This window comes from Kitasatospora sp. NPDC005856 (assembly GCF_040629945.1).
Classification (GTDB): Bacteria; Actinomycetota; Actinomycetes; order Streptomycetales; family Streptomycetaceae; genus Kitasatospora.
In genome coordinates this window covers 1-57,205 of the sequence record NZ_JBEXWT010000024.1, presented here as the reverse complement: position 1 = coordinate 57,205, position 57,205 = coordinate 1, and the positions used below count along the sequence as shown (strand labels likewise).

Sequence of the window (57,205 nt, the reverse complement as noted above, 5' to 3'; positions counted from 1 at the left end):
GTCGAGGTAGGCGAGGTGGCCGTGGCCGCTGTCGAAGGAACGCAGGACGAAGGACGAATCGGAGGCAGCGGATTGCATCATGACGAACGATCTTAGGTCGAGCGACCTGTGGCGAACGGAACGGGCGCCCGGCGGTGGGATCAACCGGTGGACACCGCCGAGGAGTTGCCGGCCACCGTGGGCGCCACCGAGCTGTCCGTGCGGGCGGTGGCCGCCGCCGTCCGGGCCTTCCACGACCGCTCTCGCGCTCCGCCCCGGCCCGACCTGCGCCCCGGACCGGGTGGCGAACGCCGAACTCCTGCGCACCGCCGAGGCGTTGCCGGGGCCACGGGAAGGCCGTGGCGCGGCCGGCTCAGGCCAGGCAGCGGCCGATGACCAGTTCCGGGCGGATGCGTATGCGGACCGTGCCGCCCGGATCGGCCGCCCTGGCGGCCGGGCGGACCTGCGCGCGGCCGAGGACGGTGACGAACCAGCCCGAGCCGTCCCGGCCGTCCACCTCGTCGGCCTCGAAGGCGATCACCGCGCCGTCCACCGCCCGGGCCAGTTCGGAGCCGGCCGGCACCGAGAGCAGCACGCCGCCGGGGGCCAGCCGGAACGGCACCGGCAGGACGGCCGGGAGGGCGTCGACGGTGTAGACCACCCGGCCGACGTCGGCCCGGGCCAGCAGCTCCAGCGCCCGCTTCCGGTCGAGTTCGCGGAGTTCGGGAAGGTCGGGCCGGCCGACCGGGACGGGCACGTCGTTCGGGGCGGGCGGGTCGTACGGGAGGGGCCGGGGGGACGGGACCTGGTCGCGGTTCATGCGAGCGATGCTCGCCCGCGGCCGGGCCGGGCCGCGAGGGCCGATGGTCCCGGCCGGGCCCGGCGAGAGCCCCGCCCGGTGGGCCGTCGGCCCCGGGTCACAGACCCGGGACCGAAGGGCCGTTCGACGCCGAACGACGCCGAACGGCCCAGGAAGGCCACGGACGGCCCCGGGCGCCCCGGAGGCCCCCGACGGCCGGATCAGCCCCGGCCGGAGCGCAGCACCGGCGACTGCGCGGCGGCGGAGGCCTGGCGCAGCTCGGTGGCGATCAGGGCGGCCTGCACCCGCCGCTCGACGCCGAGCTTGGCGAGCAGTCGCGAGACGTGGTTCTTGACGGTCTTCTCGGCCAGGTACAGCCGCTCGCCGATCTGCCGGTTGGTCAGGCCCTCGCCGATGAGTTCGAGGACCTCCTGCTCGCGCGCGGTCAGGCCCGGCCCGGTGGTGACCGGCTGGGCGGGCTCGGCGTCGCTGCGCAGGCGGTTCAGGAGGCGGGTCGCGGCGCCGGGGTCGAGCATCGAGCGGCCGGAGGCGACGGTGCGGACGGCGGCGACCAGGTCGGTCCCGCTGATCTGCTTGAGCACGTACCCGGCGGCGCCCGCCATCACGGCGTCCAGCAGCGCCTCCTCGTCGTCGAAGGAGGTCAGCATCAGGCAGGCCAGGTCGGGCATCCGCGAGCGCAGCTCACGGCAGACCGAGACGCCGTCGCCGTCGCCCAGCCGGACGTCCAGCACGGCCACGTCCGGCCGCAGCGCGGGCACCCGGACGAGCGCCTGCTCGGCCGTCGCCGCCTCCCCGACCACCTCCAGGTCCGGCTCGCCGTCCAGCAGGTCGTGCACCCCGCGGCGCACCACCTCGTGGTCGTCCAGCAGGAACACCCGGACCGGTGCCGAGGCCTCGGCCCCCTCCGTCTTGGTCGCCATCACGCGGCTCCACCTTCGTCACACCCCCGCACACTCCCGGCAGGGCCCAGGGCATCATCCCCCGCCCCCGGCCGCGGACCCAGGGCCCAACGGCCCCATTCCGGCCGGGCCACTGGGCCCGGCCGGAACGGGGCCGAAACGTTGCCGGCCGGTCCTCGGCGCCGTTCAGCGCCCCTGCCGCCGCACGTTCCCGAGCCCCATCAGCAGGAAGGCGAGCGCGACGCCCGCGCCGCTGACCGCCGCGAGCACCACCCGGGGCACCACCTCACCGCCGCCGGACAGCAGGATGGCCACCGCACCGAGCGAGGCGACGGCCGCGCCGACCACCAGCCACCCGGCCAGGGCCGGCGCCGGCGGCCGGTCGGAGCGCGGGGCGGGCCCCGCGTCCAGGGCGGCCCAGCGGGCCGCCGTCTCCCTCACCTCCCGGCGGCGGTCCCACAGGGCCCGCAGCCGCAGTGCCGTGCCGCCGACCAGTCCGGCGAGCGCGATCTGGGCGGCGGGCCGCCAGTCCGACACGACGAGCAGCAGCCCGCCGGCGAGCGCGAGCGCGGCCCACCACAGCACGCAGGCCGCGGCGGCCGTACGGGTGGAGCGGGGCCGGTCGGCGCCGGCCTGGAGGTCGGCGATGGCGGGCAGGTACCAGACACAGCCACTCGCGGTGAGCGCGGCGGTGCCGATGGCGAGAACGGTGTGGTTCACGACCCGGCCTTCCTGGTCACGAAGGGGTGGGGAGGAGAAGGGGAGGAACGGGCCGTCCCCGCCCGCCCGGGGGCAGCGACGCGGGCGGGGACGGCGTTCGGGGAGCGGGCTCAGCCGCCCGAGGAGGGTGAATCGGTGGAACCCGACGACACCCGCGCCCGGTCCGCCCGGCTCAGCGGCCGGTCGTACTTCGCCGGCTCCACGTCGCCCAGGTGGGCGGCGGGCTTGCCGCCGTGCTCCAGGACGTCCCGGGCCGCGATGTCCGGGTGGTGGAGGTCGAACGCCGGGGATTCGGAACGGATCCGCGGCAGCTTGACGAAGTTGTGCCGCGGCGGCGGGCAGGAGGTGGCCCACTCCAGCGAGCGCCCCCAGCCCCACGGGTCGTCCGTGGTGACCTTCTCGCCGTACTTGGCGGTCTTCCAGACGTTGTAGAGGAACGGCAGGATCGACAGGCCGAGCAGGAACGAGCCGATGGTGGAGACGGTGTTCAGCGTGGTGAAGCCGTCCGACGCCAGGTAGTCGGCGTAGCGGCGCGGCATGCCCTCGGCGCCCAGCCAGTGCTGGACCAGGAAGGTGGTGTGGAAGCCGACCGTCAGGGTCCAGAAGGTGATCCGGCCGAGCCGCTCGTCGAGCTTCTTGCCGGTCATCTTCGGCCACCAGAAGTGGAAGCCGGCGAACATCGCGTAGACCACGGTGCCGAACAGCGTGTAGTGGAAGTGGGCGACCACGAAGTACGAGTCGGAGACGTGGAAGTCGATCGGCGGGGCCGCGAGCAGCACGCCGGTCAGGCCGCCGAACAGGAAGGTGACCAGGAAGCCGACCGTCCAGAGCATCGGGGTCTCGAAGCTCAGCGAGCCCCTCCACATGGTGCCGACCCAGTTGAAGAACTTCACCCCGGTCGGGACGGCGATCAGGAAGGTCATGAAGGAGAAGAACGGCAGCAGGACCTGTCCGGTGACGTACATGTGGTGCGCCCACACCGTCACCGACAGGCCCGCGATGGCGACCGTCGCGGCGATCAGACCGGAGTAGCCGAACATCGGCTTGCGGCTGAACACCGGGATGACCTCGGAGACGATCCCGAAGAACGGCAGCGCCAGGATGTACACCTCGGGATGCCCGAAGAACCAGAACAGGTGTTGCCAGAGCATCGCCCCGCCGTTGGCCGGGTCGAAGACGTGGGAGCCGAACTTGCGGTCGCACTCCAGCGCCAGCAGCGCGGCGGCCAGCACCGGGAAGACCAGCAGCACCAGCACCGAGGTCAGCAGCACGTTCCAGCAGAAGATGGACATCCGGAACATGGTCATGCCCGGAGCGCGCATGCAGATGATGGTGGTGATGAAGTTGACGGCGCCGAAGATGCTGCCGAAGCCGGACAGCGTCACGCCCATGATCCACATGTCGGCGCCGACGCCGGGCGAGTGGATCGCGTCGGACAGCGGCGCGTAGAGGAACCAGCCGAAGTCGGCGGCGCCCTGCGGGGTCGCGAAGCCGGCCGCGGCTATCAGCGAGCCGAACATGAACAGCCAGTAGGACAGCATGTTCAGGCGCGGGAAGGCGACGTCCGGCGCGCCGATCTGGAGCGGCATGATCCAGTTGGCGAAGCCGGTGAACAGCGGCATGGCGAACAGCAGCAGCATCACCGAGCCGTGCATGGTGAACGCCTGGTTGAACTGCTCGTTGGAGAGGATCTGCGTTCCGGGCCGGGCGAGTTCGGCGCGCATGACCAGGGCGAGGACGCCGCCGATCAGGAAGAACGCGAACGATGACACCAGGTACATGGTGCCGATCGTCTTGTGGTCGGTGGTGGTCAGCAGTCTGACCAGGGCCGAGCCGGGCCTCCTGGCCCTGACCGCCCCTGCCGGGAGGGCCGTTGGCGGTGAGGTGGGGTCGCCCTGTGCCTGGGTGGCGCTCAAGGACGCACTCCTTCGGAACGTCGTGCGAATGGATGGCGATCCATGATCCGAACTGGCCGCCTCCGCACCCCAGGGCCCTTCGGCCCGCCCGCCCGGGGCCGCTGGGCCCGAGTTCCCGGGCCCCGACCGGGACCTCCCGACCGCCCACCCGGGACCTCCTGACCGGCCGTCGGGCGGCCGCTCGTTCGCATCCCCGGCCGCTCCGGACGGGCTCACCGCGGCGCCGTCCCCGCACCGCTCGCCGCCCCGGATGAGCTGCCGTGCCGTCAGCCCAGTTTGTGGGCACCCGACTTGGCGATCTGCCCAGGCTCCAGCGCCGCGTACACCGTGCCGTCCGGGGCGACGGCGATGCCGTGCGGCTCGGCGCCCTCTCCGGGGACGAGGTGGCCGTCGAGCTGCCCGTCCGGGGTGAGCACCCCGATCCGGCCGGCACCCCAATCGGTGAACCAGAGCGTCCCGTCCGGCCCGGCCCCCGCCTCGGCCACCTCGATCAGTTCCGTGCGGCCCCTCCCGTCGCACTATTGCGACTCATATCGCATTAGCAATGCTCACATGCTCCCCGCCGGACAGCAACCCCCTTTCCGACCCACCCGCCGACCGCTCAGCGCTCCGGCGCCGCCGACCGGTCCGGGTCGCCCCTCAGCACCGAGATGACGCCCATCCCGGCGGCGCAGACCGGGACGGCGAGCAGGGCGCCGATGATGCCGGCGATGCCGGAGCCGGCCACCACGGCGACCATGATGGTGGCCGGGTGCAGCTCCACCGTGCGGCTCTGGATGACCGGCTGGAGGATGTTGCCCTCGATCATCTGCACCGCGAGCACCACGCCGAGCGCCCACAGCGCCGTGCCGACGCCGCCGTCCGCGAGGGCGACCAGGACGGCCGCCGTGCCGGACAGGAAGGCGCCGACGAAGGGGATGTAGGCGCCCATGAAGACCAGCGCGCCCAGCCCCGGCGCGCCCGGCACGCCGAGGGCGAGCAGGCCGATGGTGATGAAGCTCGCGTCGATCAGCGCGATCAGGGTGGTACCGCGCATGAACCCGGCCATCGCGTCGAAGGCCCGCTCGGCGCAGGCGATCACGGTGGTGGCGCTGCGCTCGGGCAGGTAGGAGCGGATGGCCTCACCGGTGCGGTGGCCGTCCCGGAGGAAGAAGAACACCAGCGCGAGCGCCAGCACCCCACCGGTGATCACCTGGGTGAGCAGACCGAGCCCGGAGAGCACGCCGTTGGTGAGGGTGGAGATCAGCGAGTTGGTCTCGCCCTTGGCGTTGCTCAGCGCGTGCTGGATCTTCTCCCCGAAGGGGCCCAGCCAGCCGGCCAGCCGCCGCCCGGCCTGCGGGAGCAGGACGGCGATCTGCGGGGCGCTGTGCACCAGGGAGTTGACCAGCAGGGAGATCACCCCGCCGACCGCGGCGACCAGCACCGTGCAGGTCAGCCCGGCGGCCAGGCCCCGCCCGACGCCCCGGCGCACCAGCCAGGGCACCACCGGGTAGAGCAGCGAGGTCCCGAGCAGCGCCAGCAGGAACGGCACGGTCGCGGCCCGCAGCTCGACCAGCGCGAAGACCACCAGCGAGGCGACGGCGATCAGCAGGATCACCGCCACCGACCAGGCCGCCGCCTGCCGCAGCCCGGGCGGCAGCATCAGGTACGGCCTGCGGTGGTCCGGCGGCCGCTCCTCGCCGGGCGCGCGCTCCACGGACACGGTCGCCTCCGCCGGGGGTTTCGACGATTCCGAACCGCCCCAGCTCAGCAGAGGTTCCGACGGGCCGCGCGGCGGACCGGCCGGGAGCACCCGAACGAGCTACCCGGGCCGGGCCGGCGGATCCTCGCGAGCCCGGCGGAGAGCCGCCGGACCGGCCCTAGAGGGCCTCGAACCGCACCGCGCCGTCCTCGCCCGCCCCCGCGAAGGCCAGGACCCGCCGCGCCTCGGCGTCGGCCGCCTGCCGGTCGGCCCGGCGCAGCGCGGCGAACGGGGCCACGCTCACCTCCCGCTCGTCGGTCAGCCGCCAGGTCCCGGCGACCAGCCCGTCCACCAGGAGCGTCCCGTGCACGATGCCGTTCTGGGTCATCACCCGGCCCCGGTGCTCCTCGGGCAGCACCCGGCTGCGGTCGGCGTGCGAGAGCAGCAGGTTGTCGAACGGGGCGACCAGCCGGACCGGCGCGGGGGTGTCCTCGTCGGGGCGGGGCGCCTCGGGCAGGTCGTACAGCTGCCGCCCCTGGTCGTCCCGGAAGGCCGCCAGGCGCGGCGCGAGCCGCCGCAGCACCGGGGCGAGACCGGCCAGGCCGCACCACTTGCGCAGGTCGGCCGCGGTGGCGGGGCCGAAGGCGGCGAGGTAGCGCAGCACCAGGTCGTCGAGGCCGGGTGACGGGTCGAGCGGACGGCCGAGCCAGGCCTCGGCGGTGGTGTGGGCGGCCGGTCCGCCGCGCCCCCACAGCCCGCGCGGCGGGACCTGCACCAGCGGCAGCCGGCAGCGGGCGGCCTGGGCGAGGGCGGCCGGGTCCCGGCCGGGGCGGCGCTCGGCGAGCAGCGCGCCGAGCTGCTGGAAGGTGCGCGGCCGCTCCTCGACCAGGTCGCGGGCCTCGGCGGCGAGCGCGTCCAGGTCCAGGCCGGTCAGCCGCTTCCCGTAGGTGGTGCGCAGCGCCTGCTCCAGCATCGGCTGGAGGAGCGGGCGCAGCGTCAGGCAGTCCTCGGCGGTGACGAGGTGGATGGTGCCGCGCTGGAGGGCGATCCGGACCACCGCGCGCTGCTCGATCAGCGTGCTCAGCTGCTCGGGCGTGAAGCCGTCGAGCCGGGCGAGCAGGCCCAGGTAGGGCGGCTGGGGCGCGGCCTGGGCCTGCAGTCCGCAGAGGTGGTGGATCAGGGCGGCGGGCGCCCGGTCGGTGCGGGCGAGCAGGTGCTGGCGGGCCAGCAGGGCTCGGCCGAGCGCCCGCCGGCCCAGGACCGGTTCGGTCACCGGCGGCCGTCCAGCACGGAGCGCAGCACGCCGATCCGGTTGGAGGTGATGGAGGCGACGCCGGTCTCGCGCACTCGGCGCATGGTGCGGCGCAGGTCGACGGTCCAGGTGGAGACGGCGAGCCCCTGGTCCGCGGCGGCGGCCGTGAACTCGGGGGTGACCAGGCCGAACGGCGGGTTGAGGTAGCGCGGGCGCAGGTCGTCCAGCAGGGCGCGCACGGGCATCCTGGGCTGCTTCCAGGTGAGCGCGATCTCGGCGTCCGGGCTCAGCTCGCGCACCGCGAGCATGGCGGCGGTCGGTCCGCAGAAGGCGACGGCGCGTTCGGCGCCGAGGCCGGTGACCACCGACCAGGTGGCCGCGGCCGGGCCGGCGTCGTCCAGGTCGATCAGCAGTCGGCGGCCGTCGACGGCGGCCACCGCCTTGAGCGCCTCGGCCAGCGTGGGGACGGCCAGCGGCCCCTGCCGCAGCTCCTCCAGCTGTTCGGCGGTGATCCGGTCGATCGCCCGCGGGTCCCCCCAGAGCCGCTCCAGGGTGCGGTCGTGCAGGAGCACGGGCACCCGGTCGCGGGTGAGCTGGACGTCCACCTCGACGGCGTCCGCCCCGGCGGCGAGCGCGGACTCGACGGAGGGCAGGGTGTTCTCGCGGTAGCGGTACGGGTCGCCGCGGTGGGCGACGGCGAGCGGCTTGGCGACGGCGTTCATCGGATCCTCTCGGCGAGCCAGGGGGTGAGGTCGTGGACGCCGATGCCCTCGCGGTGGCTCGGTTCCCCGGGGACGGTGACGATCAGCGTGGTGGACGGCGGGAAGGTGCGCGCCTTGACGTGCACCAGGTCGGACCACACGGCGTTCAGGAAACCGGGGACGCGGTCGCGGTCGACGTCGAAGGCGATGCCCTCGACGGTCACGGTGACCTCGTCGTGGGTGAACAGCCGGACGGTGACAGCGGGGCGGCCGTCGAACTCCAGCAGGGCCTCGTGCGGGACGGCGTCCAGCTCACCGTCCGGACCTCCCGGGCCGCCTGGAGCACCCGGGCCTCCCGGGCCGACCAGCCCGGCGAAGGTCCGGTCGCGGCCGATGTCGTGCTGGGCGCGGACGGTGCGGCCGTGCCGGTGGGCCACGGCCTCGATCGCGAGCACGGCACTCTGGGTGGTCGGCAGGTGCGGGGGTGGCATCCGGGCCTCTCGTTCGGTTCCGGGACTCGTGTACTCGTACGGTTCCAGCGACAGGCCTGGGAGGGCTAGCGTCGCTCGATCATCACATTGGTGGACTTGATGACCGCCGTGGCGGGTGCGCCGGGCACCAGGTTCAGCTCCTCCGCCGACTCCCGGCTGATCAGGGACACCACCCGGAACGGCCCGGCCTGGATCTCCACCTGCGCGGCCACGTCACCGAGCACCACATGGGTGACGATCCCCGGGAAGCGGTTGCGCGCCGAGGACGGCCGGCCCTCCGCCTCGGAGTTCTCCGGCCGGGCCAGCTCCCGGGCGAAGGCCGCGAGGTCGGCCCCCGGGATGATCCGGTGCCCGTTCTCGTCCCGCGCGGCGGCGACCCGCCCGGCGTCCACCCAGCGCCGCATGGTGTCGGCGCTGACGCCGAGCAGCGCCGCGGCCTCGCCGATGCGGTACGGGTTGGCCGGCACCTCGGGCTGGCCCATGAGCGTCTCCTGACGGTGGTTCGGGATCCGGGGCGGGTGCCCCGGCGCCATCCTGCCGTACGGCCGGCCCGGGTGATCACCCGAGGGCCGTCACGGCTCGCCGAAGAGGTCGCGCCGCGCCGCGTCCCCGGCGGTGAGCACCGCCCCGGCGAGCACCGCGCCACCGCCCGCCGTACCGGCCCGCACCTCGGTGCTCAGCGGGGAGAGCCGGGCCAGCCGCCGTTCGACCCGGCCGGCCAGCTCCGCGCCGCCGGCCCGGCCGATCTCGCCGCCGAGCACCACGCAGCCGGGGTCCAGCACCACGCAGACGCTCGCCGCGCCGATGGCGATCCGTTCGGCCAGCTCGTCCAGGAAGCCCTCGCCCGCCGCGCCGGCCGCCAGGGCGGCCCGGACGGCGGCCTCGGCGGCGGGGGCGTCCCCGGCCGGGTCGGCGGGCAGCCCGTGGGCACGGGCCAGCGCGCAGATCGCGGCGCTGCCGACCAGGCCGTGGAAGCCGCCCTCGCAGCTGTCGGCGCTGGGCAGGCCGACGGTGCCGGGAACGGGCAGGAAGCAGATCTCGCCGGTGCCGCCGGAGAAGCCCCGGCGCAGCCGCCCGTCCAGGATCACGGCGGCGCCGACGCTGTGGCCGAGCCACAGCAGCACGAAGGTGTCGCGGTCGCGCGCGGCGCCGACCCGGTACTCGGCCCGCCCGGCCAGGTTGACCTCGTTCTCCGGGATCACCTCGGTGCCGGGCAGCTCCCGCAGCGCGGCGAGGAGTTCGGCGTGCCAGGCGGGGAGGTTGCCGGTGCTCTGCAGCCGGCCGGTGGCCGGGTCGACCAGTCCGGGGGCGCCGACCGCGACGGTGTGCAGCCGTTCGACGCCGGCGCCTTGGGCGGTCTCCAGCAAGGTGGCGACGATCGTCCGGGCGGTGTCGGGCCCGCCGTCGCCCTCGACCGGGACCTCGGCGGTGGCCAGGCTGCGCCCGGCCAGGTCGGCGACGACCAGGCTGACGCCGCCGGCACGGACGTCGAAGGCGGCGAGGTGGGCCCGGGAGGCGACCAGCGCGTAGAGCCGGGCGTTGGGGCCGCGCCGCTGTTCGCCGCGCTCGCCGACGACGGCCACCAGGCCGGTGCGCTGGAGGCGCTCGAGCAGGTCGGCGACGGTCGGCCGGGACAGGCCGGTGAGGTCGCGCAGCTCGGTCGCGGTCAGGGGACCCTGTTCGAGCAGGAAGTTGAGCGCCAACCGGTCGTTGATCGCCCGGGCGGTACTCGGCGTGGCCGTACGCGCGGTGGTCATGGCAGCTCATCCTTCCAGAGGATTTCTATCAGGGTCCCTTCCTGATAATTTATCGAACGTCACAGGGCACTGTCGCGCCCCTCACCGCGCGACCGGGAGGGAACAACCCATGAGCGGGACCACCGCACCACCACCGCCGGAGCCGCTGACCGCACCACGGCGGGCCCGGAGGAGCATCGCGCTGGTCTTCGGCGTGCACGGGGCCGTCACCGGCAGCTTCGTCACCCGCATCCCCTGGATCCAGCACCACCTCGACCTCTCGGCCGGCCAGCTCGGCCTGGCCCTGGTCATGCCCGCCGTCGGCTCCTCCCTGGCCATGCCGCTGGCCGGCCGCTTCGTGCACCGCTACGGCGGCCGGGCCGCGGTGCGCGGGCTGATCTCGCTCTGGTGCCTGGCCCTCGCCCTGCCCGCGCTCGCCCCCTCGCTGCCGGCCCTGTGCGCGGCACTGCTGGTGTACGGCGCCACGGCCGGGATGGCGGACGTCGCGATGAACGCCCAGGGCGTGGAGATCGAGGAGCGGCTCGGCCGCTCGATCATGTCCGGCCTGCACGGGATGTGGAGCGTGGGCGGCCTGCTGGCCTCCCCCTTCGGCATCCTCGCCGCCCACCTGGACCTCGACGCCCGGATCCAGCTGGCCGTCACCGCGCTGATCCTGCTCGCGCTCGCCCAGCCCGTCTGCCGCGGCCTGCCCGACATCCGGGCGCACGAGGGCGCGGAGGAGCCGCCGCGCTTCGCGCTGCCACCGCGCAGCTCGCTGGTGATCGGGCTGGTCGGCTTCTGCGCGGTCTTCGCCGAGGGCGCCTCGATGGACTGGAGCGGCGTCTACCTGCGGGACGTCACCGGCGCCTCCGCCACCGTCGCCGCCGCCTCGTACACCGCCTTCTCCCTCACCATGGCGGTCAGCCGGCTCGCCGGGGACGCGGCGATCCGCCGCCTCGGCGCCGTCCGCGCCACCCGCATCAGCGGCGCCGTCGCCACCGCCGGCGGCCTGCTGGTGGTCGCCGCGGACAGCCCGGCGCTGGCCATCCCCGGCTTCGCCCTGATCGGCGTCGGCATCGCGGTGATCGTCCCGCTCGCCTTCGCCGCCGCCGGGCGGATCGGCACCAACCCCAGCCAGGCCATCGCGGGCGTCGCCACCGTCACCTACACCTCCGGCCTGATAGCCCCCGCGGTCATCGGCACCCTCGCCCAGGCCACCTCGCTGACCGTCTCCTTCGGCCTGGTCACCGCGCTCGCCTGCGCCCTGCTGCTGAGCGCCGGGGCACTGCGGCTGGCCGAACGGAATTCCCCCGGCGAAAACGTGACCGCAATGTCACCGGAAAAGCCTTCCGGAAAAGATCTCTCCGCGATATGATGGTGAATTCCCGAGGGAATTCCCCGCTAAGGTCTCGAACCGTCGGGCGCACACCGCGCCCGGCGGTTTTCGCGCTCTTCGTGCTTTCGTGATCCGCGAGAGGGACTTCCCGTGTGCTACGACCCGGACGCCGCCCCGCCCGCCTTCGGCCCCGCCCCCCGGCCCCTGGCCGAGGCCGCCCCGCTCACCCTGACCTCGGCCGACGGCACCCGGTTCGGCGCCTTCCTGGCCCGGCCGGAGATCGCCACCGGAGCCGGGGTGCTCGTCCTGCCGGACAACAAGGGCCTCTCCCCGTTCTACCGCCAGACCGCCGCCCGGCTCGCCGAGCAGGGCCATCCGGCCCTCGTCCTCGACTATTACGGCCGCACCGCCGGAGCCGTCCCGGAAAAGCGCCCGGCGGAATTCGGTGAAATGCCGAACCTGCTCCCCCACCTGCTCGCACTGACCTCCGAAGGGCTGGACGCCGACATCACCGCCGCGCTGGAGCGGCTGCGCGCCGTCGGGCCCGCCGAGGTGGTCGCGCTCGGCTTCTGCTTCGGCGGACGGCAGGCATTCCGCACCGCCGCACCGCGCTTCGGCCTGGCCGGCGCCGTCGGCTACTACGGCTACCCGGACACCCTCAACGGCGCCCCGGGGCCCACCCAACTCGCCGGGGAGCTGACCGCCCCGGTCCTCGCCTTCTGGGGCGGCGCCGACGAGCACATCCCGGCCGACACCGTCGAGGCCTTCGACGCGGCGCTCACCACGGCCGGCTGCCCGCACGAGTTCGTCCGTTACCCGGGCGCCCCGCACAACTTCTTCGAGCTCGCCGCCGGCGAACACGCCGACGCGGCCCGGGACTCGTGGCAGCGCCTGCTGGGATTCCTCGCCCGACCGAGCTGAACCCTCCCCCGGAGGCCGACCGATGCCCAGCGCGCGGACGCGGCCAGGGCGCGGGTTAGGCTCGGGCGGTGTTCGAGCCCGATGCCGTTCCCCCGCCGCCCGTCGTGCCGCAGGCGCCCGCCGCCGCACCGCGTTCCCCGTGGTGGCGGTTCGCGCTGCTGGTGGTGGTGCTCGCTGCGGCGGCCGGGTCGCTGCTGCTGTGGAGCCCGACCGAGCTGCTCTCCGGCGGGCTGGCGGACCGGATGCCGGGGTACTGGTTCGGCCCGCTGTTCGCACTGGTCTACGCGGTGGGGACGCTCGCCTTCGTCCCGCGGCCGGCGCTGAACGCGGTGGCCGGGCTGTTGCTCGGCATCCAGCAGGGCGTGCTGCTGGCGGTGCTCGGCACCACCGTGGGCGCGGCCCTGGCCTTCGGGCTCGGCCGGGGCCTCGGCCGCGAGGCGCTGCGCCCGTACCTGCGCGGCAAGGTGCTCGGGGCGCTGGACCGGCGGTTCACCGAACAGGGCTTCCGCAGCGTGCTGGTGCTGCGGCTGCTGCCCGGCATGCCGTTCCAGGCGGCCAACTACGGCGCCGCCTTCTCCGGGGTCCGCTTCCCGTCCTTCGTCCTGGCCACCGCGATCGGCGTGGTGCCGACCACCGCGGTGTACGTCACGGCGGCGGCCAGCGCGGACCGGCCGGGCTCGGCCGCCTTCCTGTTCTCGGCAGCGGTGATCGCCCTGCTGGTGCTGGGCAGCGTGGTGGGCCTCTGGAGGACGGCCCGCACCCGCCGCCGGGCGACGGCCGGCTGAGCCGCCCCGCGGGGCCGGGGAGCAGCACCGTTCGCGCCCGTCGCGCCGTCGTGCGGGGAGCAAAATCGTTCGCGCCCGCGCGCCGCCGGACGCCAGGATGGCGCGCATGACCGAACCGAACCAGCGGGTGGACCCGCCGATGACGGCCGACGAGGCCGCCACCCTGACCGCCTTCCTCGACTACCACCGCCGCACCCTCGCCCTCAAGTGCGAGGGTCTGACCGACGACCAGTTGCGACTGCGCTCCGTCCCGCCGTCCAACCTCTCGCTGCTGGGCCTGGTCCGGCACATGGCCGAGGTGGAGCGGTACTGGTTCCGGTCCGTCCTGCTCGGCGGGGACGTCTCCGGGCACTTCTGGACCGAGGAGAACGAGGACGCCGACTTCGACGACGTCGACACCGCCGACGTCGCGGCCGACTTCGCCACCTGGCGGGCCGAGGTCGAGGCCGCCCGCGGTGCCGCCGCCGGTCTGCCGCTGGACACCGTCGGCAAGAGGCCGCGCCGCGGCGAGCCGGTGACGCTCCGCTGGATCCTCACCCACATGGTCGAGGAGTACGCGCGACACAACGGCCACGCGGATCTTCTGCGCGAATTGATCGACGGTTCGACCGGCGAGTGACGAAACGGGTGACGCGGCGGGTGAAATCGTTTCCGCATTGTTGACAGAAGGTCAATTACGCCGTGACCGCGACCGATAAGGTCAACGCGCGCAACCGTACGGTGGCCGCGCCGCGTCACTGGATGTGCCCGGGTTCGCCCGGGTTTCCGGCGCGGCACGACTCGTACGGGGGTTGCGAGCGGGCACGGGACCGGTGAACAGTGCGATACTCGGACAGTTCCGACGAGTGGATGACGTGTCAAGAACGGCACGCGCCCCCGGGGGACCAGGACGGGACGAGGCAGGGAGGCGCGGCATGGGAGCACTTCGCGACGAGCACCACAACGGGTGGCTGATGCCCTCGGGGAACTACCCGGCCGCGGTGTACGACGACGAGTGGGTGGATCAGGAGACGGTTCCGGCCGTCCCCGCCCCCGCGAAGATCGTCTCCCTGCGGCCGACGGGCTTCGAGGCGGCCCGGACGGTCGGTGAGCACATCCGGGCGAGCATCCCGGTGGTCATGGACCTCACCGAGATGAACGAGGCCGAGGCCAAGCGCATGGTCGACTTCGCCTCCGGGCTGATCTTCGGCACCCGGGGCGGCATCGAGCGGATCGCCCGACGGGTCTTCCTGCTCACCCCGGCCGACGTCGAGGTCATGGTGATCGACCGTCCGATGGACGACACCGGCTTCTACAACCAGAGCTGAGGCCGCAGCCGGTCCGCCACCTCACGGCGGCCGGAGTCGGCGGGCACCCCGGACCGGGGACGGTACACCACCGTCCCCGGTTTTTTGCTGCCCATCCGCCGAGACTCCATGCCTCAGATGAGAGCCCGAACAAAAGAATGAGACATCCATGTCTCACATGAACTAAACTCGGCTCATGGCCACCGATCGCGACACCGTCCTGGAAGCCGCCGTCGGCGTGCTCTCCCGCCGCCCGACCGCCCACCTCGACGAGATCGCCCGCGCCGGCGGCATCAGCCGCGCCACGCTGCACCGGCTCTTCCCGGGGCGCGACGCGCTGATCCGCGAGATCGGCCTGCTCGGGCTGCGCCGCTTCGCCTCCGCGCTGGACACCGCCGAGGTCGAGCAGGGCGACGCCGAGGCCGCCCTGCGCCGCCTGGTGGACGCCTCCGTCCCGGACGCCGCGCTCTGCGCCTTCCTGGCCGGCGAGAACCAGCTCTACGAGAACGACGACATCAACGACCTCTGGGAGGTCCAGATCGCCCGGCTGCACGCGCTCTTCCTGCGCGGCCAGCAGCAGGGCGTGTTCCGCATCGAGCTGAGCGCCGCCTGGCTGAGCGAGGCCTTCTTCGACCTGGTGGCCGGCATCGGCTGGTCCATCCAGGACGGGCGGCTCGCCCCGCGCGACGCCGCCTTCTCGCTCGCCGAGCTGTTCCTCGGCGGCGCGCTGCGCAAACCGGACGCCGGCACCGCCGTTCCCGCCCCTCCCCCTGCCGACGGCACCGCCACCCACAGCACCACCACCCACAGCACCTCCGCCCACAGGCCGGATACCGATAAGCCATGAACACCCTGACCGCCCGCCAGCGCTGGACCGGCCTCGCCGTCCTCGTCCTGGCCGTGACCGTGGTCGCCCTGGACGCGACCGTCCTCTCCCTCGCCATCCCGTCGATCAGCGAGACGCTGAGCCCCAGCGGCACCCAGCTGCTCTGGATCGGCGACTCCTACTCCTTCGTGCTGGCCGGCCTGCTGGTCAGCATGGGCGCCCTGAGCGACCGGATCGGCCGCAAGAAGCTGCTGCTGGCCGGGTCCGCCGCCTTCGGCGCCGCCTCACTGCTGGCCGCCTACGCGCCGAGCGCCGGCTGGCTGATCCTGGCCCGCGCACTGCTCGGCGTGGCCGGGGCGACGATCATGCCCTCCACGCTCTCGCTGATCCGCAGCCTCTTCCCGGACGACCGGGAGCGGGCCACCGCGATCGGCATCTGGGGCGCGGCCGCCACCGCCGGCGCCGCCCTCGGGCCGGTGGTCGGCGGGGTGCTGCTGGAGCACTTCTGGTGGGGTTCGGTGTTCCTCCTGAACATCCCGGTGCTGATCCTGCTGCTGGTGTTCGGCGCCTGGCTGCTGCCGGAGTCCAAGGACCCGAAGCCGGGCCGCTGGGACGTGCTGAGCGTGCTGCTGTCGATGGCCGGTGTGATCGGCGTGGTGTACGCGATCAAGGAGGCCGCCGCGCACGGCGTGGACCGCTGGGACGTGCCGGCCGCCTTCGCGCTGGGCGCCGCCGCGCTGTTCGTCTTCGTCCGCCGCCAGCTGCGGCTGGAGACCCCGCTGCTCGACGTCCGGCTGTTCCGCGACCGACGGTTCACGGCGGCCGTCTCGGCCTCGCTGATCTCCCTGGTCGGGCTCTCCGGCGTGATCTTCGTGGTCTCGCAGTACCTCCAGCTGGTCCGCGGCTACCAGCCGCTCCAGGCGGGCCTGGCCGAGCTGCCGGCCTTCGCGGGCTCGGTGGCCGGCGGTCTGCTGACCGCTGTGATCGCCCGGCGCTTCGGCGCCCGCAAGGCGCTGACGGTCTGCCTGCTGGCGATGGGCCTGGGCGTGGGCGCACTGGGCTGGCTGTCGCAGGACACCACCTACCTGCTGCTGGCCGCCTCCTTCCTGCTGGTCGGGACGGCCGAGGGCGTGGTCTACACGCTCGGCGCCGACCTGGTGCTGCGGGCCGCCCCCGCCGACAAGGCCGGGGCCGCCTCGGCGGTCTCGGAGACGGCGTACGAGCTGGGCACCGCGCTCGGCATCGCGGTGGTGGGCTCGGTGGTCGGATCGATCTACGCGAACGGGCTGGCGGTCCCGGCCGGGACGGACCCGGCGGCGGCCGCCCGGGCCGGCGAATCGCTGGGCGCGGCCGTCGAGACGGCGCACGGCCTGTCGCCGGAGCTCGCCCAGCCACTGCTGGCGAGCGCCCGGGAGTCCTTCGTCCACGGCATGAACAGCGCCGGGCTGCTGGCCGCCGCGCTGCTGGTCGCCGCGGCCGTGATGGCCTGGCGGCTGCTGCGCGGGCTGTCCGGACCCACGGATGCCGCGAGCGGCGGTCCGCAGGACGCGGTCGAGGTACCGGCCGCGCAGCCGAGGGTCGACGCGTAGCCGCCGCGCGCGCAGGAGCAGTACCCGAGTACGGCCGTTTCCCCCGGGGAACGGCCGTACTCGTCCGCGGAACGGCCGTTCCCTACGAGGCCCCGAAGGGCAGCTCCAGCTCCGCCCAGACCACCTTGCCGTCCCGCGTCAGCCGGCTGCCCCAGCGCTGGGCCAGCTCGCTGACCAGGAACATCCCGCGTCCGCCCTCGTCCTGCTCGGCGAAGGGGCGCAGCTGGGGGGTCTGGCCACCGGCGTCGGAGACCTCCACGGTGAGCACCCGGTCGCGGAACAGCCGCAGCCGGCGCGGGGCGTCGGCGTGCAGCAGGGCGTTCGTGACCAGCTCGCTGACCAGCAGCTCGGCGTAGTCGGTGAGCGCCGACAGGCCCCAAGCCTCCAGGGTGGCGCGGGTGAAACGGCGGGCCTTGCCCGGCACCCGGCCGCCTCCGGACAGCGGGAGGGTGGCGATCCGGTCGGCGGGCAGCGGCAGCACCCGGGCCATGATCATCGCGATGTCGTCCTCGGTGCCGTCGGTGACCAGCGCCCCGAGGACGGCGTCGCAGCTCTCCTCCAGGGTCCGGCCGGGGCCGGACAGGGTGCGGGCGAGCAGGTCGATCCCCGCGTCCAGGTCCTCGCCGCGCCGCTCGACCAGGCCGTCGGTGTAGAGCGCGACCATGCCGCCCTCGGGGATGGTGAACTCGATCGACTCGAAGGCCACCCCGCCGACGCCCAGCGGCACCCCGGGCGGCACGTCCACCCGGGCGGCGGTGCCGTCGGGGGCGACCCGGACCGGCGGCAGGTGCCCGGCCGAGGCGATCTGGACGGTGTGCTCCAGCGGGTCGTACACCGCGCAGATGCAGGTGGCGAACTGGCCCTCGCCGATTCCCGTGGCGGTTTCGTCCAGCCGGGTGAGGACCTGCTCGGGCGGCATGTCGAGGGTGGCGAGGGTCCGGGCGACGGTGCGCAGCTGGCCCATCGTGGCGGCGGCCCGGATGCCGTGGCCCATCACGTCGCCGACCACCAGCGCGACCCGGCCGCAGGACAGCGGCACCACGTCGAACCAGTCGCCGCCGACCTCGCTGACCACGCTGCTGGGCAGGTAGCGGTAGGCGATCTCCAGGCCGAGGGTGCGGTGCACCTCCTGCGGCAGCAGACTGCGCTGGAGGGTGAGCGCGGTCTCCCGCTCGCGGCGGTAGAGCCGGGCGTTGTCGAGCGCCAGCGCGGTGCGGGCGACGAGTTCCTCGGCGAGGGCGACGTCGGCGGCGGTGAACGGCTCGGGGTTGCGCATCCGGATGAACTCGGAGCCGCCCAGCACCATGCCCCGGGCGGTGATCGGCACCATCAGGTACGAGTGGATGCCCGCCGCCATCCCGGGGGCCACCCGGTCCTCGCTGGAGACCAGTCCGCGCAGCACCTCCTCGTCCACGTGGGCGCGCAGCAGCGGCTTCCCGCTGCGCAGGCACTGGGTGTAGCTGCGGTCGGGGGCGTACTCGGAGGTCTCGCCGACCACGTCCACGGCGTGCACGAGACCGCTCTCGTAGGACTCCCCGACGGCGACGGCGCGCAGCGTGACGTTCCGGTCGGAGGGGATCGGGGTGGGCTCGGCGCCGCGCAGCACCGGCTCCAGCAGGTCGACGGTGGCGAAGTCGGCGAACCGGGGGACGACGGCCTCGATCAGCTCCTCGGCGGTGCGCTGGAGGTCGAGGGTGGTGCCGATCCGGGCGGTGGCCTCGGCGATGGTGGTGAGCCGTTCCTGGGCGCGGGCGGCGCGGGCCTCGGCCTGGAAGCGCTCGGTGACGTCGATGATCGAGGAGCAGACCCCGAAGATCCGGCCGGTGGAGTCCTCCAGCCGGAAGTAGGAGGCGGACCAGGCGTGGTCCCGCTTGGGGTCGCCGGGGACCCTTCCGTGCGAGCGGGCGTCCACCACGGGTTTGCCGGTCTTCAGCACCTGGCGCATGATCTGCTCGATCTCGGTGCTGTTGATGCCGGGCAGGACGGCGGATATCCGGCGGCCGAGGTGGGCGGCGACCGGCACCCCGTTCATCCGGGCCAGCGCCTCGTTGATCCGGATGTAGCGCAGCTCGGTGTCGTAGACGGCCATGCCGATCGGCGAGCGGGCGAAGATGCCGTCCAGCACCGCGAGGTCGGCCTCCACGGCGTGCAGGGCGCGGGTGTCGGAGGCGGTGGCGAGCAGCAGCAGGGTGCCGCCCGGGCCGGCGATCGGGTAGGTGCGGAACTCCAGGTCGATCTTGTGGCCGTCGCGGTGACGCACCGGGAAGACGCCGGACCAGCCGCTGCCGCTCATGATCCGCTGGAAGAGGTCGAGCACCTCGGAGCGGTCGGACTCGTCGGTGAGCAGCTGGGCGGCGTAGCTGCCGACGGCCTCCTCCGAGGAGTAGCCGAGCAGGGCCTCGGCGTCCTCGCTCCAGTGCAGGATCAGTCCGTCGTCCTGGAGCAGCGCCGTCGCGAGCGGGACGAGCCGGTGGCCTTCGGGGTGCGCGCCCTCGGGACGTCCGGGGTTACCGCCCGGTGCCAGGTCGGCGTCGGTCGCGTCCCACTCGTGTCCGTGCATGATCAGGCAGCACCCCGGTTCGGCTCGTGCCCGGCCGGGTGGGCCTCGCGGTCCGTGCCGGCCGGGGTTCTTCTCCAGACTGCACGGACATCGGCCGCCCGGCGACCCCTTGGTCAGGGGGCGTCCGGCCGCTCCGGTTGTACGGGCGTCATGGGCGTACCGGCCGCAGCGTACTCTCCAGAACGCCCGCCCACTGCCGGATCACTCCGGAACGTCGGTGGCTGTCGTCGGTGAGCAGGTTGGCGAGGCCCAGTCCGCGGGCGAGGTCCAGCGTGGCCTGCACGGATTCGCGCACCCCGGGGCGGCTCTCGTCGGCGTCGAGGAACTCCACGGCGGCCCGGTGGGCCTCCCGGCCGACGTGGCCCTCCAGGGCGATGATCCGTTCACGCAGCGCCTCCTCGGTGGCGGCGGCGGTCCACAGGTGCAGGGCGGCGCGGAACAGCGGGCCGGTGTAGAGGCGCACGATCATGTCGACCACGGCCCGGGTGCGGTCCGGTCCGGCGGCCGGCAGTTCGTCCGCGTGGGCGCGGACGGCTGCCAGCCGCTCGGCGGTGACGTGCTCGACGGCCGCGGTGAAGAGGTCCTCGCGGGTCGGGAAGTGGTGCTGGGCCGCGCCCCGGGAGACGCCGGCCCGCTCGGCGACGACGGTGACGGTGGAGCCGTGCCAGCCGAGCTCGGCCAGGCATTCCACGGCCGCCGCGAGCAGCCGGGCCCTGGTGGCTCGGCTGCGGTCCTGCTGCGGGGTGCGGGCGGCGGGGTGGCTGGTCATGGCGGCGGGCGGTTCCTGTTCGGATCGGGGCGCGGCGGGTCCCGGTCGGGGCGCGGCAGGAAGATCCTCACAGACGGGCGCCGGTCTTCGGCCGCCGGGGCGGCCCCGGCGGGTCAGCGGACGGCGGCGCGCCCGGCCTCGCGGGCACGCAGTTCGCGGCGGAGGATCTTGCCGGCCGCGGACTTGGGGACGGCGTCCACGAACTCCACCGCGCGGACCTTCTTGTACGGGGCGACCTGCCCGGCGACGTACCCGGTGACCTCCTCCTCGGTGAGGGCGCTGCCCGGGGCGCGGACCACGAAGGCCTTGGGGCACTCGGTGCCCTCGGCGTCCGGGATCCCGATGACGGCTGCGTCGGTGATCTGCGGGTGGCCGAGCAGGACGGCCTCCAGTTCGGCAGGGGCGACCTGGTAGCCCTTGTACTTGATCAGTTCCTTGACCCGGTCGACGATGTGCAGGTAGCCGCGCTCGTCCACGAAGCCGACGTCGCCGGTGTGCAGCCAGCCCTCGGCGTCGACCACCGCGGCGGTCTCGGAGGGGCGGCCGAGGTAGCCCTTCATCACCTGCGGACCGCGGATGAGCAGCTCGCCGCGTTCGCCGGGGCCGAGGTCGGCGTCGGAGCCGTCCAGGGCGGAGATCCGCAGCTCGGTGGAGGGGACCATCCGGCCCACCGAGCCGGGCGGGGGGTCGCCCTCGCGGGGGGAGACGACGTGGGTGACCGGGGAGAGCTCGGTCATGCCGTAGCCCTGGAGCAGGTGCGGCAGGCCCAGGCGGCGGGCGCAGGCGTCGGCGAGTTCGTGGTCCAGCGGGGCGGCGGCGCACAGCAGGTACTCGACGGAGGAGAGGTCGTAGCGGTCCACGATCGGGTGCCGGGCCAGCGCGAGGGCGATCGGCGGGGCCACCACCAGGGCCTGCACCCGGTGCTCCTGGACGGTGCGGCAGAACTGCTCCAGGTCGAAGCGGGGCAGCACGACCACGGTGGCGCCGCAGCGCAGCGGCTGGTTGAGCAGCGCGGCCTGGCCGTAGATGTGGAAGAACGGCAGGACGGCGAGCACCCGTTCGCCCTCGGCGGGGCGGTAGAGGGCGTCGCACTGGGCGAGGTTGGTGGCGATCGAGCGGTGGGTGAGCATCACGCCCTTGGGCAGGCCGGTGGTGCCGCTGGAGTACGGCAGCACGGCGATGTCCTCGCCCGGGTCGACGGGGACGTCGGGGGCGGGGCCGGTGGTGGCCAGCAGGTCGGCGAGCGAGCGGTGGCCCTCGGCGCCGTCCAGGACGAGGATCTCGGCCAGCGGGCGGCCCTGTCCGGCGAGGAGTTCGGCGGCCGCACGGGCGGTCGACAGGAAGGCGGAGACGGTGACCAGCCAGCGGGCGCCGCTGTCGCTCAGCTGGCCGGCCAGGTCGGTGGGCGTGGCGAAGGAGGAGACCGTGGTGACGGTGGCGCCGGCCCTGGTCGCGCCGAAGTAGGCCATCGGGTAGGCGGTCGAGTTGGGGCTGAAGAGGGCGACGACGTCACGGTGGCGCACGCCTGTCTCGGCCAGCCCGGCGGCCACCCGCTCGACGGCGGCGGCGAGTTGGGCGTAGCTGATGGTCTCGCCGGTGACGCCGTCGATCAGGGCCGGGCGGTCGCCGTGCCGCGCCGCGGCGCCGAGCACCGCCTCGTGGATCGGCAGGTCAACCGTGGAGACGTCGGGGAACTCGCTTCGGAATACCAAGATGAGCCTCCAGTAAGGAAGTTGACGTAGCAACAAAACCGGCGAGCAGTTCCGTGCGGGGCGCGTTCAGGAGCATACGGACAGTCGGGGGTCTGGCTCGGCCATTGTGGGTAACCCGCGATGGCCCGTACGTGGCGCGGCTGCTCCCAGGGTCACCCGACCGGACGATCGACCGGCAGCCGCGCCCACCGACGGCGCGACCGCACCGGCCGGGGCGATCGCGATCACCGACGGCACCGCTGCGACGGGTGTGTCCTGCCTTCCGGACGGGCACGACAAACTCGAATGGACGTTCCCGGGGCGGGACATCACGGCGGAGCAGGGACTTCGAGGCCTCCTGCGGCGCGCCCGTCGGCGGCGCCCTCGTGGTCGGCCGCGCCGAACGGCCGCGGCGGCCCGGCGGGGTTCCACCCGCCCGGACCGCCGCGCCCCGCGACACGTGCCGCGCCGGGCCGCGTCCGGCCGCCCCGCGACGGCGGGTACGACCGCCGTGCCGGCCACCAGGACCGGGCCGCCGTTTTCGCACACCCGAGCGCGGACGCGTTCATCAGTACGACTTCGGTAGTCCGAGGGTGTGCTGCGCCACGTAGTTGAGCACCATCTCCCGGCTGACCGGTGCGACCCGGCCGACCCGAGTCGCGGCCAGCAGCGCGCCCAGCCCGTACTCCTGGGTCAGCCCGTTGCCGCCGAGGGTCTGCACCGCCTGGTCGACGGTCCGGGCGGCGGCCTCGCCGGCCGCGTACTTGGCCATGTTGGCGGCCTCCCCGGCGGCGAGGTCCTCGCCCGCGTCGTAGAGCAGTCCGGCCTTCTGGGTCATCAGCCGGGCCAGCTCGATCTCCACCGCGCACTGGGCCAGCGGGTGGGCCAGGCCCTGGTGGGCGCCGATCGGGGTGGACCACACGGTGCGGGTCTTCGCGTACTCGACCGCCTTGCCGAGCGCCTGGCGGGCGAGGCCGAGCGAGAAGGCCGCAGTGAGGATCCGCTCGGGGTTGAGGCCCGCGAACAGCTGGAGCAGTCCCGCGTTCTCGTCGCCGACCAGGGCGTCCGCGGGCAGCCGGACGTCGTCCAGGAAGACCTGGAACTGCTTCTCCGGGGCGACGAGCTCCATCGGTATCGGCCGGAACTCGAAGCCGGGGGTCTCGCGCGGGACGACGAACAGGCAGGGCTTGAGCTTACCGGTGCGCGCGTCCTCGGTTCGGGCGACGAACAGCACCGCGTCGCAGTGGTCGATGCCGGAGACGAAGACCTTGCGGCCGGTCAGCAGCCAGTCCTCGCCGTCCCGGCGGGCCACGGTGGAGATCCGGTGCGCGTTGGAGCCGGCGTCCGGTTCGGTGATGCCGAAGGCCATCCTGCGGCTGCCGTCGGCCAGGCCGGGCAGCCAGCGGCGCTTCTGCTCCTCGGTGCCGTAGCGGGCGATCACGGTGCCGCAGATCGCCGGGGAGACGATGAGCAGCAGCAACGGGCAGCCGGCGGTGCCGAGTTCCTCCAGGACGATGGCGAGGTCGGTGATGCCGCCGCCCCCGCCGCCGTACTCCGCGGGCAGGTTGACGCCGAGGTAGCCGGCCTTGCCGGCCTCCGCCCACAGTTCGTCGGCGGGTTCGCCGGCCCGGGCCTTGGCGAGGTAGTAGGAGGAGCCGTAGCGGCGGCCGAGGTCGCCGACGGCCCGGCGCAGGGCCTGGCGCTCGGGGGTCTCCAGGAGCTGACTGCCGATGGTGGACATGCGGGTCCTTCCTCAGGCTTCGATGGGCTGGACGACGGCCAGCAGGGTGCCGGTTTCGACCTGCCGGCCGGGGGTGGCGCGCAGTTCGACGAGGGTGCCGTCGGACGGGGCGGCGACGCGGTGCTCCATCTTCATCGCCTCCAGCACCAGCAGCGACTGGCCGGCGGTGACGGTGTCCCCGACGGCGGCGACGACCCGGACGACGGTGCCGGGCATCGGGGCGAGCAGGGCGCCGGGGTCGGTGCGGACGGTGGGGTCGGGGAAGCGCGGCAGGGCGGTGAGCGCGGTACTGCCGGCCGGGGTGTCGACGTACACCCGGTCGCCGTGGCGGGCGACGCGGTAGGTGCGCCGCAGCCCGTCCTCGGACAGCACCACCCGGTCCGGCGCGGCCTCGACGAGCTTGACGCCCGGCTGGTCCTCGGCCAGCAGGCCGATGCGGGTGAACTCGTAGCGGACGGCCGACTCGGTGCCGTCCTCGGCCCGGTAGCGCTTGAGCTGCGGCTGGGAGGGCAGGTTGCGCCAGCCGGAGGGCAGGGCGCCGCGGCGGCCCGCGGCGTCGGCGAGGGCCGCGGCCAGGGCGGCGCGCTCCACGTCCTTGGTGTCCCGGGCGGTGAGTTCGGCCGTGTGCTCGGCCAGGAAGCCGGTGTGCAGGTCCGCGGCCAGGAAGGCCGGGTGGCGCAGTGCGCGCACCAGCAGGTCCCGGTTGGTGGCCGGGCCGTGGACGCGGGCGCGGGCGAGCGCGTCGGCGAGCCGGCGGGCGGCGGCCGCACGCGTGGGCGCCCAGGCGATCACCTTGGCGAGCATCGCGTCGTAGTGCGGGGTGATCTCGCCGCCGGCCTCCACGCCGGAGTCCAGCCGCAGTCCGGTGCCCCGGCCGGTGTGGCCGCCCTGGCCGGTGTGGCCGCCCTGGCCGGTGTGGCCGCCCTGGCCGGTGAACTCCTGGTGCGGGAGCGTGAGTTCGAGCCGGTGCAGGGTTCCGGTCGCGGGCTGCCAGTCCTTCGCCGGGTCCTCGGCGTAGAGCCGGGCCTCGATCGCGTGGCCGGCCGGGGCCGGCGGCTCGGGCGGCAGCGACTCCCCCTCGGCGACGGCGAGCTGCAGCGCCACCAGGTCCAGGCCGGTGACGGCCTCGGTGACCGGGTGTTCGACCTGAAGACGGGTGTTCATCTCCAGGAAGAAGAAGCGGCCGTCCTCGGCGAGCAGGAACTCGGCGGTGCCGGCGCCCGTGTAGCCGATCGCCCTGGCCGCGTCGCGGGCCGCCGCGTGCAGTTCGGCGCGCACCTCGTCGGGCAGGCCGGGGGCCGGGGCCTCCTCGATCACCTTCTGGTGGCGGCGCTGCAGCGAGCAGTCGCGGTCGCCGACCGCCCAGACGGTGCCGTGGGTGTCGGCCAGCAGCTGGACCTCGACGTGCCGACCGGTGGGCAGGTAGCGCTCGCAGAACACCTCGTCCGAGCCGAAGGCCTTGGCCGCCTCGGCCCGGGCGGCCGCCAGCTCGCCGGGGAGCTCCGCCAGGCTCCGGACGACCCGCATGCCGCGCCCGCCACCGCCCGCCGCGGCCTTGACCAGCAGCGGCAGGTCGGCCTCGGTGGGCTCGGCGAGCGCGCCGAGCACCGGAACCCCGGCCTCGGCCATCAGGCGCTTGGCGGCGGTCTTGGAGCCCATCGCGGCGATCGCGGCCGGCGGCGGGCCGACCCAGAGCAGGCCCGCGTCCAGCACGGCCTGCGCGAACTCCGCGCTCTCGGAGAGGAATCCGTAGCCGGGGTGGACGGCGTCGGCCCCGGCGGCGAGCGCGGCCCGGACGATCAGGTCGGCGCGCAGGTAGGTGTCGGCGGGCGCGGCGCCGGGCAACCGGACGGCCGCGTCGGCCTCGCGCACGTGCGGGGCGCCGGCGTCCGGGTCGGAGTGGACGGCGGTGGTCGCGATGCCGAGCTCCCGGCAGGTGTGGAACACCCGGCGGGCGATCTCGCCCCGGTTGGCGACCAGCAGGTTGGTGATCATTGTCTCGGGAGTCCTTTGCAGCGGAGGTCCTTCACACCGGGGCCCTTGCAGGGGCGGCCTCTGCACGCGCGGCCCTTGCTCGGGCAGCCTTCGCAGGGGCGACCTCTGCGAGCGCGGCCCTTGCTCGGGCAGCCTTTGCAGGGGCGGCCTTCACAGCCGGAAGACGCCGTAGCCCTGCGCGCCCTCGACCGGCGCGTTGTGGATCGCGGACAGGCACAGGCCGAGCACCGTACGGGTGTCGCGCGGGTCGATCACGCCGTCGTCGTAGAGCCTGCCGGAGAGGAACACCGGCAGCGACTCGGCCTCGATCTGCTGCTCGACCATCGCCCGGATGGCCGCGTCCGCGTCCTCGTCGTACGGCTGCCCCTTCGCCGCGGCGGACTGCCGGGCGACGATCGACAGCACTCCGGCGAGCTGCTGCGGCCCCATCACCGCGGACTTGGCGCTCGGCCAGCTGAACAGGAATCGCGGCTCGAAGGCCCGGCCGCACATGCCGTAGTGGCCGGCCCCGTAGGAGGCGCCCATCAGGACGGACAGGTGCGGGACCTTGGAGTTGGCGACCGCGTTGATCATCATCGCGCCGTGCTTGATGATGCCGCCCTGCTCGTAGTCCTTGCCGACCATGTAGCCGGTGGTGTTGTGCAGGAAGATCAGCGGGGTGTCGCGCTGATTGGCCAACTGGATGAACTGGGCGGCCTTCTGGGACTCCTGGCTGAACAGCACACCCTGGGCGTTCGCCAGGATGCCGACCGGGTAGCCGTGGAGGCGGGCCCAGCCGGTGGCCAGGCTGGTGCCGTAGAGCGGCTTGAACTCGTCGAAGTCGGAGCCGTCGACGATCCGGGCGATCACCTCGCGCGGATCGAAGGGCACCTTGAGGTCGCCGGGGACGATGCCGAGCAGCTCCTCCTCGTCGTACCTGGGCGGCTCGGCGAACCGATCCGGGTCGGGGCCGGGCTTGCGGTGGTCGAGCCGGGCGACGATCCGGCGGGCGATCCGCAGCGCGTCCACCTCGTCCACCGCGAAGTGGTCGGCCAGCCCGGAGACGCGGGCGTGCATCTCGGCGCCGCCCAGCGACTCGTCGTCGGCCTCCTCACCGGTGGCCATCTTCACCAGCGGCGGGCCGCCGAGGAACACCTTGGCGCGCTCCTTGACCAGCACCGTGTGGTCGGACATGCCCGGCACGTAGGCGCCGCCGGCCGTCGAGTTGCCGAACACCACGGCCACGGTGGGGATTCCGGCGGCGGACAGCCGGGTGAGGTCACGGAAGAGGGCGCCGCCGGGGATGAAGACCTCCTTCTGGCTGGGCAGGTCGGCGCCGCCGGACTCCACCAGGTTGACCAGCGGGAGGCGGTTGTTCAGCGCGATCTCGTTGGCCCGCAGGGCCTTTCGGAGGGTCCAGGGGTTGCTGGCGCCGCCGCGCACCGTCGGGTCGTTGGCGGTGATCACGCACTCCACGCCCTCGATCGTGCCGATGCCGGTGACCAGCGCCGCGCCCACCGGGTAGTCGCTCCCCCAGGCGGCCAGCGGGGACAGCTCCAGGAAGGGGGAGTCCGGGTCGACCAGCAGCTCGATCCGCTCGCGGGCCAGCAGCTTGCCGCGCTCGTGGTGGCGCTCCACGTACTTGGGACCGCCGCCCTCCAGTGCCTTGGCGTACTCGGCGTCGAGTTCGGCGAGCCTGACGACCATCGCGGCGCGGTGCTCGGCGTGATCGGGCCCGGCCGGGTCGACACGGGTGGTCAGGACGGTCACAGCGCGGCCTCCGGGGTGTCCAGGAGCGTGGTCGGGATGTCGAGGTGGCGGGAGCGCAGCCACTCCCCGAGGGCCTTGGCCTGCGGGTCGAAGCGGTGCCGGGCGGCGACGCCCTCGCCGAGCAGGCCGGTGAGGGTGAAGTTGACGGCGCGCAGGTTCGGCAGCACATGCCGGGTGACGGGCAACTCGGCGGTCTCGGGCAGGAGTTCGCGCAGCCGATCGACGGTGAGGGCGTGCGCCAGCCAGCGCCAGCCGTCCTCGGTGCGGGCCCAGACGCCGAGGTTGGCGTCCCCGCCCTTGTCGCCGCTGCGGGCGCCGGCCACCAGCCCGAGCGGGGCCCGCCGGGTGGGCCCGGCCGGCAGCGGTTCGGGCAGCTCGCCCTCCACCGGGCGGGCCCGGGCGGTGACGGGCGCCGGCGGTACGGCGATCCGGCGGCCGTCCGGCAGGACGGCGGTGTGCTCGACGGCCTTCGCGTCGACGTGCGCGGCGCTGAACACGCCGTACGGCGCGCCCGGTCCGGGCGGGGCGGTGAGGTGGAAACCGGGGTACCCGGCGAGCCCCAGTTCGACGGCGGCCTTGCCGAGTCCGCGTCCGACCTTGGCCGGGTCCGGGTCGCGGGCGGCCAGCCGCAGCAGGGCGGAGGCGGCCTCCTCGGTCGGGGCGTCCGGCTGGTCGGTGCGGGCCAGGGTCCAGCGCATTTCGGCGGGGCCGGCTCCGGGCGGCAGGGCGTCGGCGAACTGCCGCCGCACCAGGTCGGCCTTGGCCTCGATGTCCAGGCCGGTGAGGACGAACACCACCTCGTTGAGGTGGCCGCCGAGCCGGTTGAGGCCCGCCTTCAGGGTGGGCGGCGGTGCCTCGCCGCGCACGCCGTCGATCCGGACCCGGTCCGGGCCCTCCTCGGTGAGCCGCACGGTGTCCAGCCGGGCCGTGACGTCAGGGCCGAGGTAGTGCGATCCGCCGGTCTCGTAGAGGAGTTGGGCGGTGACGGTGCCCGTGGTGACGGCGCCGCCGGTGCCCGGATGCTTGGTGATCACACTGGAGCCGTCGGCGCGCAGCTCCGCGAGCGGGAAGCCGGGCCGGGTGACGTCGTGCTCCCGGAAGAAGGCGTAGTTGCCGCCGGTCGCCTGGGCGCCGCACTCCAGGACGTGCCCGGCCACCACGGCGCCGGCCAGGGCGTCCAGGTCCTCGTGGGTCCAGCCGAAATGGGCGATCCCGGGGCCGACGACCAGCGCCGCGTCCGTCACCCGGCCGGTCACCACCACGTCCGCGCCGGCCGCCAGGCAGGCGGCGACACCGAACCCGCCGAGATAGGCGTTGGCCGCCAACAGCCCGTCCGGCAGGCCGAGTTCGTCCCGACGCGACAGCAGGTCGTCGCCCTCGACGTGGGCAACGGCCGCCTCGATCCCGAGCCTGCCCGCCAGCGCTCGCAGCTCCTCGGCGAGCCGGGCCGGATTGAGGCCGCCCGCGTTGACCACGATCTTCACGTCGCGCTCCCGGGCCAGCCCGAGGCACTCCTCCATCTGGCGCAGGAACGTCCGGGCGTAGCCCAGCGACGGATCCTTCAGCCGGTCCCGGGCGAGGATCAGCATGGTCAGCTCCGCCAGGTAGTCCCCGGTGAGCACGTCCAGCGGCCCACCGGTGAGCATCTCCCGCACCGCCTCGAAGCGGTCCCCGTAGAACCCCGAAGCATTGCCGATCCGCAGTACCGTGCCGTCGCGCACCAAGGCGCCTCCCCTGCCGGTGAGTTGGGCGCACCCACGAACGGGCGCCACCGGGCAGCAGCGTGGCACCGTCGGCAGAAAAAAGCAATCATGCTTGCTTGTTTCCCTGGAGATCCGCTCACGCCGCCGGCCCGGGAACCAGGTGTGGACGGAACCGGTTGCTGGCGGTTGGAGCCGATGGCCGGCGGCCGCCCGGCCCGGCGGTGGCGGTTCCCACCGGGCGTCAGTCGGTGCCGTCGTGGGTGGTGGTGAAGCGGCTGCGGTACTCGGTCGGCGTGGTGCCCAGGTGGCGGGCGAAGGCGCGGCGCAGGGTCTCGTCGCTGCCCAGGCCGCTGTGCTGGGCGGCGGCGGTCACGCTGTGGCCGTCGAGGAGCAGCTGCCGGGCGCGGTCGAGGCGGACGCTCTCCACCCAGCGGGCCGGGGTGGTGTGCAGCTCGGCCTGGAAGAGCCGGGTGAGGTGGCGGGTGCTGACGGCGGCGCCGGCGGCCATCGCGGGCAGGCTGTGGTCGGCGGCGGGATCGGCGAGGACGGCGTCGGTGAGGGTGCGCAGCAGCTCGCTGCGGGCGGGCGGCGTGGCCAGGGCGGCCGAGAACTGCGACTGGCCGCCGGGGCGCTGCATGAAGACGACCAGCTCGCGGGCGATGGCGCGGGCGGCCTCGGCTCCGTGGTCGTGCTCGACCAGGGCGAGGGCGAGGTCGATGCCCGCGCTGATGCCGGCGCTGGTGTGGTAGCGGCCGTCCTGGACGTGCAGGGCGTCGGGCTCGACCCGCACCCGGGGGTGGCGGAGCGCGAGGGCGGGGGCGTGGCGCCAGTGGGTGGTGGCCCGGCGGCCGTCGAGCAGTCCGAGCGCGGCGAGCACGAAGGCGCCGCTGCACACCGAGGCGACCCGCCGCGACCGCACGGCGAGGCTGCCCGCTGCGGCGAGCAGCGGCTCGGCGGGGCCTTCGGAGACCAGGAGGTCGGCTCCGGCGACGATCACGGTGTCCAGGAGTCCCCCGGTGTCCTGCGGCGCGGCGGTGCCCGCCAGGGAGACGCCGTTGGAGGCGGTGACGGTGCCGCCACCCGGGGAGACCAGGACGGACTCGTACGGGTGGCCGAGCCGGCCGGCCTGGTGGAAGACCTCCAGCGGACCACTGGCGTCGAGCAGTGTCACTCCGTCGAAGACGAGGAAGGCGACCCGGCGCCTCATGTCTGAATCCGAGGTGTACGTGTCTGTACGGACATGGTGACAGCCTAACGCCGTGGGCGAAGGTGGAGGAGTCAGTCGAACGGCTGCGAAAGCGGAGGAAACCATGACGAACGTGACGACGGCAACGATCGCGGGTGTGCGCATCCCGGCCAGCGCCCTGGCCCGCGAGGCGACGGAGCTGGTGCGGGACACGGCCTCGCCGCTGCTGTTCGACCACTCGCGCCGGGTGTTCCTGTTCGGGGCGCTGCGCGGAGCCGAGCAGGGGCTGGCGTTCGATCCGGAGCTGCTGTACGTGGGCGCGATGTTCCACGACCTCGGCCTCACCGAGCGCTTCGCCCGTACCGACCAGCGCTTCGAAATCGACGGCGCCGACGAGGCCCGCCGCTTCCTGGAGTCCCACGGCATCGCCGGCGAGCCGGCGCAGCGGGTCTGGACGGCGATCGCCCTGCACACCACCCCGGAGATCCCGCTGCACATGGCTCCCGAGATCGCCCTCGTCACCCGGGGCGTGGAACTGGACGTGCTGGGCATCGGCTACCACGCCGTCACCGAGGAGCAGCGCGCCGCCGTGGTCGCCGCCCACCCGCGACCCGACTTCAAGAACCGCATCCTGGCCGCGTTCACCGACGGGATCAGGAACCGCCCGGACACCACCTTCGGCAACGTCAAGGCGGACGTGCTCGCCCACTTCGTACCGGGCTTCGAGCGTGGCGACTTCGTGGAGGTGATCCTCGGGTCCGACTGGGCCGAGTGAGCCGGGTCGAAGCCCCAGGAGGGGCGGCCCGAAGGCCCGGCCGCGCCACCGCGGCGGCCCGATCCCCTCACGCGGGCAGGGGCCCCGTACCGATCCACGGATCCGGTACGGGGCCCCTGCCCGTTCGCGTCTTTCGGGGGGGGGGGCGTCGCTCAGGTCTCGCCCAGCAGGACCCGCACGGAGTCCCACGCCATCCCCGCGACCGTCCGCAGCGTGGCGACCGTCGCGCCGTCCCGCGCCCGGTGGGACATGCCCTGGACGACCGCCCCGAGGAACTCGGCGACGGCGCGCGCGTCGAGGCCGGCCGGCAGGATGCCCGCGTCGACGTCGGCCCCGATGCGGGCCTCCAGCCGATCGATGTTGGCGTTGCGCAGCTCGCGGAGGCGGTCGGCGACCTGCTGACCGGCGTCGGAGACCCGGGTGGCGGAGCTGATGATCAGACAGCCGCCGGGGCAGTCGACGTGGGCGTAGGCGTCGGCCGCCTCGTGGAGCAGGCGGTGGATCAGGTCGGAGGCGCGCTCCTCCTCCTCGAAGACGCGCTGCATGAAGCCGCCCCAGCCGTTGTTGTAGTGCTCGACGACGGCGAGGAACAGGCCCTCCTTGCTGCCGAAGGCGGCGTAGAGGCTGGGGGCGCCGATCCCCATCTCCCGGGTGAGGGTGGACACCGACGTGCCGTCGTACCCGTGCCGCCAGAAGACGAACATGGCTTTTTCCAGGATGTCTTCGAGATCGAACTTGCGGCCCTGGCCGCGTACACCTGCCATCGATGCTCCCATGTCGTCGGTGGCGCGCTCGGTCGAAGGCGCGCGCCGAAGGACGGCTTCACACCAGTGAAACATGATATTCATGTAGCGAGCGCTACACGAATGCTAGTGTGGCCACGCCGATGACACGAACCGTCACGCTCACGAGGTGTGACGTTCCGTCATATCACCAGGGCGGCGCGGCGGACACCTGACCGTCGGCCGCGACGCGCCACTCCCCGACCACCGAGGACCGCACATGCATGTCACCACTCCCTTCACCGAGGGCCTGACCCGCCGCCGCTCCACCGCCCCGTCCTGGACGGTGGAGGCGATCAAACAGGTCCGGTACCACATAGTCGAGGCCTCGGAGTTATTCGAGCCCGACAGCACCCTGCTGCTCTCCGGCTGCGCCGACGCCCCGTTACGCACCGGTGACCGCCGGCTCGTCGTGATCGACTCCACCGTCCAGGAGCTCCACGGGGAACGGATCGCGCGCTACTTCGACCACCACGGCATCGCCGCCACCCTCCTGCCCGTCCGCGCGGACGAGAGCGTCAAGCGCTGGGACGCGGTCACGGACGTGGTCGACGCGATGAACGAGTTCGGCATCGACCGCAGGCGCGAACCGGTGATCGCGATCGGCGGCGGCGTCCTGCTCGACGTCGTCGGACTCGCCGCCAGCCTCTACCGGCGCGGCACCCCCTACGTACGGATCCCCACCACGCTGGTGGGCCTGGTCGACGCCGGGGTCGGCGTGAAGACCGGGGTCAACTACGGACACGGCAAGAACCGGCTCGGCACCTACGCGCCGCCGGTCGCGACCTTCGTGGACCGCTCCTTCCTGCGCACCCTCGACGCCCGCCACCTCTCCAACGGGCTGGCCGAGATCCTCAAGATGGCGCTCATCAAGTCGGCCGAACTCTTCGACCTCCTCGAGGACTTCGGGCCGCAGCTGATCGAGGACCGCTTCCAGGGCAGCACGCCGGTGCTGGAGACCGCGGCCCGCCAGGTGATCTCCGAGGCCATCCACCTGATGCTGGAGGAACTGCAGCCCAACCTGTGGGAGCAGACCCTGGAACGGTGCGTCGACTACGGGCACACCTTCAGCCCCACCGTCGAGATGGAGGCGCTGCCGGAGCTGCTGCACGGCGAGGCGGTCGCCATCGACATGGCGCTCACCACCGTGATGGGACGGATGCGCGGCGACGTCACCAAGCACCAGGCCGATCGCGTCCTGACCCTGATGGAGCGGCTCCGACTGCCCCTGTGGACCGAGGTCCTGGCCCGCCCCGGCATCCTGGACGGCGCCCTCGCCGACACCGTGCGCCACCGCGACGGACAGCAGCGACTTCCCCTGCCTGTCGGCATCGGGCACCACCGCTTCGTCAACGACGTCACCCCCGAGGAACTGGGCATCGCGCTCAAGGAGCTCGACACCGCGCGGCGCGGCGGAGCCGGACTCCGGGCGACCGCCGGACTCGTCGGGGCCGGTGAGGCGGCGTGAAGTGGGACAACCTCTACATCGAGGGCTTCGGCTCCTACCTGCCCCAGGAGCGTGAGTTCGCCGCCGAGATGGTGGCAGCCGGACGGTACGACGAGATCGAGCACCAGAAGACCGCACAGGTGTCGGTCGTGGTGGCCCGCCCCGAACGCGGCGAGACCGCCCCCGAGATGGCGGTCACCGCCGGGCGCGCCGCACTCGCGGACGCCGGCGCCGACCCCGCCGACATCGACCTCCTGGTCCACGCGGTGGTGCTGCACAACGGGCTGGAGGCCTGGAACTGCGGCGCCTACCTCCAGGGCGAGCTCGGCATCACGGACTGCGTCCCGATCGAGATACGCACCGCCTGCGCGGGCGCCGTCGTCGGGATGGAACTCGTCGGCCGCTGGTGCGCGGGCTCCGGCAAGGGCATGGTCACCGCCTCCGACGCGTGGCAGCTGCCGCTCTTCGACCGCTGGGCCTCCGACAGCGGAGTGGTCTACGGCGACGGCGCGGGCGCCCTGGTCCTCGGCCACGACGGCGGCCCCTTCCGGGTGCTGTCCACCTCCGTGGTCAGCGACCCGCTGCTGGAGCGGATGCACCGGGGCGACGACCCGATGACGATGCCGCAGTACGCCTCCGACACCCCCCTGAACCTGCCCCAGCGGGTCTCCGCCTTCGTCGAGGACCGCGGCACCGAGGAGTTCTGGACCCGCAACGCCGCCGCCCTGTCGCGCTGCGCCGAGACCGCGCTCGCCGACGCCGGCGTGAACCACTCCGACATCGTCCGCTGGGTGGTGCCGAACTTCGGCAAGGTCCTGCTGCGCAAGCAGTGCTTCGTCCCGCTGAAGATCGACGCCGACCAGACGCTCGCCGCACGCGGCTGGGAGATCGGGCACACCGGCGCCGCCGACCCGGTCATCGGACTCGACCTGCTGCGCCGCTCCGGCACCCTCGTGCCGGGCGACCGGGTGCTGCTCACCGGCATAGGCGTCGGGTTCACCTGGGGCTGCGCGGTCGTGGAGTACACCGGCGCCCCCGCGCGCACCGCCCCCGCGCGCACCGCCGACGCACGCGCCATCGACGAGCGCACCATCGACGAGCGCACCACCGACGCGGACGCCACCGACGCGGACGCCACCGACGCGCCCACCACCGAGAAGAACGACACGACGGGAGGTGTCCGTTGACCGACACCATCAGGACCGAGAGCGCCGCACCCGCCCCCGCAGCGGCAGTGAAGGCCAATGCCGCGGTCTTATGGATGCTGCTCGCCGTCTTCGGCGTCGGCACCGTCGAGTACCTCGTGGCCGGCGTCCTGCCGGACATCGCGAGCGACGTCAAGGTGTCCGACGCCACCGCCGGCCTGCTGGTGACCGTCTACGCCGTCACCGTGATGATCGGCGGCCCGCTGCTCACCATCGTCACCACCCGGGTGCCGCGCACTCCGCTGATCATCGGCTCCATGGCGGTCTTCGTCGTCGGCACCCTGGGCACCGCACTGGCGAACAGCTTCCCGCTGCTGGTCGTCTTCCGGATCGTCACCGCGCTGCCGCACGCCACCTTCTTCGCCCTCTGCCTGGTCCTCGCCACCTCGCTGGTGCCGCCGGAGTTCCAGGGCCGGGTGATCGCCCGGGTCTCGCTCGGCCTGAACCTGGCCACCGTGCTGGGCGTGCCGCTCGGCACCCTGATCGGCGGCCAGTTCGGCTGGCGGACCTCCTTCGTGGTGGTCGCGGTGTTCCAGACCCTGGCGACCGTGGGGCTGGTGGCCGTCACCCGGCGCGCGCCCTCCCGCCCGGCCGGGTCGATCTCCGCCGAACTGACCGTCTTCACCCGCCCCTCGGTGTGGGCGGCCCTCACCCTGACCGCGCTCGCCCAGGCCGCGCTGTTCGTCGTCTTCACCTACATCGCGCCCTTCCTGCGCGACTACACCGGTTTCTCGGCCGGCCACGTCACCGTGCTCCTGTTCGTCTTCGGTGTCGGCTCGGTGGCCGGCAACCAGCTCGGCGGACACTTCGCCGACCGCTCCATCGACCGCACCCTGCTCGTCGCGCTCGGCGCGCTCGCCGTCGCGCTCGGCCTGCTCGCGCTCTTCGGCTCCAGCACCTGGTTCACCGCGCCCTGGCTGTTCGTCCTGGGCGCCGCGGGCTTCTCGATCATCCCGCCGCTGGCTTCCAAGCTGATCACCTCCGCGAGCGAGGCTCCCAACCTCGCGGCCACGGTCAACATCGCGGGCTTCCAGCTCGCCAACGCCGCCGGCGCCTGGATCGGCTCCCTCACCCTCTCCGCCGGCGGATCGCTGGTCTCGCTGCCCGTCGTCGGCGCGGCCCTCGCCCTGGCGGCCGTCCTCGCCCTCGTCGTGGGCACCCGCCGCTCCCGGGCCGTCGGCGGGGGGCGATGATGCGCGCCGCCGTCATCGACAAGCCGCACGCCGCGAGCCTGGTGGAGACCGACCGACCGGAGGCCGGGCCGGGTGAGGTCCTGGTCAGGATCGCCTACGTCGGCCTCTGCGGCAGCGACCTGGAGATCCTCCACGGCACCTCCGCGTACCTCGTCGACGGGCGGGCCGCCTTCCCGCACCGCTTCGGCCACGAATGGGTCGGCACCGTCGAGGAGTTCGGCACCGGTGTCACCGGGCTGCGCCGGGGCGAGGTGGTCACCGGTTCCACCATGATCCCCTGTCAGTCCTGCCGCTCCTGCGCCTCCGGCCGCCGCAACCTCTGCACCGAACTGCGCGAGGTCGGCCTGTACGGCTGGACCGGCGCCGCCGCCGAGTACCTGGTGATGCCCCGCCACGCCCTGGTCCCCTTCGGCCCGGGAACGGAGCGGCCGCGTCCGGAGCACGTGCTGGTCGAGCCCCTGGTCACCGTCCTGGAGGCGGTCGACGCGGCCGACCCCCGGCCCGGAGACCGGATCCTGGTCATCGGCGCGGGCACCATGGGCAGCCTCGCCGCCGCCGTCCTCACCCGCTACCCGGTGACCGTCGACATCGCCGAACCCGGCACCGTCGGCCACCTGCCGCCCGGCAGCTACCACGAGCGGTTCACCCGCACCGGCGAGGCCCCCACCGGCTACGACATCGTCGTGGAGTGCTCCGGCGCCCCCGGCACCCTCAACGCCGCGCTGGACCGTCTGCGCCCCGGCGGCCTGTGCCTCCTGGTCGGCGTCCCCGCGCAGACCGAGACCGTGGAACCCGGCCGGATCGCGCTCGACGGCATCCGGATCGTCGGGGTCCGGCACGGCGTCGACCACTACGCCCGCGCCGTCGCGCTCGTCGACGAGGTCGGCGCCGGCCTGGTCGACCGGGTGGTGCCGCTCGACGAGGTCGCCCACGCCTTCGAGGTGCTCCAACTCGGCCGCATCCGGCCCAAGGTGGTGCTGGGCGTTGGCTGACCTCCGCACCGTCCTGATCACCGGCGCCAGCAGCGGCATCGGCCGGGCCGCCGCCCGGGCGCTCGCCAGCCCCGGCCACCGGCTGCTCCTCGGGTACTCCGGCGGCGAGGACCGGATCCGCCGGGTCGCCGAGGAACTGCAGCGGACCACCGGCGCGGAGTGCGTCCCGGTCCGGGCCGACCTGCGCGAGCCGCAGGCCGCCGTCGACAGCTGCCTGGCCGCCATCGAGGAGGCCGGCCGCGTCGACTGCCTGGTCAACAACGCCGGCATCAACGACCGCAGCGCCGCCGACGCCCTGGACCTGAAGCGGGCGGACGAGGTGTTCTCCGTCAACACCCTCGCCCCCATGGCCCTCGCCTCCGCGGTGGGCCACCGCATGATCCGCGACGGCGTCCGGGGCAGCATCGTCAACGTCACCTCCGTCCACGAGAGCGTGCCCATCACCGGCGGGGCGCTCTACTGCGCCAGCAAGGCCGCTCTGGGCATGATCACCAAGGTGCTCGCCCTGGAGTTCGGCCGGTACGGCATCAGGGTCAACTCCGTCGCCCCCGGTGAGACCGCCACCGCCATGAACGGCGTCCACGACGAGGACACCTACCGGGAGATCTCCCGGCCGGACATCCCGCTGGGCCGACCGGGCGGGGCCGAGGAGATCGCCTCGCTCATCGCCTACCTCGCCGGCCCGCACGCCGGCTACGTCACCGGTGCCTCGGTCGTCGCCGACGGCGGACTCGTCCTGACCGCGGCGGAGGCCAACGCCCGCCACGCCTTCACCACCGTTCCTCCGAAGGAGAACCCACCGGCATGAAAGCCGTCACCTTCCACCACACCGGCGCCCCGGACGTCCTGACCCTCGACGAGGTGCCCGAACTGCCCGTCGGGCCGCAGGACATCCGCGTCGCCGTCACCGCGGCCGCCGTCAACCCGGTCGACCTCAAGACCCGCTCCGGCTTCCTCACCCTGAACCTGACCTACCCGGCCGTCCCCGGCTGGGACGTCTCCGGCGTCGTCACCGAGATCGGCGGCGAGGTCACCCGGTTCACCGTGGGCCGGCAGGTCGTGGGCATGATCGCCCAGCCGGCCCACCGCTACGGCACCTACGCCGAGCAGGTCGTCGCCGACGCCCGCCTGTTCGCCCCGGCCCCGGTCGGAGTGTCGCTGGAGGAGGCCGCCGCGCTCCCGCTCGCCGGACTCACCGCCGTCCAGACCCTGGACAAGCTCACGCTGCCGCCCGGCGCACCCGTGCTCGTCACCGGCGCCGCCGGCGCGGTCGGCCGGATCGCCGTCCAGCTGCTGCTCGCCGACGGACACCGGGTCGACGCCCTGGCCCGGGCCGGCGACGCCGAAACCCTGCGGGCCATCGGCGTCGGCACCGTCCACACCCGGCCGCAGGACCTGCCCGCCGCCACCCACACGGCCGTCGTCGACACCGCGGGCGTGGCCGCCGCGATCCGCGCGGTCGCCGACGGCGGCCAGTTCGTCGCCATCGACGACAACGACCAGCCGGCCCCCGAGCGCGGCATCACCCCCCGCAAGAGCTACGTCGACGAGAACGGCGACCAGCTCCGCGCCCTGAGCGACCTGGTCGGCGCCGGCCGCCTCACGGTGCCGACCGGCCGCCGCTACCCGCTCGCCGACGCGGCCCGCGCCCACCAGGACTTCGGCGCCGGCGGCCTGCGCGGAAAGGTCCTGCTCCTGCCGTGACCCACCCGCACCCGCACCCGGCACCGGCCCCGCTCCACGGAGGAACCCCCGCATGACCACGACCCCGGATCGCACTCCGGACACCCGCCCACCGGCCCACCGGATCACGGTGGCGGTGCCCGACGTCGCGCAGGCCACGGCCTTCCTCGCGGACCTGACCGGGCCCTCCACCGCGCGGCGCGACGGCGGGGCCGGCACCGTGTCGTTCTCCGCCGGCACCGAGGTGCGGTTCGTCCCCACCGCGCCCCTCGCCGCCCCCGACGCACCGCCCCGCCTGGTCGACATCGGCACCAACCACCTCTGCCTGCGCGTCGGCGACATCGAGGCCGCCGCCGCCCACCTGGAGAAGGTCCCCGGCGTCGACGTCCTCGGCGACATCGTGGCCATCCCCGAGGGCCCGATCCGCGGGAACCGCTGGATCTACTTCCGCTCCCCGTGGGGCACCCTCTTCGAACTGCAGCAGTGGCCCGACACCCCCGGCTACGCCGACACCACCGCCGAGCGGCTCCACCACGGCCAGCGGCCGGCCGACGACGCGGCCCTGCCCACCCTGCTCGGCCTGGACCACACCGGGTACAGCGTCCGGAGCCTCGACGCCACCGTCGACCACCTGGTCGCCCACCACCGGGCACGGGTGGTCCTGCGCACCGAGATCGTCGCCGACCGGGCCTTCATGCGGCGCCAGTTCGACCTCGACGTCGAGGGCACCTCGGCGATGGCCATGCTGGTCGTCGACGACGCCGTCAACCTCGAACTCTTCGAACACGGTGTCCCCGGCCAGCAGCCGCCGCGCCCCCTGGACCGGATCGGCGGCAACCTGCTCGAACTCCACGCCGCACCGCACCCCGCGGCCACGGCCCACCACGCGCCCTTCGGGCTCACCCTCCCCCGGCCGGTGACCGGGTGAAATTCGGCATCAACCTGCCCAACTTCGGCCACCAGATGACCCCCGAGGGCATGCTCACCTGGACCCGCGAGGCCGAACGGCTGGGCTTCGACACCGTCCTGGTCTCCGACCACCTCGCCCTCACCGACGACGCCCACCGGCGCTCACCCGCGCCGTTCTACGAAAGCCTCGCCACCCTGTCCTGGCTGGCCGGGCAGACCGGGACGATCCGTCTCGGCGCGGGCGTCCTGATCGCCCCGCACCGCCACCCCATCGCGCTCGCCCGGGCCACCGCCACCATCGACCGGCTCAGCGGCGGCCGCCTCGTCGTCGGCTTCGGCGTCGGCTGGGCCCCGCGCGCCTTCGAGGTCCTGGACGTGGACTTCCACCGCCGCGGCGCCCTCACCGACCGAACCCTGGACGTCCTGGTCGAGGCCTGGACCTCCGACGTCATCACCCACCGGGGCCACCGGGTGCACACCGCGCCCCGGCCCGTGCAGGACCCGCACCCCCCGCTGTGGATCGGCGGCAACGGGCCGCGGGCCCTGGAGCGCGTCAACCGGATCGGCACCGCCTGGCACCCGCTCCACCCCAGCCGACAGCTGTGCCTCCAGGCCACCGAGGCCCTCGCCGAGGGCAAGCAGTTCGCGCCGAGGATCTTCTTCCTCCCCACCACCGCCCCCGTCGCCACGGAGTCCCGGCCCCTCGGCTACGGCACGCCCGACCAGATCCGGGCCGACATCGCCCTGCTCCGCGACAGCGGCGCCGACCACGTGATCCTCGACACCGACCCCGGCGACCAGCGTCTGCGCCGGGGCTGGGAGCAGGACCTCGACCTGATCCGGCTCGCCGCCGACATCCTGGAGATCGGATGACCGCCCCCCTCGCCGTGACGGCCCGCGCCCTGCTCTTCGACATGGACGGCACCCTGGTCGACTCCGCCGCGTCCATCGACCGCGTCTGGCGGGAGTTCGCCGCCCGCCACGGCCTCGCCCCCGACACCGTGCTCGCCGCGCTGCCCGGCCGCACCGCGCAGGACATCGTCGCCGGCTGCCTCCCCGCGGCCGACGGCGACACCGTCGCCGCCGAGGTCGCCCGGATCCGGGAACGCGAGGAGGGCGCCACCGACGCCGTCGCCGAGATCCCGGGCGCCCGCCGGCTGCTCACCTCCCTGCCCCCACGCGCCTGGGCCGTCGTCACCTCGGCCTCCCGCACCATGACCGAGCGCCGCCTCGCCGCCGCCGGACTGCCCCTGCCCGAGGTCACCGTCTGCGCCGGCGACGTGCGGGCCGGCAAGCCCGACCCGGAGGGCTTCCGCACCGCCGCCCGCCTCCTCGGGGTGGACATCGCCGACTGCCTCCTCTTCGAGGACTCCGCCCCCGGCCTGCTCGCCGCCCGCCGCTCCGGCGGCACCGCCGTCGCCGTCGCCGCTCCGGCCGGCGAAGCGGCCCCGTACCGCGTGGACGACCTGACCGCCGTCACCGCGCACCCGCGGGAGGGCCGGATCCGGGTGGAGATCCGGCCGTCCCGGGCGCACGCCCAGTCGGCCGAGGGGATGTCGGCCGAGGGGATACGGCGGTGAGCCCGCGGGCGGTGACGGAGGAGCCCGACCTCCGGGTGCGCACCGAGGTCGCCGTCGACCTCGGCGGGACCTGGCTGCGCATCCGCACCGGGTCCGGGCGGGCCGTACGGCTCCCCGCGCCCAGCGTCCTCAACCGGCCCGGGGAGGATCCGGCCGTGCTCCTCGACCTGCTGGTCGAGACCCTGGCCGACGCGGTGCCGGCGAACGCCCGGGTGGCGATGTCCTGCGGCGCCGCGATGGACGAGGAGCACGGCGTGCTGCACGGGTCGGGCCCGCTCTGGGGCGGCGGCCCGGAGCGGCCCGTACCGCTGCGCGCCCTGCTCACCGCCCGCCGCCCGGACGTCGACTGGCACCTGTACAACGACGTCACCGCGGCGCTGGCGAGCTTCGTCGAGCGGTTCGCCGAGCCCCACCACCGCCGGGTCGTGTACGTCACCGTCAGCAGCGGCATCGCCCTGCGCACCGCCGACCTCACCGAACGCTCCGTCCCGGTCGACGCCCACGGACTGCAGGGCGAGGTCGGCCACCTCCCGGCCGTGTCCACCGCGCCCGACGCCGTCCGCTCGCTGACCTGCCCCTGCGGCGGGACGGGCCACGTGGCCGCGCTGGCCGCCGGCCCCGCGCTGCCGCACGTCGCGGCCGCCCTCGGCATGGAACGCCCGGAGGCGGTCCGCGAGGCCCTCCCCGGTCTGCTGCGCTCCGGGGACCCGGCCGCGCACCGCCTGCTGGCCACCGTCGTGGAACCCGTCGCCGAGCTCGTGCGCACCGTGCGCTGCCTCGATCCCCGGACCGACCTCATCGGCATCGGCGGCGGCTACGCGGAGGGCCTCGGCGACCCGTACCGCGCCGAGCTGGTCCGCCGGGTGAGCGAGGTGCGCAGCTACGCCGACCGCGACCCCGAGCGGGCCGGAGACGGTCTGCGGCTCTGCCGGCCCGGCGAGGTCGACCCCATGGCGGGCGCCCTCGCCCTCTCCCGCGGCGCACTGACCGTCACCAAGCGCTGAATTTCACCAGGCGCTGACCTTCACCAAGCGCCGAACGTCACGAAGCGCCGAACGTCACCAAGCGCTGACCGCAGTCCCTTCGACCGACACCCTCCCGGAAGGACCTCATGCCGGCCACGGCCACCCATCGCGCGATCGTCCGCCACGGCACCACCTGCCGCATCGAGGACGTCCCCACCCCGGACCCGGGCGAGGGCGAACTCCTGCTCGCACCCGAGCACGTGAGCCTCTGCGGCACCGACATCCAGATCCTGCGCGGCGACCGCGACGACCCCTCTCCCGTCGTGGGGCACGAGGGCGCCGCCCGGGTCGTCGCCGTCGGGCCCGGCGCCGACGGCTTCGCCCCCGGGGACCGGGTGGTCGTCAACCCGACCCACCCCGGCGACCCCTCCTTCCTCCTCGGCCACAACGTGCCGGGGCTGTTCCAGCAGCGCGTCCTCATCGGCGCCTCGGCCGTCCGCGGCGGCCTGGTCTCCCACCTTCCCGAGGACCTCCCCGCCGCCCGCGCGACCCTGGTCGAGCCGTACGCCGTCGTCCGCTACGCCCTCTCCTGCCTGGCCACCTCGGCCCCCGACACCCTCGTCGTCCACGGTGACGGCCTGACCGGCAATCTCGCCGCCCTCCTCGCGCCCCGCTTCCTCTTCCCGACGGTCCGGGTCGTGGTGGTCCACCGCACCGAGGCCGGCCTCCGGTGGACCCGGGAGCACGTCCCGCACGCGGTGGGCGTCCTCGACACCGAGCCGCTCGACCGGTACACCACCGGCAGCGTCGCGCTCCTCGTCACCACCCACCGCGGCGGGACCGTCCGCGCCGTCGAGGCCGCCCTCGGCTCCCTCGGCGAGCGGCTGGTAGCCGTCCACCCGCTGGGCGGCGTCCCGGCGCGTGCCACCACTCCCCTGCTGCCCGGCGTCGACCTCGACGGCGTCCGCCGCGCCAACACCGGCGGATCCTGGCCCCCGGCCACCACCACCTTCACCCGCCCGGGCCTGGGCCTCACCCTGAGCGGCAACCGCGGCGTCACCAGCCCCCAGCTCGTCGCCGCCGCCGAGGCCCTGCGGACCGACGGCACCGCCGACCCGCTCCTCACCCACGTCATGGAGCTGGAACCCGGCGTGCGCCACCTCAACCGGATCATCGGCGACCGCACCCGCACCGTCGACGGCGAACTCGTCGTCCGCCTGGTCATCGACCTGGGCAACGGCCCCGGCCACCGGGGCGCCCGCCGGCCGTAACCGCGCCGTACGCCTGCGCGGCGCCCCGCCTTCGGGGTGCCGCGCAGTTGCCGGTCGCCGTGCCCGTGACCAGCAAACCGGCAACTGAGCGGCACCCAGGAGACGTTCGGGGCAGAACCATTGACCCGGAGTCAGCGCCTCCGGAAAAATCCGCGACCATGACTACGCGCGTAAACCTTCTGTCGCGGTGGCTGGTCGCCCCGCTGCGGTGGGCGGCTCTGCTGTCGGTGCTGGTGTCGGTCGGCGTGTTCTTCGCCGGCGCCGGAACGGCCCAGGCGGCACCCGCCTGCGGAGTGCTCTCCACCGGCGCGGCGACGCAGGCGACCGACGCCGTCCGCTCCGCCTGCGGGCTGATAGGCACCCCGTACTCGTGGGGCGGCGGCCACGGCTCGCAGCCCGGCCCGACCTACGGACTCTGCGACTCCGCCAACGGCGCCCCCGACGACTGCAACGTCCGCGGCCTGGACTGCTCCGGCATGGTCCGCTACGCCTACTACCTGGCGGTCGGCGCGGACGTCATCAACGGCACCACGCGGACCCAGTGGCCGACCTCCCGGGCCGTCGCCCGCTACTACCGGTCGGACGGAACCGCACCGCTGCTCCCCGGCGACCTGGTGTACTTCGGCAACACCGCCTCCACCATCCACCACGTCGCGATGTACCTCGGGCAGGGCTGGATCGTCGAGGCCCCCTACTCGGGCGGCTACGTCCGGGTCGCGGCGCTCTCCTCGCACGACGACTACTACGGCGCCATCCGGCTGTACGGCCCCGGCAGCACCACGACGCCGCCGACCACGCCCCCGACCACCCCGCCCCCGTCGAACAACGGCCAGTACTGGGTGGACACCCTCGCCAACGCTCCGGTGTACGGCTCCCCGACCTCCACCACCAGCACCGGGACGCTCTACCAGGGCACCAACTACGTCTACTGCAAGGCCTGGGGCCGTGAGGTCTCCAACGGCAGCGGCTACAACCACTGGTGGCTGAAGACCGACCCGGACGTGGGCCCGGGCGGCCAGTGGGTGTCGGCCTTCTACCTGTCGCGCTGGGGCAACGACGTGGCCAAGGACAACAACGGCACGACCATCCCCGACTGCCCGGGCGGCGGCACCCCGCCCGCCACCGGCAAGTACTGGGTGGACACCTTCGCCAACGCGAGCGTCTACGCCTCGCCGACCTCCACCAACGCCACCGGAACGCTGTACCAGGGCACCAACTACGTCTACTGCAAGGTCTGGGGCCGTGAGGTCTCCAACGGCAGCGGCTACAACCACTGGTGGCTGAAGACCGACGCCGACTCGGGCCCCGCCGGCCAGTGGGTGTCGGCCTTCTACCTGTCGCACTGGGGCAACGACGCCGCCAAGGACAACAACGGCACGACCATCCCCAACTGCTAGGACCCGTTCGGGACCCGTCCCACCCGTGCCGGTCGCGGCCCCTCCCCGGTGGCCGCGACCGGCACGGGCGCTTTCCCCGCGGCGGCCGCGGTCCTCCTCCGGGACGACCGTGACGCTCCCCGCGGCGGCCGCGGCCCTCTCCCGGGTCGGCCGCCCGGACCGATCAGGATTCGAGAAGCGCCCGGCCCCGCCGCGCGCCTAGCGTTGCAGTCATGAGCGACATCACCATTCACTGGACCTTCCTCCCCCACACCGACCCCGAGGCCTCCCTCGCCTTCTACCGCGACCTGCTCGGCTTCGAGGTGCGCAGCGACGTCGGCGGCGGCCCGATGCGCTGGATCACCGTCGGCCCCGCCGGGCAGCCCGACGTCTCCCTGGTGCTGGAGCCGGCCTCCGCCGACCCGGGCCGCACCGAGGAGGAGCAGCGGACCGTCACCGAGATGATGGCCAAGGGCACCTACGCCCGGATCATCCTGGGCACCCACGACCTGGACGGCGTCTACGACCGGCTGAAGTCCGGCGGCGCCGAGCTGGTCCAGGAGCCGACCCGGCAGCCGTACGGCGTCCGCGACTGCGCGTTCCGCGACCCGGCGGGCAACATGGTCCGCTTCAACGAGCTGGGCTGAGCCGGGCCGAGCCACGGGCACCGCCCCGCCGCGCGCCGTCGGCCGTACCCGCGACCGCTCGACCCCGGCCGGACCGATGGTCGGATCAACGGTCGGATCGATGGTTGGATCCAAGGGTTCGAGCACACCGACGGCGGACGCGGGGCGGGGCGGGCCCGCCCATCAGCCCACTCCGAAGACCGCCGAGACCCAGGGAGCGAAGAGAACGATGCCCAAGCGGACGGACGCGCAGCCGCACGTCGCCGACAGCCACGACCTGATCCGCGTGCACGGCGCACGCGAGAACAACCTCAAGGACGTCAGCGTCGACCTCCCCAAGCGCCGGCTGACGGTGTTCACCGGGGTGTCCGGCTCCGGCAAGAGCTCGCTGGTCTTCGACACCGTCGCCGCCGAGTCCCAGCGGCTGATCAACGAGACCTACAGCGCCTTCGTCCAGGGCTTCATGCCCACCCTGGCCCGCCCCGACGTGGACGTCCTGGAAGGCCTGACCACCGCGATCATCGTCGACCAGCAGCGGATGGGCGCCGACCCGCGCTCCACCGTCGGCACCGCCACCGACGCCAACGCGATGCTGCGCATCCTCTTCAGCCGCCTCGGCACCCCGCACATCGGCTCCCCCAAGGCCTTCTCCTTCAACGTCCCCTCGATCAGCGGTGCCGGCGCCGTCACCGTCGAGCGCGCCGGCAAGACGGTCAAGGAGCAGCGCAGCTTCAGCATCACCGGCGGCATGTGCCCGCGCTGCGAGGGCCGCGGCACCGTCTCGGACATCGACCTCACCCAGCTGTACGACGACGGCAAGTCGATCTCCGAGGGCGCGTTCACCATCCCCGGCTGGAAGACGGACAGCTGGTGGACGGTCGGCGTCTACGCCAACTCGGGCTTCCTCGACCCGGACAAGCCGATCCGCGAGTACACCGAGCAGGAGATGCGGGACCTCCTGCACCGGGAGCCGACCAAGGTCAAGGTCAACGGCGTCAACCTCACCTACGAGGGCCTGATCCCCAAGCTCCAGAAGTCCATGCTGTCCAAGGACAAGGACGCGCTGCAGCCGCACATCAGGGCCTTCGTGGAGCGGGCCGTCACCTTCACCGCCTGCCCCGACTGCGAGGGCACCCGGCTCAGCGCTGCCGCCCGCTCCTCCAGGATCGCCGGGATCAGCATCGCCGACGCCTGCGCGATGCAGATCAGCGACCTCGCCGCCTGGGTCGGCGACCTCGACGAGCCCTCGGTGGCCCCGCTGCTCGACACGCTCCGGCAGACCCTCGACTCCTTCGTGGAGATCGGCCTCGGCTACCTCTCGCTCGACCGCCCCGCCGGCACCCTCTCCGGCGGCGAGGCCCAGCGGGTCAAGATGATCCGCCACCTCGGCTCCTCGCTCACCGACACCACCTACGTCTTCGACGAGCCCACGACCGGCCTGCACCCGCACGACATCGACCGGATGAACCGGCTGCTGCTGCGCCTGCGGGACAAGGGCAACACGGTGCTGGTGGTGGAGCACAAGCCGCAGACCATCGCGATCGCCGACCACGTGGTCGACCTCGGCCCCGGGGCGGGCGCGGCCGGCGGCACGGTCTGCTACGAGGGCGACGTGGCGGGGCTGCGCACCAGTGGCACGGTGACCGGCCGCCACCTGGCCGACCGGACGGCGCTGCGGGCGACCGTACGGAAGCCGACCGGCACGCTCGCGATCCGCGGCGCGAACACCCACAACCTGCGGGACGTGGACGTGGACGTCCCGCTCGGGGTGCTCACGGTGGTGACCGGGGTCGCGGGCTCCGGCAAGAGCTCGCTGATCCACGGCTCGCTGTGCCGACGGCCGGAGGCCTCGGGCGAGGGCGTGGTCTCCGTCGACCAGGGGGCGATCAAGGGCTCCCGGCGCAGCAACCCGGCCACCTACACCGGGCTGCTCGAACCCGTCCGCAAGGCCTTCGCCAAGGCCAACGGCGTGAAGCCGGCCCTGTTCAGCGCCAACTCCGAGGGCGCCTGCCCGACCTGCAACGGCGCCGGGGTGGTCTACACCGACCTGGCGATGATGGCCGGGGTGGCCACCACCTGCGAGGACTGCGACGGAAAGCGGTACCAGCCGGCGGTGCTGGAGTACCACCTGGGCGGGCGGGACATCGCCGAGGTGCTGGCGATGCCGGTGACGGAGGCGGAGGAGTTCTTCGGCTCCGGCGAGGCGAAGCTCCCGGCCGCGCACCGCGTCCTGGAGCGGCTCGCCGACGTGGGGCTCGGCTACCTCAGCCTGGGCCAGCCGCTCACCACGCTCTCCGGCGGCGAGCGGCAGCGGCTCAAGCTGGCCACCCACATGGCGGACAAGGGCGGCGTCTACGTGCTGGACGAGCCGACCACCGGTCTGCACCTGGCCGACGTCGAGCAGCTGCTCGGGCTGCTGGACCGGCTGGTGGAGTCCGGCAAGTCGGTGATCGTGATCGAGCACCACCCGGCGGTGATGGCGCACGCCGACTGGATCATCGACCTCGGCCCGGGGGCCGGCCACGACGGCGGGCGGGTGGTCTTCGAGGGCACCCCGGCCGAACTGGTCGCCGCCCGGTCCACGCTGACCGGCGAGGCGCTGGCCCGGTACCTGGGCTGAGCCGGGGCCCTTCCGCCGAACGGGTCAGTCCAGCGGGAGTGCCATCTCCAGGATCCGGGCCGAGGCGTCCAGCACGTACGGCGTCGTCTCCCCGGTGTAGGCGAACCCGCGCCGCAGGTAGAAGGCGGCGGCGCGGGGGTTCGCCTCGTGCACCCCGAGCAGCATCCGCCCGGCGCCGCGTACCCGTGCCCAGGCGAGCACCGCGTCCAGCAGGGCGTCGGCGACGCCGCGGGCGCGGCCGCGGTGCGCCGGATCCACCCAGACACCGATCAGCTCGAGCGCGGCGGGGCTGGCCCGGTTCGGGACGGAGAGCATGGTGGCGACCCACTCGCCCGTGGCGTCGACCGCGACCAGGCCGAGCTTGTCGGGCTCGTTGACCCAGTCGCACCGGGCCCGCCACCGGTCCTCGCCCAGACCGCTCGCGTCCTCGTGGGTCTCGCCGAACGCCAGTGGCGTGTCGAGGAGTTGGGCCAGGCGAACCTTCCGCAGCCGCTGCCAGTCGGTGCGCCCGATCCGCTCGATCCGGTAGTCCACGGACATCGGCTCCACTCCCCCGTCACACGACGCTGCCTCCCTCGCCGGTGATCACCAGCGAGGGAGGCAGCGTAACCGGTGCCCGGACTACGGCTTGATGCGGACCACCTGCGGGTCGTGGTCGCTGGCCTGCTGGGCGAACTCGGCGTTGATGTGCACCACGTCGTACTTGGCGTAGCCGACCTCGGGGCTGACCAGGATGTGGTCCAGCACCTGCGAGTTGCCCTGGTAGACGTACGAGTACTGCTCGGTCTCCGGCAGCTCGTTCACCAGGTCGCGCAGCACGCCGTCCTTGGTGAGCGCGGCGAGCGCGGGCGAGAACTGGTAGTCGTTGAAGTCGCCGAGGGAGACGACCTTGGCCTCCTTGTCGGCGGCCAGCAGCTGGGCGACGAAGGCCTGCTCCACGGTGGCCTGCTTGGTCCGCTGCACCTCGGAGCTGCGGACCGGTTGCTGGAAGCGGCTGTCGATGCCCTGGTCGCCACCCTTGCTGTTGAAGTGGTTGGCGATGACGAAGACCTTCTTGCCGCGGAAGGAGAACTGGCCGACCAGCGGCTTGCGGCTGTTGGTCCAGGCCTCGTCGTTCGGCGCGATCCGGCCGGGCGAGGCGGTCAGCGAGGTGGCCGCGCCGGTGCCGGTGACGCCGACGGCGGTGGTGGCGCCGCCGCCGGGGATGTCGGTGAAGGACACCCGCTGCGGGTTGAACAGGAAGACCTGGCGGATGTTGCCGCCGGGCTCGCCGCCGTCCTTGCCGTCCTGCGGGTCGACCGAGCGCCAGTCGTAGGCCGGGCCGCCGGCGGCCTTGATCGCGGCGATGAACTTGGCGACGGTCTGGCTCGCGTCCACCGTGCCGTCGTTCTTGGCGCCGTTGTCGTCCTGGATCTCCTCCAGGGCCACGATGTCGGGCGAGCGCAGGTTGGTGACGACGCCCTGGGCCAGCTCGGCGAACTTGGTGTCCGGGTTGCCCGGGGCCAGGTTCTCCACGTTGTAGGTGGCGAGGGTGAGCTCGCGGTCGGTCGCCGGGGCGGTGACCTCGCGCTGGAGGTGGTTGTCCTTCAGGGTGCCCATGGTGCCGGCGACCAGGGTGTAGCCGCCGAAGTTGTTGTAGTCCAGCGGGCCGCTGGTGGTGCCGGTCAGCTCGTCGCCGACGTTCGCCACCGGGAACGGCTGCTGGGAGACCGCGGCCTGCTGCTGGACCATCAGGCGGCCGACGTTGGGCTCGCGGTAGGACTCGTACAGCACGCCGCCGCGCTTGCTGCGCTGGTCCTGGCGGTCGGCGGCGACCCACAGCTCGTTGTACTTGTCGGTCGCCTGGATCACCCGGACGTCCTTGACCTGGACGAGCATGCCCTCCAGGGACTCGTAGAAGTCCAGGGTGTACTTCTCCGGGTCGAGCTGCACGCCGTCGATCGAGCCGTCGGCGCCGGCCGGCGGGGCGTAGGTGCCGGGGATGTTGCGGGTGTCCACGACCACCGGGGCGGGCAGCGGGTTGCCGGCCGACAGGACGGTGACGCCCGGGGCGGAGATCTCGGTGAGGGACTGCGAGCCGCCGTTGAGGTTCGGGTAGTACTCGGTGACCTTGCCGCTCACCAGCACCGAGTCGCCGACCTTGACGGTCGGGTTGCCGCCGGTGAAGACGAAGACGCCCTCGCTGGTGGCCGGGTCGGCGTCCGGGTTCGGGTCCTGGATCCAGAAGCCCTTGGAACTGCCGTACGCGCGCACGCCGGTGACGATGCCGGGCACGCCGGTGACGACCTTGCCCGCCTGCGGGGATATCCGGGTGCCGCCCTGGACGTCGTGGATCCGCAGCGGGCCGGCCTCGGTCGGGGCGGGGGTCGCCGGCGCGGCGGCGTTGGCCACCGGCAGCGGCACGAGCACCAACGAGGCGGCCAGCGAGGCCGGGATCAGGGCGGCGCGCAGCAGGGCTCTGCGGGGGCGGGATGCGGGGGCGGTGGTCACCGGGGCTGGACTCCTAGCTCCGCCGTGCGGCACTGGCGTGGCACGGCGGTCCGGGCGGAGGCGCGCTTCGAGCGCGCGCTACTCGCGTAGAGAAGAAGCGGAGGACGGACTCCCGCCCCCCGCGGCGCCCCTCAAGATACGCGCGTAGAAAATGCCCCGACAAGACCCTGTCGGTGAACTGTCGGTTCCGCGGAGATGACTTGAGTCACGGTCAGCCCGGGCTTCTCACAGCCCGCTCCCAGCCGACTCCCAGGAAGCCCCGATCCGCTCCACGACCAGCTCGCACAGCTCGTGGGTGCGCAGCGCGTCGTGGGCGTCCAGGGTCTGCCCGGCACGGACGGCCGCCAGGAAGGCGAGCACGCACTGCTCGATGCCGCGCTGACGGGCCACCGGCACCCAGTCGCCGCGGCGGCGGACGGTCGGCTGGCCGCGGTGGTCGATCACCTCGGCCAGGTTGCGCACCTCGCGCTTGGAGTCGCCGCCGGAGACCTCCAGCACCTCCTCGGTGGAGCCGGAACACCGGTTCATGACGCCGAGGGCGGTGAACCCCTCGCCGGCCAGGGTGAGCACCACGTGCTCGACCAGGCCGTCCCGGGTGCGGGCCCGGACGTCCACGTGCTCGATCTCGCCGGGGGCCAGGAAGCGCAGGGTGTCCACGACGTGGATGAAGTCGTCGAACACCAGCGGACGTGCCGCCTCGGCCAGGCCCTCGCGGTTCTTCTGCAGCACGATCAGATCCCGCGGACGCTCCTTGGCCTGGACGTAGCCGGGCGCGTGGCGGCGGTTGAAGCCGACCATCAGCGAGCGGCCGGTACGGTCGGCGAGGTCGACCAGCCGGCGGGCACCGTCCAGGGTCTGGTCGAGCGGCTTGTCGACGTAGACGTCCACCCCGGCGGTGAGCAGCTGCTCGACGATCGGGACGTGCTGGTCGGTGGCGGCGTGCACGAAGGCGGCGCGGATGCCACTCCCGATCAACTCCCCCAGATCGGTGAACCGCTTCCCGGCCGCGATCCGGTGGGTCTCGCCGAGCCGCTCCAGCTTGGCCGCGTCGCGGGTCATCAGCCGCAGGTCGAGCCCGGGCAGCGCGGTGAGCACCGGCAGGTAGGCCTTCTGCGCGATGTCACCGAGCCCGATCACCCCGACCGGGAGGAGGCCGTCGGGGACAGAGGTCGAACTCATCGGAATCTCCACACATAGGCCGACACGTCGGGCCCACCCTATGCACCGGCTCCCGCGGGCCACCAACCCGCCACCGGCGCCCGCTCACTCGTGGGCGCTGATCTCACCGCCGGCGCTGAGCACGATGGAGATCCCGTTGGCGTCGACGCCGACGTCGTGCTGGTCCGCCTCCAGCGTGCCGTACACCGCGTTGTCCTGGCCGAGGATCTCCGCGCGGTACCGGAGCTCGCCGGTCTTCGTGACCTTGGCCGTCCAGCCGCCCGCGAGCTTGAAGGTGCCCGGCCCCTGGTGGCTCCCGCCCATCCAGGAGCGGATCCGGCCGTCCAGCGAGAGCATGACGAACATGCCGTTGGCGTCGAGTCCGTCGTCGTGCTCCTTCGTCTCCAGGGTGGCGAGCAGCTGCCCCTTGTTGAGGATCCTGGCGACGTAGTGCTGGTTGCCGAGGTCCCGGATCTCGGCCGTGCTGCCGTCCACCAGGGGTTCGGTGCGGACGCCCGAGGTCACCTTGGGCTGGGCGGCGGGCGTCGTCGCGGCGCGCCCGGTGGGCGTGGCGGCCGGGGTGGTGGCGCCGCGTGTGGCGGGCGTGGCCGGAGCGGTGGGCGTCGTGGCCGTCGCCCCGGTGGTGGCGGTGGCGGTCGGCGCGGTGGTGACCGCCGCGGAGGCGGTCGGTGCGGCCGCGCCCTGGGTGTCCGACGTGGAGGAGCAGGCCGTCGCGGCGGGTACCAGCAGGGCCGCGGCCAGGACGGTTCCGGCCAGCGTACGGGTGGCGGTCGCGCGGCGGGTCGTCGAGAGGGGCATGCGGGCTCTCCTGGCGCAGTACGGGTGAGGGGCACCCGGTGTCGGGCGCAGTTCGAAGCTAGTACGAACAGTTGACGGAATTGAGCGTTCCGTGTCACCGAACGGCAACGCCCCGACCACGCCGCACCGGTGACGTGCCGCCAGGTGCGGGCACGCACCGCCAGGTACGGCTGCGCACCGAACCGGCGGCCGGCCGACCGGCGGGGCCCTCACCCGGAGCCCGCCCGTCGGGGGGCGGTGATGCCGCGGCGGGTGGGAATCAGCGCGACCGGCGACCGAGTGCCGCGAGGAAGGCCGCACCCGACGGGAGCAGCGGGGGCAGCGGGGCGGCGGCCGGGTGCCAGGGCGCCTCGTACTCCCAGCAGACCCAGGCGTCCGCCGGGAGCAGGCGCAGGCAGTCGGCGATCGGCAGGACACCGGCGCCCAGCGGGAGCGGGGTGCGGTCATGGGGGCCGGCGATGTCCTTGACCTGTACGTGGCCGAGGTGCGGGGCGAGCGCGGCCGAGGTCTCGGCCGGGGTCTCGCCGGCGAGGTGGGTGTGCATCAGGTCCCACAGGGCGCCGACGGCCGGGTCGGCGACGCGGGCCAGCAGCCCGGCCACCGCCCGTCCGCCCCGGTGGGAGTCGTGGGTCTCGACGAGCACCCGGACGTCCAGCGCCCGGGCCTCCTCCGTGACCTCCGCGAGCCGCCGGGCGGCCCGGTCGTCGGCCTCGCTCCGCGGACCGTCGCCGCCGCGCGGGAAGACCCGGACGGCGGCCGCGCCCAGGTCCGCGGCGAGCCGCAGGTGGCTGCGGAGCGAGTCGGTCACCGGGGCATCCGGCCCGGGGGCGGCGACGCCGACGTAGGAGGCGAGCGCGAGGGGGGTCAGCCCGTGCGCGCGGAGGGTGCGGACGGCGGCACGGCGCTCCCCGGGGGTCATCACCGGATGGACGGACTCGCCCACGGCGCAGCGCAGTTCGAGCCCGTCCCAGCCGTGGTCGGCGCCGAGCCGGGCGGCCTCGGCCAGCGGGAGCCCGGGGAGGCCGAGGGTGGAGTAGGCGAGTGGCATGGCGGCTCCGTGGCTTGTCGGGCGGCCGGGAAGGGCCGGAGAGGGCCGGAGAGGGCCGGAGAGGGCCGCGCCAAGGATATATTCAAGCTGAGACAAAGTCCTGACCCACCCGGGCCCGACCCGGTCCGAGGAGCCCGCGATGCCCCCGAGCCGTACCCCTGCCACCGCCACGACGCAGACCGTCGCCCAGGTGAACCAGACCGTCCTGCTGGAGGTGCTGCGGCGGCACGGCACGCTGTCCCGGCAGCGGCTGGCCGCCGAGAGCGGGCTCAGCACCGCGACCGTGCACCGGCTGGTCGAGGTGCTGCGCGCCGAGGGGCTGGTGGAGGTGGAGACGGAGCGGGCGCCGTCCAGCGGCGGCCGGCCGCCCCAGCTGATCCGGTACAACGCCCGCGCGCAGACCGTGCTGGCGATCGCGGTGCGCCCGCGCCGGATCGTCGGCGCGGTGGCCGCCCTGGACGGCACGGTGCTGCACGAGGCCGAGCACCACTGGGCGTTCCCCGGCCCGGACCGGCCCGGGGAGATCACGGCCGCCGACCTGACCGACCCCCTGCTCACCCTGGTGGACGGCCTGCGGGACTGGGCCGGACGGCACGCGGGAGCGCCCCGCGCGCTCGTCGTGGGCGTGCCCGGGGTGGTCCGGGACCGCACCGGGCTGGTGGAGTTCGCGCCCGCCCTGGACTGGCCCGGGCTACGGCTGGGCGTGCTGCTCCAGGAGCGCTACGGCGTCCCGGTGGCGGTCGAGAGCAACGTCAACCTGGTCGCACTGGCGGTGCGGCAGTCGCCGGCCGCGGTCGGCGTGAGCGACCTGGCCGCCGTCGTGGTGGGCATCGAGGTCGGCGCCGGGATCGTGCTGGACGGCCGGCTGCACCGCGGGCGGCTGGGGGCGGCCGGCACGCTCGGCCACCTGATGTCCGGGCACGCGGCCCTGGACCGGCCGCTCGGGCGGACCGGCGACACCCAGGCGAGGATCGGCGACCACGCGGTGGACCGGCGGATCACCGAGGCGGGCCTGACGGTGTCCGGCACCCCGGCCGAGCGGGTGGCGGGCCTCTTCCGGCTGGGCCGCGAGGGCGATCCGGCGGCGATCCGGCTGATCGGCGAACTCACCGACGACCTGGCGCTGCTGGTGGCCAATCTGAGCGTGGTGCTCGCGCCGGAGCTGATCGCCCTCGGCGGGCGGCTGTTCTGGGAGAGCGGGGGCGAGCTGCCGGCCGCGATCGAGAGCCGGCTGCAGGGACGGGTGCCGGTGCTGCCGCGCCTGGTGGTCGTGCACAGCACCACCACCGAGCTGGTCGGCGCGGCCTCGGCGGCGGTCCGGCTGGCGGACGGGGCCACCTTCATCACCCGGTGAGCGGCCGGGGCGGCGTCGCGGTCGGCGCAGCCGGAGGAGTCGGGCCCACTATTTCTCACTATGATAGAAACTCCTTGTGCGTCAGTGATCCAACGCGCGCCGACGATCCGACGCGCGCGTCAGCGACCCGAGGAGAACCGGATGCCCACCGCCGTCTTCGCGATGGACCCGGAGCGCTTCCCCGACGTGTACGGCCCACAGGCCCGCGCCCGGGTCGCCGCCCGGGCCGAGCTGCTCACCGACCCGGCCTCCCCCGACGGGGTGTGGAGCGCCGAACGGCTGGCCGCGGCCGCACCGGAGGCGCTGCGCGCCGTCGAGGTGCTGTTCACAGGCTGGGGCGGCCCCGTCCTGGACGCCGCCGCCCTGGCCCGGCTCCCCCGCCTGCGACTGGTGCTCTACGCCGCCGGCTCGGTGCGCCGGATCGCCGGCGAGGCGTTCTGGTCGGCGGGCATCCCGATCGTCACCGCGGCGCACGCCAACGCCGTCCCGGTCGCGGAGTTCACCGTGGCCCAGATCGTCTACGCCCTCAAGGGCGGCTGGCGCCACGTCCTCGCCGCCCGGGCCGCCCGCGCCGCCGTCCCGGCCACCGCCACCCCGGGCGCGTACGGCTCCACGGTCGGCGTGCTGTCGCTCGGCGCGGCCGGGCGGCTGGTCTGCGAGATGCTGCGCGGCTACGACGTCGAGGTCGTCGCGCACGATCCGTACGCCCCGGCGCCGCCGCCCGGGGTCCGGGCCGTCGGCCTGGACGAACTCTTCGCCACCGCCGACGTGGTGAGCGTGCACACCCCGCTGCTGCCCGAGACCCGCGGCCTCGTCGGCCGGCGGCTGCTGGCCTCGATGAAGCCCGGCGCCACGCTGGTCAACACCTCGCGCGGAGCCGTGCTGGACGAGCCCGCGCTGCTGGCCGTCCTCGCCGAACGCCCGGACCTCTTCGCCGTGCTCGACGTCACCGACCCCGAACCGCCGCTGCCCGGCTCGCCGCTGTTCACCCTGCCCAACGTGGTCGTCACCCCGCACCTGGCGGGCAGCCGGGAGCTGGAGCGCCGCCGCCTCGGCGATCTGGTCGTCGGCGAGTTCGAGCGCTGGCTGCGCGGAGCGCCGCTGCTCCGGGCGCTGGACCCGCACACCTACGAACGGATGGCCTGACCCGTGCCCGACCCCCTGAGCCGGCGCGGCCGCCGCGCCCCCGACGTGGTGCTGATCCTGACGGACCAGCAGACCGCCGACGCGATGAGCGCCGCCGGGAACCCGTACCTGCGCACCCCCGCGATGGACGCGCTGGCCGCCGCCGGCACCCGCTACCCCAACGCCTACTGCGCCCAGCCCCTCTGCACCCCCTCCCGGGCCAGTCTGATGACCGGCCGCCTGCCCAGCACGGTCGGCGTCACCGGCAACACCGGCGGCCCCGAGGACCCGCTGCTCGGACGGCTGTTCACCGCGGCCGGGTACGACTGCGGCTACGGCGGCAAGTGGCACCTGCCGGAGCTCGACCTGCCCGCGGACCGGGGCTTCCGCCGGATCCACCCGGCGGGCGGGGACGACGCCGGACTCGCCCGCGCCGCCGCCGAGTTCGTCCGCGCACCGCGCGAGCGGCCGTTCCTGCTGGTCGCCTCCTTCCTGGAGCCGCACGGCATCTGCGAGTGGGCCCGCGGCCAGGACCCGCGCACCGGCCCGCTGCCGCCCGCACCGCCCGTCCCGGAACTCCCCCCGCTGCCCGCCAACTTCCCGGTCGCGCCGTACGATCCGGCGCTTCCCCGGCTGGCCCGGCTGGCCCAGCCGCACACCCACCCGACCACCGAGTGGCGGGAGGACGACTGGCGCCGCTACCGACACGCCTACTACGCCCTCGTGGAGCGGGTGGACCGGCACATCGGACTGCTGCTGGCCGCGCTGGAGGAGCGCGGCGGCGACCGGGAGACCGTGGTGGTGTTCAGCTCCGACCACGGCGACGGCGCGGGCGCCCACCGCTGGAACCAGAAGTGGGCCCTGTACGAGGAGTGCGTGCGGGTGCCCCTGGTGGTCTCCGCGCCCGGGGTGGCCGCCGGCGCGGTCGACGAGCGGCTGGTCGCGGCCGGGCTGGACCTCGTCCCGACGCTCTGCGACCTGGCCGGCATCGAGGCTCCCCGGGGACTGCCGGGCCGCAGCGTCCGCGCGGAGCACCCGCACGGGAGCGTGGTGGTCGAGACCCGCTGGGAGATCCCCGGCTTCGACAACGCCCTGGGCCGGATGCTCCGCGCCGGGCGGCACAAGTACGTCTGCTACGCCTGGGGCGACCACCGGGAGCAGCTCTTCGACCTCGCCGCCGACCCCGGTGAGCTGGTCAACCTCGCGGTCGACGCCCGGCACTCGGCGTTGCTCGACCGCTTCCGGGCCCTGCTGTCCCGGCACTGCACGGAGGTCGCCGACCCGTTCGCCCGCTTCGTCCCGCGGGCCGCCGGGGAGGCCCGGGCGCCGCACTGACACGGGCACCGCGCCGGTACGGGCGGCGCGCCGATACGGGCGGCGGGGGGGGGGGGGCCCGGGGGCGGCCCGGCCCCCCCCCCCCCGGCCCGCCGCCCCCCCGCCCCCCCCCGCCCCAGC

Annotated in this window: 51 protein-coding genes (1 of these 51 cut by a window edge); 25 read left to right on the top strand and 26 right to left on the bottom strand. The window is 74.0% G+C overall.

The genetic code is table 11. From position 1 onward, the window contains the following. From ABZ449_RS17030 to ABZ449_RS16975, 12 genes are all read right to left on the bottom strand, one after another. On the bottom strand, positions 1–81 hold the beginning of the coding sequence (locus ABZ449_RS17030; protein WP_360346277.1) for an alpha/beta hydrolase. Its footprint begins 759 nt before the window's first position; the window shows 81 of its 840 coding nt (coding positions 1–81); the start codon lies at positions 79–81; its stop codon lies beyond the left edge, outside the window. 271 nt (positions 82–352) lie between these two features. After that, positions 353–799, bottom strand: a complete 447-nt coding sequence (locus tag ABZ449_RS17025; RefSeq protein ID WP_360346275.1) for a pyridoxamine 5'-phosphate oxidase family protein — start codon at positions 797–799, stop codon at positions 353–355. Between the two features lie 200 nt (positions 800–999). Next, a complete protein-coding gene (locus ABZ449_RS17020; protein WP_360346273.1) occupies positions 1,000–1,719 on the bottom strand; it encodes a response regulator transcription factor in 720 nt (239 codons plus the stop codon). Positions 1,720–1,884: 165 nt separating this feature from the next. After that, positions 1,885–2,418 carry a hypothetical protein gene (locus tag ABZ449_RS17015; RefSeq protein ID WP_360346271.1) on the bottom strand — a complete coding sequence of 178 codons (534 nt, stop codon included), beginning with the start codon at positions 2,416–2,418 and terminating at the stop codon, positions 1,885–1,887. A 110-nt stretch (positions 2,419–2,528) separates the two neighbouring features. Then, positions 2,529–4,334, bottom strand: coding sequence for a cytochrome c oxidase subunit I (ctaD, locus tag ABZ449_RS17010; protein ID WP_360346269.1), 1,806 nt, complete (start codon positions 4,332–4,334; stop codon positions 2,529–2,531). 266 nt (positions 4,335–4,600) lie between these two features. Then, positions 4,601–4,819 (bottom strand): hypothetical protein, encoded by a 219-nt coding sequence (locus ABZ449_RS17005; protein WP_360346267.1) that lies wholly within the window; start codon positions 4,817–4,819, stop codon positions 4,601–4,603. 116 nt (positions 4,820–4,935) lie between these two features. Continuing rightward, a complete protein-coding gene (locus ABZ449_RS17000) occupies positions 4,936–6,036 on the bottom strand; it encodes an AI-2E family transporter (protein WP_360346265.1) in 1,101 nt (366 codons plus the stop codon). 157 nt (positions 6,037–6,193) lie between these two features. Further along, positions 6,194–7,288 carry a winged helix DNA-binding domain-containing protein gene (locus tag ABZ449_RS16995; protein WP_360346263.1) on the bottom strand — a complete coding sequence of 365 codons (1,095 nt, stop codon included), beginning with the start codon at positions 7,286–7,288 and terminating at the stop codon, positions 6,194–6,196. Further along, positions 7,285–7,989, bottom strand: coding sequence for a glycerophosphodiester phosphodiesterase (locus ABZ449_RS16990; protein WP_360346261.1), 705 nt, complete (start codon positions 7,987–7,989; stop codon positions 7,285–7,287). The genes ABZ449_RS16995 and ABZ449_RS16990 overlap by 4 nt, the downstream gene beginning before the upstream one ends. Continuing rightward, a complete protein-coding gene (locus ABZ449_RS16985) occupies positions 7,986–8,459 on the bottom strand; it encodes a hypothetical protein (RefSeq protein WP_360346259.1) in 474 nt (157 codons plus the stop codon). The genes ABZ449_RS16990 and ABZ449_RS16985 overlap by 4 nt, the downstream gene beginning before the upstream one ends. Before the next feature lie 65 nt (positions 8,460–8,524). Beyond that, on the bottom strand, positions 8,525–8,941 hold the full coding sequence (locus tag ABZ449_RS16980; RefSeq protein ID WP_360346257.1) for a TOBE domain-containing protein: 417 nt from the start codon (positions 8,939–8,941) through the stop codon (positions 8,525–8,527). 90 nt (positions 8,942–9,031) lie between these two features. Continuing rightward, positions 9,032–10,216, bottom strand: coding sequence for an ROK family transcriptional regulator (locus ABZ449_RS16975; RefSeq protein WP_360346255.1), 1,185 nt, complete (start codon positions 10,214–10,216; stop codon positions 9,032–9,034). Positions 10,217–10,325: 109 nt separating this feature from the next. On the opposite strand from ABZ449_RS16975, the gene ABZ449_RS16970 reads away from it, so the two are divergent. The 7 genes from ABZ449_RS16970 (at position 10,326) to ABZ449_RS16940 (ending at position 16,938) form a co-directional block, all read left to right on the top strand. After that, positions 10,326–11,570 (top strand): MFS transporter, encoded by a 1,245-nt coding sequence (locus tag ABZ449_RS16970; RefSeq protein ID WP_360346253.1) that lies wholly within the window; start codon positions 10,326–10,328, stop codon positions 11,568–11,570. Between the two features lie 111 nt (positions 11,571–11,681). Then, complete coding sequence (locus ABZ449_RS16965; protein WP_360346251.1) at positions 11,682–12,452, top strand: dienelactone hydrolase family protein; 771 nt, start codon at positions 11,682–11,684, stop codon at positions 12,450–12,452. A 68-nt stretch (positions 12,453–12,520) separates the two neighbouring features. After that, complete coding sequence (locus ABZ449_RS16960; RefSeq protein ID WP_360346249.1) at positions 12,521–13,237, top strand: VTT domain-containing protein; 717 nt, start codon at positions 12,521–12,523, stop codon at positions 13,235–13,237. 106 nt (positions 13,238–13,343) lie between these two features. Further along, the gene (locus ABZ449_RS16955; RefSeq protein ID WP_360346247.1) at positions 13,344–13,856 is read left to right on the top strand and encodes a DinB family protein; all 513 of its coding nucleotides are present in this window, start codon (positions 13,344–13,346) and stop codon (positions 13,854–13,856) included. Between the two features lie 295 nt (positions 13,857–14,151). Then, complete coding sequence (locus ABZ449_RS16950) at positions 14,152–14,544, top strand: cell division protein SepF (protein WP_360346245.1); 393 nt, start codon at positions 14,152–14,154, stop codon at positions 14,542–14,544. Positions 14,545–14,719: 175 nt separating this feature from the next. Then, positions 14,720–15,370, top strand: a complete 651-nt coding sequence (locus ABZ449_RS16945; RefSeq protein ID WP_360346243.1) for a TetR/AcrR family transcriptional regulator — start codon at positions 14,720–14,722, stop codon at positions 15,368–15,370. Beyond that, the gene (locus tag ABZ449_RS16940; RefSeq protein ID WP_360346241.1) at positions 15,367–16,938 is read left to right on the top strand and encodes an MFS transporter; all 1,572 of its coding nucleotides are present in this window, start codon (positions 15,367–15,369) and stop codon (positions 16,936–16,938) included. Before ABZ449_RS16945 ends, ABZ449_RS16940 begins: the two co-directional genes overlap by 4 nt. Positions 16,939–17,020: 82 nt before the next feature. On the opposite strand, the gene ABZ449_RS16935 is transcribed toward ABZ449_RS16940, so the two are convergent. The 8 genes from ABZ449_RS16935 to ABZ449_RS16900 form a co-directional block, all read right to left on the bottom strand. Beyond that, on the bottom strand, positions 17,021–19,498 hold the full coding sequence (locus ABZ449_RS16935) for a SpoIIE family protein phosphatase (RefSeq protein ID WP_360346239.1): 2,478 nt from the start codon (positions 19,496–19,498) through the stop codon (positions 17,021–17,023). Between the two features lie 148 nt (positions 19,499–19,646). Next, the gene (locus ABZ449_RS16930) at positions 19,647–20,267 is read right to left on the bottom strand and encodes a TetR/AcrR family transcriptional regulator (RefSeq protein WP_360346237.1); all 621 of its coding nucleotides are present in this window, start codon (positions 20,265–20,267) and stop codon (positions 19,647–19,649) included. 113 nt (positions 20,268–20,380) lie between these two features. Continuing rightward, on the bottom strand, positions 20,381–21,979 hold the full coding sequence (locus ABZ449_RS16925; RefSeq protein ID WP_360346235.1) for a 4-coumarate--CoA ligase family protein: 1,599 nt from the start codon (positions 21,977–21,979) through the stop codon (positions 20,381–20,383). Between the two features lie 547 nt (positions 21,980–22,526). Continuing rightward, a complete protein-coding gene (locus ABZ449_RS16920) occupies positions 22,527–23,699 on the bottom strand; it encodes an acyl-CoA dehydrogenase (RefSeq protein WP_360346233.1) in 1,173 nt (390 codons plus the stop codon). Between the two features lie 12 nt (positions 23,700–23,711). Further along, a complete protein-coding gene (locus ABZ449_RS16915; protein ID WP_360346231.1) occupies positions 23,712–25,694 on the bottom strand; it encodes a biotin carboxylase N-terminal domain-containing protein in 1,983 nt (660 codons plus the stop codon). Positions 25,695–25,844: 150 nt separating this feature from the next. Further along, a complete protein-coding gene (locus ABZ449_RS16910; protein WP_360346229.1) occupies positions 25,845–27,443 on the bottom strand; it encodes a carboxyl transferase domain-containing protein in 1,599 nt (532 codons plus the stop codon). Then, a complete protein-coding gene (locus ABZ449_RS16905) occupies positions 27,440–29,164 on the bottom strand; it encodes an acyclic terpene utilization AtuA family protein (RefSeq protein ID WP_360346227.1) in 1,725 nt (574 codons plus the stop codon). The genes ABZ449_RS16910 and ABZ449_RS16905 overlap by 4 nt, the downstream gene beginning before the upstream one ends. Positions 29,165–29,387: 223 nt before the next feature. After that, positions 29,388–30,353, bottom strand: coding sequence for a helix-turn-helix domain-containing protein (locus ABZ449_RS16900; protein WP_360346225.1), 966 nt, complete (start codon positions 30,351–30,353; stop codon positions 29,388–29,390). Positions 30,354–30,456: 103 nt separating this feature from the next. Here ABZ449_RS16900 and ABZ449_RS16895 point away from each other — a divergent pair, with 103 nt between their 5' ends. Next, positions 30,457–31,107 (top strand): HD domain-containing protein, encoded by a 651-nt coding sequence (locus ABZ449_RS16895; RefSeq protein WP_360346223.1) that lies wholly within the window; start codon positions 30,457–30,459, stop codon positions 31,105–31,107. A gap of 152 nt (positions 31,108–31,259) precedes the next feature. On the opposite strand, the gene ABZ449_RS16890 is transcribed toward ABZ449_RS16895, so the two are convergent. Beyond that, positions 31,260–31,871, bottom strand: coding sequence for a TetR/AcrR family transcriptional regulator (locus ABZ449_RS16890; protein WP_360346221.1), 612 nt, complete (start codon positions 31,869–31,871; stop codon positions 31,260–31,262). A 238-nt stretch (positions 31,872–32,109) separates the two neighbouring features. Here ABZ449_RS16890 and ABZ449_RS16885 point away from each other — a divergent pair, with 238 nt between their 5' ends. The 14 genes from ABZ449_RS16885 to ABZ449_RS16820 all read left to right on the top strand — a co-directional run bounded on the left by ABZ449_RS16885 (position 32,110) and on the right by ABZ449_RS16820 (position 47,756). Continuing rightward, complete coding sequence (locus ABZ449_RS16885; protein WP_360346219.1) at positions 32,110–33,357, top strand: sedoheptulose 7-phosphate cyclase; 1,248 nt, start codon at positions 32,110–32,112, stop codon at positions 33,355–33,357. Then, positions 33,354–34,523, top strand: a complete 1,170-nt coding sequence (locus ABZ449_RS16880) for a ketoacyl-ACP synthase III family protein (RefSeq protein WP_360346217.1) — start codon at positions 33,354–33,356, stop codon at positions 34,521–34,523. The genes ABZ449_RS16885 and ABZ449_RS16880 overlap by 4 nt, the downstream gene beginning before the upstream one ends. Further along, positions 34,520–35,734, top strand: a complete 1,215-nt coding sequence (locus tag ABZ449_RS16875) for an MFS transporter (RefSeq protein ID WP_360346215.1) — start codon at positions 34,520–34,522, stop codon at positions 35,732–35,734. Before ABZ449_RS16880 ends, ABZ449_RS16875 begins: the two co-directional genes overlap by 4 nt. Continuing rightward, a complete protein-coding gene (locus tag ABZ449_RS16870; protein WP_360346213.1) occupies positions 35,731–36,726 on the top strand; it encodes an alcohol dehydrogenase catalytic domain-containing protein in 996 nt (331 codons plus the stop codon). Before ABZ449_RS16875 ends, ABZ449_RS16870 begins: the two co-directional genes overlap by 4 nt. Further along, positions 36,719–37,534, top strand: coding sequence for an SDR family oxidoreductase (locus ABZ449_RS16865; RefSeq protein WP_360346211.1), 816 nt, complete (start codon positions 36,719–36,721; stop codon positions 37,532–37,534). Before ABZ449_RS16870 ends, ABZ449_RS16865 begins: the two co-directional genes overlap by 8 nt. Then, positions 37,531–38,430 carry an NADP-dependent oxidoreductase gene (locus tag ABZ449_RS16860; RefSeq protein WP_360346209.1) on the top strand — a complete coding sequence of 300 codons (900 nt, stop codon included), beginning with the start codon at positions 37,531–37,533 and terminating at the stop codon, positions 38,428–38,430. Before ABZ449_RS16865 ends, ABZ449_RS16860 begins: the two co-directional genes overlap by 4 nt. A 52-nt stretch (positions 38,431–38,482) precedes the next feature. Continuing rightward, positions 38,483–39,337 (top strand): VOC family protein, encoded by an 855-nt coding sequence (locus tag ABZ449_RS16855; RefSeq protein WP_360346207.1) that lies wholly within the window; start codon positions 38,483–38,485, stop codon positions 39,335–39,337. Beyond that, positions 39,334–40,191, top strand: a complete 858-nt coding sequence (locus tag ABZ449_RS16850) for a TIGR03619 family F420-dependent LLM class oxidoreductase (RefSeq protein ID WP_360346205.1) — start codon at positions 39,334–39,336, stop codon at positions 40,189–40,191. The genes ABZ449_RS16855 and ABZ449_RS16850 overlap by 4 nt, the downstream gene beginning before the upstream one ends. After that, positions 40,188–40,898, top strand: a complete 711-nt coding sequence (locus ABZ449_RS16845; protein WP_360346203.1) for an HAD-IA family hydrolase — start codon at positions 40,188–40,190, stop codon at positions 40,896–40,898. Before ABZ449_RS16850 ends, ABZ449_RS16845 begins: the two co-directional genes overlap by 4 nt. Before the next feature lie 11 nt (positions 40,899–40,909). Beyond that, complete coding sequence (locus ABZ449_RS16840) at positions 40,910–41,902, top strand: ROK family protein (protein WP_360346201.1); 993 nt, start codon at positions 40,910–40,912, stop codon at positions 41,900–41,902. Between the two features lie 107 nt (positions 41,903–42,009). Further along, positions 42,010–43,134, top strand: a complete 1,125-nt coding sequence (locus ABZ449_RS16835) for an alcohol dehydrogenase catalytic domain-containing protein (RefSeq protein ID WP_360346199.1) — start codon at positions 42,010–42,012, stop codon at positions 43,132–43,134. 158 nt (positions 43,135–43,292) lie between these two features. After that, positions 43,293–44,531: a C40 family peptidase gene (locus tag ABZ449_RS16830; RefSeq protein WP_360346197.1), complete on the top strand. Its 1,239-nt coding sequence runs from the start codon at positions 43,293–43,295 to the stop codon at positions 44,529–44,531. A 212-nt stretch (positions 44,532–44,743) separates the two neighbouring features. Beyond that, on the top strand, positions 44,744–45,157 hold the full coding sequence (locus ABZ449_RS16825) for a VOC family protein (protein WP_360346195.1): 414 nt from the start codon (positions 44,744–44,746) through the stop codon (positions 45,155–45,157). 208 nt (positions 45,158–45,365) lie between these two features. Next, positions 45,366–47,756, top strand: coding sequence for an excinuclease ABC subunit UvrA (locus tag ABZ449_RS16820; RefSeq protein WP_360346193.1), 2,391 nt, complete (start codon positions 45,366–45,368; stop codon positions 47,754–47,756). A 24-nt stretch (positions 47,757–47,780) separates the two neighbouring features. Here the strand turns inward: ABZ449_RS16820 and ABZ449_RS16815 are convergent, their stop codons facing one another. The 5 genes from ABZ449_RS16815 to ABZ449_RS16795 all read right to left on the bottom strand — a co-directional run bounded on the left by ABZ449_RS16815 (position 47,781) and on the right by ABZ449_RS16795 (position 53,271). Then, a complete protein-coding gene (locus ABZ449_RS16815) occupies positions 47,781–48,296 on the bottom strand; it encodes a GNAT family N-acetyltransferase (protein ID WP_360346191.1) in 516 nt (171 codons plus the stop codon). 81 nt (positions 48,297–48,377) lie between these two features. Further along, positions 48,378–50,246, bottom strand: coding sequence for an endonuclease/exonuclease/phosphatase family protein (locus ABZ449_RS16810; protein ID WP_360346189.1), 1,869 nt, complete (start codon positions 50,244–50,246; stop codon positions 48,378–48,380). A gap of 225 nt (positions 50,247–50,471) precedes the next feature. Continuing rightward, the gene (locus ABZ449_RS16805; protein ID WP_360346187.1) at positions 50,472–51,425 is read right to left on the bottom strand and encodes a Gfo/Idh/MocA family oxidoreductase; all 954 of its coding nucleotides are present in this window, start codon (positions 51,423–51,425) and stop codon (positions 50,472–50,474) included. Positions 51,426–51,509: 84 nt separating this feature from the next. Beyond that, a complete protein-coding gene (locus tag ABZ449_RS16800; protein WP_360346185.1) occupies positions 51,510–52,223 on the bottom strand; it encodes a hypothetical protein in 714 nt (237 codons plus the stop codon). Positions 52,224–52,482: 259 nt separating this feature from the next. Further along, a complete protein-coding gene (locus ABZ449_RS16795; RefSeq protein WP_360346183.1) occupies positions 52,483–53,271 on the bottom strand; it encodes a sugar phosphate isomerase/epimerase family protein in 789 nt (262 codons plus the stop codon). A 139-nt stretch (positions 53,272–53,410) separates the two neighbouring features. Between ABZ449_RS16795 and ABZ449_RS16790 the strand changes: the two genes are divergently transcribed. The 3 genes from ABZ449_RS16790 (at position 53,411) to ABZ449_RS16780 (ending at position 57,085) form a co-directional block, all read left to right on the top strand. Next, positions 53,411–54,625 carry an ROK family protein gene (locus ABZ449_RS16790; RefSeq protein ID WP_360346181.1) on the top strand — a complete coding sequence of 405 codons (1,215 nt, stop codon included), beginning with the start codon at positions 53,411–53,413 and terminating at the stop codon, positions 54,623–54,625. A gap of 141 nt (positions 54,626–54,766) precedes the next feature. Beyond that, positions 54,767–55,771, top strand: coding sequence for a hydroxyacid dehydrogenase (locus ABZ449_RS16785; RefSeq protein WP_360346179.1), 1,005 nt, complete (start codon positions 54,767–54,769; stop codon positions 55,769–55,771). A gap of 3 nt (positions 55,772–55,774) precedes the next feature. Continuing rightward, complete coding sequence (locus tag ABZ449_RS16780) at positions 55,775–57,085, top strand: sulfatase-like hydrolase/transferase (protein WP_360346177.1); 1,311 nt, start codon at positions 55,775–55,777, stop codon at positions 57,083–57,085. Positions 57,086–57,205 lie beyond the last annotated feature (120 nt).

Excerpts from the sequence above, each read along its gene's own strand:
- ABZ449_RS16920 (WP_360346233.1), bottom strand. The coding sequence starts at position 23,699 with ATGTCCACCATCGGCAGTCAGCTCCTGGAGACCCCCGAGCGCCAGGCC.
- ABZ449_RS16795 (WP_360346183.1), bottom strand. The coding sequence starts at position 53,271 with ATGCCACTCGCCTACTCCACCCTCGGCCTCCCCGGGCTCCCGCTGGCC.
- ABZ449_RS16805 (WP_360346187.1), bottom strand. The coding sequence starts at position 51,425 with ATGAGTTCGACCTCTGTCCCCGACGGCCTCCTCCCGGTCGGGGTGATC.
- ABZ449_RS16800 (WP_360346185.1), bottom strand. The coding sequence starts at position 52,223 with ATGCCCCTCTCGACGACCCGCCGCGCGACCGCCACCCGTACGCTGGCC.
- ABZ449_RS16990 (WP_360346261.1), bottom strand. The coding sequence starts at position 7,989 with ATGAACGCCGTCGCCAAGCCGCTCGCCGTCGCCCACCGCGGCGACCCG.
- ABZ449_RS16940 (WP_360346241.1), top strand. The coding sequence starts at position 15,367 with ATGAACACCCTGACCGCCCGCCAGCGCTGGACCGGCCTCGCCGTCCTC.
- ABZ449_RS16820 (WP_360346193.1), top strand. The coding sequence starts at position 45,366 with ATGCCCAAGCGGACGGACGCGCAGCCGCACGTCGCCGACAGCCACGAC.
- ABZ449_RS16885 (WP_360346219.1), top strand. The coding sequence starts at position 32,110 with ATGCATGTCACCACTCCCTTCACCGAGGGCCTGACCCGCCGCCGCTCC.
- ABZ449_RS16895 (WP_360346223.1), top strand. The coding sequence starts at position 30,457 with ATGACGAACGTGACGACGGCAACGATCGCGGGTGTGCGCATCCCGGCC.
- ABZ449_RS16900 (WP_360346225.1), bottom strand. The coding sequence starts at position 30,353 with ATGAGGCGCCGGGTCGCCTTCCTCGTCTTCGACGGAGTGACACTGCTC.
- ABZ449_RS16860 (WP_360346209.1), top strand. The coding sequence starts at position 37,531 with ATGAAAGCCGTCACCTTCCACCACACCGGCGCCCCGGACGTCCTGACC.
- ABZ449_RS16815 (WP_360346191.1), bottom strand. The coding sequence starts at position 48,296 with ATGTCCGTGGACTACCGGATCGAGCGGATCGGGCGCACCGACTGGCAG.
- ABZ449_RS16870 (WP_360346213.1), top strand. The coding sequence starts at position 35,731 with ATGATGCGCGCCGCCGTCATCGACAAGCCGCACGCCGCGAGCCTGGTG.
- ABZ449_RS16835 (WP_360346199.1), top strand. The coding sequence starts at position 42,010 with ATGCCGGCCACGGCCACCCATCGCGCGATCGTCCGCCACGGCACCACC.
- ABZ449_RS16950 (WP_360346245.1), top strand. The coding sequence starts at position 14,152 with ATGGGAGCACTTCGCGACGAGCACCACAACGGGTGGCTGATGCCCTCG.
- ABZ449_RS16930 (WP_360346237.1), bottom strand. The coding sequence starts at position 20,267 with ATGACCAGCCACCCCGCCGCCCGCACCCCGCAGCAGGACCGCAGCCGA.
- ABZ449_RS16890 (WP_360346221.1), bottom strand. The coding sequence starts at position 31,871 with ATGGCAGGTGTACGCGGCCAGGGCCGCAAGTTCGATCTCGAAGACATC.
- ABZ449_RS16915 (WP_360346231.1), bottom strand. The coding sequence starts at position 25,694 with ATGATCACCAACCTGCTGGTCGCCAACCGGGGCGAGATCGCCCGCCGG.
- ABZ449_RS16945 (WP_360346243.1), top strand. The coding sequence starts at position 14,720 with ATGGCCACCGATCGCGACACCGTCCTGGAAGCCGCCGTCGGCGTGCTC.
- ABZ449_RS16935 (WP_360346239.1), bottom strand. The coding sequence starts at position 19,498 with ATGCACGGACACGAGTGGGACGCGACCGACGCCGACCTGGCACCGGGC.
- ABZ449_RS17020 (WP_360346273.1), bottom strand. The coding sequence starts at position 1,719 with ATGGCGACCAAGACGGAGGGGGCCGAGGCCTCGGCACCGGTCCGGGTG.
- ABZ449_RS16785 (WP_360346179.1), top strand. The coding sequence starts at position 54,767 with ATGCCCACCGCCGTCTTCGCGATGGACCCGGAGCGCTTCCCCGACGTG.
- ABZ449_RS16975 (WP_360346255.1), bottom strand. The coding sequence starts at position 10,216 with ATGACCACCGCGCGTACGGCCACGCCGAGTACCGCCCGGGCGATCAAC.
- ABZ449_RS16790 (WP_360346181.1), top strand. The coding sequence starts at position 53,411 with ATGCCCCCGAGCCGTACCCCTGCCACCGCCACGACGCAGACCGTCGCC.
- ABZ449_RS16830 (WP_360346197.1), top strand. The coding sequence starts at position 43,293 with ATGACTACGCGCGTAAACCTTCTGTCGCGGTGGCTGGTCGCCCCGCTG.
- ABZ449_RS16985 (WP_360346259.1), bottom strand. The coding sequence starts at position 8,459 with ATGCCACCCCCGCACCTGCCGACCACCCAGAGTGCCGTGCTCGCGATC.
- ABZ449_RS16970 (WP_360346253.1), top strand. The coding sequence starts at position 10,326 with ATGAGCGGGACCACCGCACCACCACCGCCGGAGCCGCTGACCGCACCA.
- ABZ449_RS16845 (WP_360346203.1), top strand. The coding sequence starts at position 40,188 with ATGACCGCCCCCCTCGCCGTGACGGCCCGCGCCCTGCTCTTCGACATG.
- ABZ449_RS16825 (WP_360346195.1), top strand. The coding sequence starts at position 44,744 with ATGAGCGACATCACCATTCACTGGACCTTCCTCCCCCACACCGACCCC.
- ABZ449_RS16855 (WP_360346207.1), top strand. The coding sequence starts at position 38,483 with ATGACCACGACCCCGGATCGCACTCCGGACACCCGCCCACCGGCCCAC.
- ABZ449_RS16980 (WP_360346257.1), bottom strand. The coding sequence starts at position 8,941 with ATGGGCCAGCCCGAGGTGCCGGCCAACCCGTACCGCATCGGCGAGGCC.
- ABZ449_RS16955 (WP_360346247.1), top strand. The coding sequence starts at position 13,344 with ATGACCGAACCGAACCAGCGGGTGGACCCGCCGATGACGGCCGACGAG.
- ABZ449_RS17025 (WP_360346275.1), bottom strand. The coding sequence starts at position 799 with ATGAACCGCGACCAGGTCCCGTCCCCCCGGCCCCTCCCGTACGACCCG.